The organism is Corynebacterium sp. HMSC071B10, from assembly GCF_001814825.1.
Classification (GTDB): Bacteria; Actinomycetota; Actinomycetes; order Mycobacteriales; family Mycobacteriaceae; genus Corynebacterium.
This window is the reverse complement of sequence record NZ_KV818004.1, coordinates 55,018-102,427: the sequence shown is the minus strand read 5'-3', so window position 1 is coordinate 102,427 and position 47,410 is coordinate 55,018. Positions and strand designations below refer to the sequence as shown.

The 47,410-nt window shown below is 64.5% G+C and carries 46 protein-coding genes, 1 tRNA gene and 3 pseudogenes (1 of these 50 cut by a window edge); 21 read left to right on the top strand and 29 right to left on the bottom strand.

Features of this window, described 5'->3' with window-relative positions; genetic code table 11:
- Positions 1 to 198: 198 nt before the first annotated feature.
- A pseudogene (locus HMPREF2990_RS12415) lies at positions 199 to 387 on the bottom strand (IS256 family transposase); the annotation flags it as partial.
- A 123-nt stretch (positions 388 to 510) separates the two neighbouring features.
- Entirely contained in the window at positions 511 to 822 is a 312-nt protein-coding gene (locus HMPREF2990_RS05260) for a transposase family protein (RefSeq protein ID WP_007000757.1), read from the bottom strand.
- A 232-nt stretch (positions 823 to 1,054) separates the two neighbouring features.
- On the opposite strand from HMPREF2990_RS05260, the gene HMPREF2990_RS05255 reads away from it, so the two are divergent.
- The gene (locus HMPREF2990_RS05255; protein ID WP_038592207.1) at positions 1,055 to 1,453 is read left to right on the top strand and encodes an SHOCT domain-containing protein; all 399 of its coding nucleotides are present in this window, start codon (positions 1,055 to 1,057) and stop codon (positions 1,451 to 1,453) included.
- 382 nt (positions 1,454 to 1,835) lie between these two features.
- On the opposite strand, the gene HMPREF2990_RS05250 is transcribed toward HMPREF2990_RS05255, so the two are convergent.
- Genes HMPREF2990_RS05250 through putP form a run of 3 tightly spaced genes read right to left on the bottom strand, consistent with a single transcriptional unit; the run spans position 1,836 to position 4,572 of the window.
- Positions 1,836 to 2,318, bottom strand: a complete 483-nt coding sequence (locus HMPREF2990_RS05250) for a DUF2269 domain-containing protein (RefSeq protein WP_070763012.1) — start codon at positions 2,316 to 2,318, stop codon at positions 1,836 to 1,838.
- Positions 2,319 to 2,358: 40 nt separating this feature from the next.
- Positions 2,359 to 2,973: an HNH endonuclease family protein gene (locus HMPREF2990_RS05245; protein WP_070763011.1), complete on the bottom strand. Its 615-nt coding sequence runs from the start codon at positions 2,971 to 2,973 to the stop codon at positions 2,359 to 2,361.
- Between the two features lie 36 nt (positions 2,974 to 3,009).
- Positions 3,010 to 4,572 (bottom strand): sodium/proline symporter PutP, encoded by a 1,563-nt coding sequence (gene putP / locus HMPREF2990_RS05240; RefSeq protein ID WP_070763010.1) that lies wholly within the window; start codon positions 4,570 to 4,572, stop codon positions 3,010 to 3,012.
- A 125-nt stretch (positions 4,573 to 4,697) separates the two neighbouring features.
- Between putP and HMPREF2990_RS05235 the strand changes: the two genes are divergently transcribed.
- The 6 genes from HMPREF2990_RS05235 to HMPREF2990_RS05210 all read left to right on the top strand — a co-directional run bounded on the left by HMPREF2990_RS05235 (position 4,698) and on the right by HMPREF2990_RS05210 (position 13,366).
- Positions 4,698 to 7,787: a DEAD/DEAH box helicase gene (locus tag HMPREF2990_RS05235; RefSeq protein WP_070763009.1), complete on the top strand. Its 3,090-nt coding sequence runs from the start codon at positions 4,698 to 4,700 to the stop codon at positions 7,785 to 7,787.
- Entirely contained in the window at positions 7,787 to 8,602 is an 816-nt protein-coding gene (locus HMPREF2990_RS05230) for an SWIM zinc finger family protein (protein ID WP_070763008.1), read from the top strand. Before HMPREF2990_RS05235 ends, HMPREF2990_RS05230 begins: the two co-directional genes overlap by 1 nt.
- Positions 8,603 to 8,660: 58 nt before the next feature.
- Complete coding sequence (locus tag HMPREF2990_RS05225; protein WP_070763007.1) at positions 8,661 to 9,812, top strand: metallophosphoesterase family protein; 1,152 nt, start codon at positions 8,661 to 8,663, stop codon at positions 9,810 to 9,812.
- Positions 9,813 to 9,815: 3 nt separating this feature from the next.
- Complete coding sequence (locus HMPREF2990_RS05220) at positions 9,816 to 12,476, top strand: AAA family ATPase (RefSeq protein ID WP_070763006.1); 2,661 nt, start codon at positions 9,816 to 9,818, stop codon at positions 12,474 to 12,476.
- A gap of 59 nt (positions 12,477 to 12,535) precedes the next feature.
- Positions 12,536 to 13,036: a MarR family winged helix-turn-helix transcriptional regulator gene (locus HMPREF2990_RS05215; RefSeq protein ID WP_038589845.1), complete on the top strand. Its 501-nt coding sequence runs from the start codon at positions 12,536 to 12,538 to the stop codon at positions 13,034 to 13,036.
- A gap of 111 nt (positions 13,037 to 13,147) precedes the next feature.
- Positions 13,148 to 13,366, top strand: a complete 219-nt coding sequence (locus HMPREF2990_RS05210) for a PspC domain-containing protein (protein ID WP_038589848.1) — start codon at positions 13,148 to 13,150, stop codon at positions 13,364 to 13,366.
- Between the two features lie 54 nt (positions 13,367 to 13,420).
- On the opposite strand, the gene HMPREF2990_RS05205 is transcribed toward HMPREF2990_RS05210, so the two are convergent.
- Positions 13,421 to 13,921 carry a hypothetical protein gene (locus HMPREF2990_RS05205; RefSeq protein ID WP_141757805.1) on the bottom strand — a complete coding sequence of 167 codons (501 nt, stop codon included), beginning with the start codon at positions 13,919 to 13,921 and terminating at the stop codon, positions 13,421 to 13,423.
- Between the two features lie 205 nt (positions 13,922 to 14,126).
- Between HMPREF2990_RS05205 and HMPREF2990_RS05200 the strand changes: the two genes are divergently transcribed.
- Both HMPREF2990_RS05200 and HMPREF2990_RS05195 read left to right on the top strand, forming a co-directional pair.
- Positions 14,127 to 14,504 (top strand): hypothetical protein, encoded by a 378-nt coding sequence (locus HMPREF2990_RS05200; protein ID WP_038589851.1) that lies wholly within the window; start codon positions 14,127 to 14,129, stop codon positions 14,502 to 14,504.
- Between the two features lie 269 nt (positions 14,505 to 14,773).
- Positions 14,774 to 15,673 (top strand): hypothetical protein, encoded by a 900-nt coding sequence (locus tag HMPREF2990_RS05195; protein ID WP_141757804.1) that lies wholly within the window; start codon positions 14,774 to 14,776, stop codon positions 15,671 to 15,673.
- 218 nt (positions 15,674 to 15,891) lie between these two features.
- Here HMPREF2990_RS05195 and HMPREF2990_RS05190 read toward each other — a convergent pair whose 3' ends face one another.
- Positions 15,892 to 16,239 carry an ArsR/SmtB family transcription factor gene (locus HMPREF2990_RS05190; protein WP_070763005.1) on the bottom strand — a complete coding sequence of 116 codons (348 nt, stop codon included), beginning with the start codon at positions 16,237 to 16,239 and terminating at the stop codon, positions 15,892 to 15,894.
- A gap of 82 nt (positions 16,240 to 16,321) precedes the next feature.
- Here HMPREF2990_RS05190 and arsB point away from each other — a divergent pair, with 82 nt between their 5' ends.
- On the top strand, positions 16,322 to 17,401 hold the full coding sequence (gene arsB, locus HMPREF2990_RS05185) for an ACR3 family arsenite efflux transporter (RefSeq protein ID WP_038589861.1): 1,080 nt from the start codon (positions 16,322 to 16,324) through the stop codon (positions 17,399 to 17,401).
- A gap of 9 nt (positions 17,402 to 17,410) precedes the next feature.
- Positions 17,411 to 17,818, top strand: coding sequence for an arsenate-mycothiol transferase ArsC (locus HMPREF2990_RS05180; RefSeq protein WP_038589864.1), 408 nt, complete (start codon positions 17,411 to 17,413; stop codon positions 17,816 to 17,818).
- Between the two features lie 183 nt (positions 17,819 to 18,001).
- Here the strand turns inward: HMPREF2990_RS05180 and HMPREF2990_RS05175 are convergent, their stop codons facing one another.
- Positions 18,002 to 18,604: a TetR/AcrR family transcriptional regulator gene (locus tag HMPREF2990_RS05175; RefSeq protein ID WP_070763004.1), complete on the bottom strand. Its 603-nt coding sequence runs from the start codon at positions 18,602 to 18,604 to the stop codon at positions 18,002 to 18,004.
- An 89-nt stretch (positions 18,605 to 18,693) separates the two neighbouring features.
- Here HMPREF2990_RS05175 and HMPREF2990_RS05170 point away from each other — a divergent pair, with 89 nt between their 5' ends.
- Both HMPREF2990_RS05170 and HMPREF2990_RS05165 read left to right on the top strand, forming a co-directional pair.
- Positions 18,694 to 19,698 carry an ABC transporter permease gene (locus tag HMPREF2990_RS05170; protein WP_070763003.1) on the top strand — a complete coding sequence of 335 codons (1,005 nt, stop codon included), beginning with the start codon at positions 18,694 to 18,696 and terminating at the stop codon, positions 19,696 to 19,698.
- 68 nt (positions 19,699 to 19,766) lie between these two features.
- Positions 19,767 to 20,186, top strand: coding sequence for a VOC family protein (locus HMPREF2990_RS05165; RefSeq protein WP_038589870.1), 420 nt, complete (start codon positions 19,767 to 19,769; stop codon positions 20,184 to 20,186).
- A 31-nt stretch (positions 20,187 to 20,217) separates the two neighbouring features.
- Here the strand turns inward: HMPREF2990_RS05165 and HMPREF2990_RS05160 are convergent, their stop codons facing one another.
- Complete coding sequence (locus HMPREF2990_RS05160; RefSeq protein WP_083317018.1) at positions 20,218 to 20,703, bottom strand: ATP-binding cassette domain-containing protein; 486 nt, start codon at positions 20,701 to 20,703, stop codon at positions 20,218 to 20,220.
- Between the two features lie 38 nt (positions 20,704 to 20,741).
- On the opposite strand from HMPREF2990_RS05160, the gene HMPREF2990_RS05155 reads away from it, so the two are divergent.
- Positions 20,742 to 21,362: a TetR/AcrR family transcriptional regulator gene (locus HMPREF2990_RS05155; RefSeq protein WP_197697020.1), complete on the top strand. Its 621-nt coding sequence runs from the start codon at positions 20,742 to 20,744 to the stop codon at positions 21,360 to 21,362.
- Positions 21,363 to 21,564: 202 nt separating this feature from the next.
- Here HMPREF2990_RS05155 and HMPREF2990_RS05150 read toward each other — a convergent pair whose 3' ends face one another.
- Together HMPREF2990_RS05150 and HMPREF2990_RS05140 are read right to left on the bottom strand one after the other, a co-directional pair.
- Entirely contained in the window at positions 21,565 to 21,816 is a 252-nt protein-coding gene (locus HMPREF2990_RS05150) for a hypothetical protein (RefSeq protein ID WP_141757803.1), read from the bottom strand.
- Between the two features lie 559 nt (positions 21,817 to 22,375).
- Entirely contained in the window at positions 22,376 to 23,335 is a 960-nt protein-coding gene (locus tag HMPREF2990_RS05140) for an Abi family protein (RefSeq protein ID WP_038589888.1), read from the bottom strand.
- Between the two features lie 597 nt (positions 23,336 to 23,932).
- Between HMPREF2990_RS05140 and HMPREF2990_RS05135 the strand changes: the two are divergent.
- Positions 23,933 to 24,160, top strand: a pseudogene (locus tag HMPREF2990_RS05135) (IS481 family transposase); the annotation flags it as partial.
- 118 nt (positions 24,161 to 24,278) lie between these two features.
- Here the strand turns inward: HMPREF2990_RS05135 and HMPREF2990_RS05130 are convergent.
- The 5 genes from HMPREF2990_RS05130 to HMPREF2990_RS05110 all read right to left on the bottom strand — a co-directional run bounded on the left by HMPREF2990_RS05130 (position 24,279) and on the right by HMPREF2990_RS05110 (position 29,390).
- Positions 24,279 to 24,352, bottom strand: a tRNA-Arg gene (locus tag HMPREF2990_RS05130).
- Positions 24,353 to 24,646: 294 nt separating this feature from the next.
- Positions 24,647 to 25,300: a LutC/YkgG family protein gene (locus tag HMPREF2990_RS05125; RefSeq protein ID WP_038589893.1), complete on the bottom strand. Its 654-nt coding sequence runs from the start codon at positions 25,298 to 25,300 to the stop codon at positions 24,647 to 24,649.
- 3 nt (positions 25,301 to 25,303) lie between these two features.
- Positions 25,304 to 26,866, bottom strand: coding sequence for a LutB/LldF family L-lactate oxidation iron-sulfur protein (locus HMPREF2990_RS05120; protein ID WP_070763001.1), 1,563 nt, complete (start codon positions 26,864 to 26,866; stop codon positions 25,304 to 25,306).
- A complete protein-coding gene (locus HMPREF2990_RS05115; RefSeq protein ID WP_070763000.1) occupies positions 26,863 to 27,648 on the bottom strand; it encodes a (Fe-S)-binding protein in 786 nt (261 codons plus the stop codon). The genes HMPREF2990_RS05120 and HMPREF2990_RS05115 overlap by 4 nt, the downstream gene beginning before the upstream one ends.
- Before the next feature lie 62 nt (positions 27,649 to 27,710).
- A complete protein-coding gene (locus HMPREF2990_RS05110; RefSeq protein ID WP_070762999.1) occupies positions 27,711 to 29,390 on the bottom strand; it encodes an L-lactate permease in 1,680 nt (559 codons plus the stop codon).
- A 368-nt stretch (positions 29,391 to 29,758) separates the two neighbouring features.
- Between HMPREF2990_RS05110 and argS the strand changes: the two genes are divergently transcribed.
- The 4 genes from argS (at position 29,759) to thrB (ending at position 35,175) form a co-directional block, all read left to right on the top strand.
- Positions 29,759 to 31,420, top strand: a complete 1,662-nt coding sequence (gene argS, locus HMPREF2990_RS05105; protein ID WP_070762998.1) for an arginine--tRNA ligase — start codon at positions 29,759 to 29,761, stop codon at positions 31,418 to 31,420.
- Positions 31,421 to 31,450: 30 nt separating this feature from the next.
- The gene (gene lysA, locus HMPREF2990_RS05100) at positions 31,451 to 32,794 is read left to right on the top strand and encodes a diaminopimelate decarboxylase (RefSeq protein WP_070762997.1); all 1,344 of its coding nucleotides are present in this window, start codon (positions 31,451 to 31,453) and stop codon (positions 32,792 to 32,794) included.
- 83 nt (positions 32,795 to 32,877) lie between these two features.
- Entirely contained in the window at positions 32,878 to 34,230 is a 1,353-nt protein-coding gene (locus tag HMPREF2990_RS05095; RefSeq protein ID WP_070762996.1) for a homoserine dehydrogenase, read from the top strand.
- Positions 34,231 to 34,245: 15 nt separating this feature from the next.
- Positions 34,246 to 35,175: a homoserine kinase gene (thrB, locus tag HMPREF2990_RS05090; RefSeq protein WP_070762995.1), complete on the top strand. Its 930-nt coding sequence runs from the start codon at positions 34,246 to 34,248 to the stop codon at positions 35,173 to 35,175.
- A gap of 3 nt (positions 35,176 to 35,178) precedes the next feature.
- On the opposite strand, the gene HMPREF2990_RS05085 is transcribed toward thrB, so the two are convergent.
- The 4 genes from HMPREF2990_RS05085 to HMPREF2990_RS05070 are packed head-to-tail and all read right to left on the bottom strand — an operon-like array spanning position 35,179 to position 38,294.
- The gene (locus tag HMPREF2990_RS05085) at positions 35,179 to 36,189 is read right to left on the bottom strand and encodes a ThiF family adenylyltransferase (RefSeq protein ID WP_070762994.1); all 1,011 of its coding nucleotides are present in this window, start codon (positions 36,187 to 36,189) and stop codon (positions 35,179 to 35,181) included.
- Positions 36,182 to 36,652 carry a molybdenum cofactor biosynthesis protein MoaE gene (locus HMPREF2990_RS05080; protein WP_070762993.1) on the bottom strand — a complete coding sequence of 157 codons (471 nt, stop codon included), beginning with the start codon at positions 36,650 to 36,652 and terminating at the stop codon, positions 36,182 to 36,184. Before HMPREF2990_RS05080 ends, HMPREF2990_RS05085 begins: the two co-directional genes overlap by 8 nt.
- On the bottom strand, positions 36,642 to 37,112 hold the full coding sequence (locus tag HMPREF2990_RS05075) for a MogA/MoaB family molybdenum cofactor biosynthesis protein (protein ID WP_070762992.1): 471 nt from the start codon (positions 37,110 to 37,112) through the stop codon (positions 36,642 to 36,644). The genes HMPREF2990_RS05080 and HMPREF2990_RS05075 overlap by 11 nt, the downstream gene beginning before the upstream one ends.
- Positions 37,113 to 37,124: 12 nt before the next feature.
- Positions 37,125 to 38,294, bottom strand: coding sequence for a molybdopterin molybdotransferase MoeA (locus HMPREF2990_RS05070; protein ID WP_070762991.1), 1,170 nt, complete (start codon positions 38,292 to 38,294; stop codon positions 37,125 to 37,127).
- A 41-nt stretch (positions 38,295 to 38,335) separates the two neighbouring features.
- Here HMPREF2990_RS05070 and HMPREF2990_RS05065 point away from each other — a divergent pair, with 41 nt between their 5' ends.
- Positions 38,336 to 38,590 (top strand): MoaD/ThiS family protein, encoded by a 255-nt coding sequence (locus HMPREF2990_RS05065; protein WP_070762990.1) that lies wholly within the window; start codon positions 38,336 to 38,338, stop codon positions 38,588 to 38,590.
- Here the strand turns inward: HMPREF2990_RS05065 and HMPREF2990_RS05060 are convergent.
- The 4 genes and pseudogenes from HMPREF2990_RS05060 to HMPREF2990_RS05045 all read right to left on the bottom strand — a co-directional run.
- Entirely contained in the window at positions 38,587 to 40,497 is a 1,911-nt protein-coding gene (locus HMPREF2990_RS05060; RefSeq protein WP_070762989.1) for an ATP-binding cassette domain-containing protein, read from the bottom strand. The genes HMPREF2990_RS05065 and HMPREF2990_RS05060 overlap by 4 nt on opposite strands.
- Positions 40,494 to 41,270 (bottom strand): molybdate ABC transporter substrate-binding protein, encoded by a 777-nt coding sequence (gene modA, locus HMPREF2990_RS05055; RefSeq protein ID WP_371575263.1) that lies wholly within the window; start codon positions 41,268 to 41,270, stop codon positions 40,494 to 40,496. The genes HMPREF2990_RS05060 and modA overlap by 4 nt, the downstream gene beginning before the upstream one ends.
- 42 nt (positions 41,271 to 41,312) lie before the next feature.
- Positions 41,313 to 42,083 (bottom strand): respiratory nitrate reductase subunit gamma, encoded by a 771-nt coding sequence (gene narI / locus HMPREF2990_RS05050; protein ID WP_070762988.1) that lies wholly within the window; start codon positions 42,081 to 42,083, stop codon positions 41,313 to 41,315.
- A 12-nt stretch (positions 42,084 to 42,095) separates the two neighbouring features.
- Positions 42,096 to 42,464, bottom strand: a pseudogene (locus HMPREF2990_RS05045) (nitrate reductase molybdenum cofactor assembly chaperone); the annotation flags it as partial.
- Here HMPREF2990_RS05045 and HMPREF2990_RS12680 point away from each other — a divergent pair.
- Positions 42,387 to 42,725, top strand: coding sequence for a molybdopterin-binding domain-containing protein (locus tag HMPREF2990_RS12680; protein WP_070762986.1), 339 nt, complete (start codon positions 42,387 to 42,389; stop codon positions 42,723 to 42,725). The pseudogene HMPREF2990_RS05045 and the gene HMPREF2990_RS12680 overlap by 78 nt on opposite strands.
- Here HMPREF2990_RS12680 and HMPREF2990_RS05035 read toward each other — a convergent pair.
- The 5 genes in view from HMPREF2990_RS05035 to HMPREF2990_RS05015 are tightly spaced (at most 52 nt apart) and all read right to left on the bottom strand, a layout consistent with a single transcriptional unit that may run on beyond the window.
- Entirely contained in the window at positions 42,722 to 43,291 is a 570-nt protein-coding gene (locus tag HMPREF2990_RS05035; protein ID WP_246817449.1) for a molybdenum cofactor guanylyltransferase, read from the bottom strand. The two genes, HMPREF2990_RS12680 and HMPREF2990_RS05035, sit on opposite strands and share 4 nt — an antisense overlap.
- A gap of 5 nt (positions 43,292 to 43,296) precedes the next feature.
- On the bottom strand, positions 43,297 to 43,776 hold the full coding sequence (gene moaC, locus HMPREF2990_RS05030; protein ID WP_070762985.1) for a cyclic pyranopterin monophosphate synthase MoaC: 480 nt from the start codon (positions 43,774 to 43,776) through the stop codon (positions 43,297 to 43,299).
- Between the two features lie 10 nt (positions 43,777 to 43,786).
- Complete coding sequence (locus tag HMPREF2990_RS05025) at positions 43,787 to 45,019, bottom strand: molybdopterin molybdotransferase MoeA (RefSeq protein ID WP_070762984.1); 1,233 nt, start codon at positions 45,017 to 45,019, stop codon at positions 43,787 to 43,789.
- A 3-nt stretch (positions 45,020 to 45,022) separates the two neighbouring features.
- Positions 45,023 to 46,051: a GTP 3',8-cyclase MoaA gene (gene moaA / locus HMPREF2990_RS05020; RefSeq protein WP_070762983.1), complete on the bottom strand. Its 1,029-nt coding sequence runs from the start codon at positions 46,049 to 46,051 to the stop codon at positions 45,023 to 45,025.
- 52 nt (positions 46,052 to 46,103) lie between these two features.
- Positions 46,104 to 47,410, bottom strand: partial view of a long-chain fatty-acid--CoA ligase gene (locus tag HMPREF2990_RS05015; protein WP_070762982.1) — the 3' portion only. 472 nt of this gene lie beyond the right edge of the window; the window shows 1,307 of its 1,779 coding nt (coding positions 473–1,779); its start codon lies beyond the right edge, outside the window; it ends in the stop codon at positions 46,104 to 46,106.

Sequence of the window (47,410 nt, the reverse complement as noted above, 5' to 3'; positions counted from 1 at the left end):
GTCTAAATGGAGCTAGCTCCTTTTGGGAAGATCGATGACACGCGACCTGGGCTTTTACAACCGGCCCGAGTCCAAATGGAGCTAGCTCCATTTGGACCCGACCGCTCACCCCAAATCCGCAATATGGTCACAGGTGTGCAGGGTTAAGTAGCAAAATGTGTGTCCGGTCGGCGTGTCGTCGGTCGGACACTTTTTGTGCTATTTCATGGGGCCTTTTCTGATTCGTATCGAGTGGTTGTATTCGGTTGGGATAGCGTTGTCGTAGAAGGCTGGTCGTCCTGTTTCTTGGTCGGCTTTGTTGTGGTCTTCTTCGGCAAGATCGTTGACTTTGGCGAGTTGGTCTTGTCCGAAATTGCACTGCCTGGCGATCGTGAGTGGATCGTCAGGTCCGTCTAAGAGTCTCACGCGGGTGCAACGGTGAGGGGTGTAGAGAACGCACGGTGGGCGGTTGCGAATAAGTGACCACGCTGGCAGCCGAGAGGTACGAGCGATGAAAGATCAGCTCGAGCATTAGCGAACGTACTGACGTCGCTTTATTAGGTGTACTGACCGGGTACGTTGCGGGCACGCCGGTTCGGCGCACCGCCACAGCCGCTTGCGCCACACCAGCAGCACCGGCCGCCCCGCCGAGGGGATGTCACGCACCAGATGCTCACGCCGGCCGCGGGCCACCGCGACCACCCCGCACCGCGGGCACCCGGTCACCGACTCGGAGGTCTCCACCAACAGCTCCAGCTCACCGCCGTACTCACCGGCGGCAAGCACCACCAACCCCGAGATGCCGAGCATCGCAGCGGGCAGGACGGTAGCCTCAACACTCACCTGGGACTCCTCTCGATCCGTTGCTTGGTCGCTACGAATCGTGGAGTCCCAGGTCCGTCTTCACCAGCCCAACCCGGTCAGCGCGTCGCAACCCGGCTACCACGCTTGGTGAGGAAGATCTGCTAACGTGGTTCGGCGACGGCCCGGGCACGTCCTTGTTCCTAACCGTCGTGCGCTGGGGTCCGCGTGGACCGCTCGGCCAGCGTCCATCCAGTCAGGAGGCAGTCAGCAGATGTTCGACGACAACGGCTCATTCCTACTCGCCATGTTCGAGTTCTTCATCTTCTTCGCATGGTTCATGTCCCTGTGGTGGATCTTCGGAGATCTCTTCCGCAGCAAGGACCTCGGCGGCTTCGCGAAGGCGCTGTGGGTGGTGTTCATCGTCGCGCTGCCGTTCATCGGAATGCTCGCGTACCTGCTTGTTCGAGGTCGGGGGATGACCGACCGCGCGGCCGAGGCGCACCAGGAGCTCCAGCAGCGGCAGGAGGAGTACATCAAGTCCGTCGCCGGCGGCTCCGCCGGATCGAGCCCGACCGATGAGATCGCCTCGGCGAAGGCCCTTCTCGACTCGGGAGCGATTACCCAGCAGGAGTTCGACCAGATCAAGGCAAGGGCGCTCTCCTCGGTCTGACCCTGGTCCGCTCACTCGCCAGCCGCAGCGTCGCGGTCCGAGGGCGAAGAAGTACCGTTCTAATGACAACACCCCGCAGGGAAACCTGCGGGGTTATTTTTGGGTTAAGGGTCAAAAAGGGGTGTGCAGACCATCAGCAGGCGGCCAGTCAGCGAAGCACACATCGATGCGAGGGCGGTCTCCGTTCGGTTTTCGCTCAGCGAGATCTCGAATCTCGACAGGCAGCAGCCGCCCGCGGTGGTCAGGCCACACCACCTGCACCAAACCCGCAGGTGACAGCGTCAATAGTGATTTTTACTCCCAAAAAGTGAACTCGCGCAGCAGTTTATGCACTAAAAAGCCCCGCACCGGGTAGTGCGGGGCTGAAAGCGTAAGCGGCGCGTTAGGCCGGGGCCGGCAGGAACATCAGGATGAAGGTGAGCAGCCACAGCAGGTTGAAGATGCCAGCGCCTGCGGCGGCCTTCGCCTTGGCCTTTTCGAAGTTCGACGCGGCGTCGGATGCGTCGCCGTCGGCGGGGGAGAGTGCGCCGAGCGAGCCCATGATGGCGCGCTGCTGGGGGATGACCATGAAGAAGAGCAGGCCCCACGCGATCACAGACAGGATGATCGCGGTGTGGAGGAAGTAGTTGGTCTTGTATGCGCCCCAGTCGGTGGCCATGACCAGCCCGCCGAGCAGCGGGACCAGGACGGAGAGCATGCCGTAGGTATTCGTCACCTTGTGCAGCACGGAGGCGCGGCCGGTGGCCTCCTCGCTACCGGTGCGGGCCTCGACGGCATGCTTGGGGAACATGGAGGTGGACACGACGACGGGGCCGAGCAGGATGATCGCTGCGACCACGTGCAGAGCAGTGAAAAAGGTAACCATGCTGCACCACCTTACGGCAAGCGGGCAATATCGTCACAGTTCACATGGCGCGAGCGCCAAGAAGACCGGCAATGCCGCCGCAGGCCCGGCGCATCTCGCGTAGATCGGCGCGTGGAAGCGGAAGCTCGTAGGTGCGGGCGACATCGGCAAGCCGGTGCGCGTAGGCGCAGCGCTGCGCGCGTTTGGACGGCATCCATTCGCTGGGCAGCTGGTCGGATTTTTGCTGGTTGGCGGCGGCCGCGACGACGACGAGGTTGAGCGGGTCGTTGGCAAAAGCTTCGCGGCGAGACTGGTCCCACGCGTGGGCACCTAAGTCCCAGGCGGCGGAAAGGGGAAGGACGTGGTCTAACTCCACGTCAGAAGGGGTGATGGGCTCGCCGGTATAGGGCCCGGCAACGGGCGCGTCGCGCGGGGCGGGGCAGCTGCCCGGGGTTTCGGCAACAACATGGGAAGCGCCGAAGGTGGCGGTGAGGGCTGCTTGGCGGGTGGTGCAACCGTCGGCAAGCGGGGCCCAGCCGGTGCCGAAGGCATCGCGGCTGTAGCCGAGCACCGTGGCGCGCGGCGGGCCCGCGCTGACGCCGAAGTGGCTGCGTGGGGTGGGGAAGGGGACGATGAGAAGTGTGGCAACGCTTAAGAGAACAAGAAAAGTGCGCATGCATCGTTAGACGCATGCGCACGTGCCGCGGTTCCCTTAGTTTTTGCGCTCGATGGCTTCGAGCGACTCGTGGAAGTTCGCCTCGGGGTGGGCGAAGGCGTAGTTGGTGACGGCGACTGCGGTGTCGAACTCCTCGGCCACGCCCGGCTTGGGCTTGGTGGCCAGGGAGACGAGCACCATGGCGATGGTGGCGAAGAGGACGCCCGGGACGATCTCGTAGATCATGCCGGAGAGCGCGTCGACGGAGCCCCACACGAAGACGGTGACGGCACCGACGATCATGCCGGCGATCGCGCCCGGTGCGGTGAGCCTGCGCCAGTAGAGCGACGCGACGATCACGGGGCCGAAGGCGGCACCGAAGCCGGCCCAAGCGAAGCCGACCAGCCCCAGGATGGTGTCCGAGGGGTTAAACGCCATGAGCATGGCGATCAACGCGATGACCACGACCATGGTGCGGGAGGCGACCAGCAGGGTGGTCTGGCTGGCTTCCTTGCGGAAGATGCGGAAGAGGTCTTCCACCAGCGCGGACGAGGTGACCAGCAGCTGCGAGGACATGGTGGACATAATTGCGGCGAGCACGGCGGTGAGCACCAGGCCGGCGATGAGCGGGTGGAACAGGATGCGCGCCAGGTCCAGGAAGATGGTTTCGAAGCCTTCCTGGTCGGTCACGGAGTGGGTGGTCTGGGAGAAGAACAGGGTACCGACCAAGGCGGTGAAGATCGCGCCGAGGAAGCAGAAGCTGACCCAGATGATGCCGGAGCGGCGCGCGGCGGTGGCCTCAGAGGGCGAGCGCAGCGCCATGAAGCGGGTGACAATGTGGGGCTGGCCGAAGTAGCCCAGGCCCCAGGCGATGTTGCCGATGATGGTGGCGGCAGACACACCGGCGACCATGTTGAAGAAGTTGGGGTTGCCCTCCGGCCACGGGCCGTAGGAGTGGTCGGTGGCATAGGAGAAGAGCTCGCCCGGGTTGTCCACGGCGATCAGCGCCATGATCGGGACGGTGATCAGGGCGAGGAACATCAGCACGCCCTGCACCACATCCGTGTAAGAGACGGCCAGGAAGCCGCCGATGAAGGTGTAGAGCACCGTAATAGAGCCGACGATCAGCATGCCGACGAGGTACTCGCCGCCGAAGGTGGACTCGTAGTAGCGGCCGCCGGAGACCATGCCTGAGGAGACGTAGAACGTGAAGAAGAAGATGATGATCAGCGAGGCGACGACGCGCAGCACGCGCGAGGAGTCGCGGGTCCGGTTCTCAAAGAAGCTAGGCAGCGTGATCGAGTCGTTGGAGACTTCGGTGTAGGCGCGCAGGCGCGGGGCGACCCACTTCCAGTTGCACCAGGAACCGATGAGCAGGCCGATGGCGATCCACAGCTCGCTCATGCCGGACACGAACAGCGCGCCGGGCAGGCCCATGAGCAGCCAGCCGGACATGTCGGAGGCGCCGGCGGAGAGTCCGGCGACGAAGGGGTGGAGGCCGCGGTCGCCGAGCACGTAGTCATCGTACTTCTGCGTCTGGAGCCAGGAGTAGAATCCGATTGCGACCATGACGCCGAAGTAGAGCACGATGGCGACGACAAGCCAGAAGCTGTCAGACATCTGCATCTCCTTGGGGTAATAGTGTGAATTGCATTACAGGAACCGTAGTGTAACAGGGCTACCGGATACATGTGGGCGGGATCCAATCGGATGCGAAGAAATTTCGAGGTGGTATAAGGGTGGGTATGCCTCAATACCTGCTCCACGGACTTTGGTTGCCGGAGTCCGGGCTCAACATCTGGGTTGAGCAGGTCTCCGGTCACAGGGTGCTCACCTTCGCGGATGTGCCTGATGGCACCTTTCCGCGGCTGGTCACGGAGCTTTTGGCGGGCAATCACTTCCGCGGCCGCGCACCGATCACGCTGCAAACCCCGAAGGGCAAGCAGGTCACGCTGCGCGCGCCAACGGCCACGTTCTCGCCGACGCGCACCGTCGCGGCCTTAGAAAAGCTTTCGCTTCTCGACGATGACCAGCGCGCCACCCTCGCACCCGATCTCAAGTGGCTCATCCACGCATATCAAGGGCTGGAGCAGTTCGTGCGCGCCGGGCGCGTGACCATTCACGTGCCGAAGCGGGATGCGCACTTCTACGCGCAGTTCAAGCTGGGCACCGGTGTGAAAGAGCGCGGGTGGCTGGCGCAGATGGTGGCTGCGGCGCCGGGGGTGATTGTGCTCAATGACCCGAATATCAGCGAGGATCTGGCGCAGACGCTTACCCACTGGATCGCCACCGAGCGGCTGCACGCGATGGGGGTCCCGGCGCGGGTGCGACCGTACCCGTGGCACGACTTTGTGGCCTCGCTGGTCTTCGGCACGCCGCTGCGCCGGGGTGGCGCGTCGTTGGTGTCCAAGATCAACGACTGGAGCGGCTCGATTACCGCGGCGAACCTGCAGCTGGTGTTCTTGGTCGAGGCACCTGACGACGAGCCAGATGATGCGGAGTCTGCCGAGTCCGCCGAATCCACCGGCGAGCTCACCTGGCCGGTGCGGGTGCAGGTGCGCGCGGGCACTGACGCGCCGCGGCCGGTGCGCCAGTCGGATTACGACGCGCAGACCGCGCAGACCTTGCGTGATACGTTGCAGCGCGCGATCGATGTCAGCGAGCTGGTGGATTACCGCCGCCACGGGGGTTTTCGCGACCTGCGCAGCGGCGATTGGGATTGCTACCTGTCGACTGAGGAGATCGTGCGCTTTGTGGAAACCGAAGCGTCGAAACTGCAGCAGGCCGGGTTTACCGTCATGCTGCCGAAGGCGTGGTCGCGCGCGGTGACCTCGGCGAAGCTGAAGGTGAGCAAGCCGGAGAACCCTTATGATTCCTCCACGGTGACCCGCATCGGCTTTGATCAGCTGGTGGAGTACGACTGGCGGATCTCGGTGGGGGATACCGAGCTGACCGAGGCGGAGATGAAGGAGCTGATCAACTCCAAGACCGGCCTGATCAAACTGCGCGGGGAGTGGGTGCTGGCCAACGGGAAGGACCTGTCGCGCACCCGCCAGTACATGAAGAAGCTGCAGCGCAGCGCGCTCGAGGAGGCCAAGGCTGCCGTCGAGCGGGCGGAAAATCTTGCCGAGCTCGCAGAGGCCGCGGGCTCCGACGATGCGGAAGCGCTGCGCGCGGCCGCAACGCAGGCCCAGCAGCGCTACGAGGAGCTGCTCAAAGACGAGGGTGAGGGTGTGGTCTCTGCGGCGGAGCTGCGCCAGCTCGCGCTTGAGTCGCTGACGGAAGAGCCGATCGAATTTACCGGCTCGACCTGGTTTACTTCGCTTCTCGGCGGGCAGGACCGCCCGGCCCCGGAGCGGGTGGAAATCCCGGACACGGTGCACGCGCACTTGCGCGAGTACCAGCGTCGCGGTGTGGATTGGCTCGACTTCATGTCGAGAAACAATCTTGGGGCCGTGCTTGCCGACGACATGGGGCTGGGCAAAACCCTCCAGCTGCTGGCCCTGCTCGCCGTCGAGCACGAGGCGGACCGTGTCCAGGGACCGACGCTGGTGGTCGCGCCGACCTCGGTGGTGGGCAACTGGGCGCGCGAGGCCGCCCGCTTCGTGCCCGATTTGGACGTGGTGGTCCACCACGGCAGCGGGCGCGCAAAGGGGATGGAGCTGGTGGAAAAGCTCTCGGGAGCGGACCTGGTGATTACTTCCTACGGCGTGGTGGGCCGCGATGCGCGCGAGCTTGCCTTGGTGGAGTGGGACCATGTGGTCTGTGATGAGGCGCAGGCGATTAAGAATTCGGGGACGCAGGCGTCGAAAAGCGTGCGGGCAATACCCGCAAGACACCGCATTGCGCTGACCGGCACCCCGATTGAAAATAAGCTGGCTGAGCTGCGCAGCCTGCTTGATTGGGTGAACCCGGGGATGCTGGGCTCGCAGGCGTTTTTCCGCAATCATTTCGCCAAGGCGATTGAGTCGCAGCGCGACGAGGAGCTGGCGGCGGAGATGGGGCAGCGGCTGCAGCGGCTGACCGCGCCGTTTATTCTGCGGCGGGTGAAGACGGATGCCGCGATCATTGATGACCTGCCGGAAAAGCGCGAGCACGTCATCGCCGTCGACATGACCGACGAGCAGGCAGCGCTGTATACCGCGCTGGTGGGCAGCACGAAGCAGGAGCTCGAGCGGCGCGAGGGGATGGCGCGGCGCGGGCTCGTCCTGGCCACGATCACGCGCATTAAGCAGGTGTGCAACCACCCCGCGCACTTTCTTGGCGACGGCTCGCCGGTCACCGTCAAGGGCAAGCAGCGCTCCGGCAAGGTAGCCAAGCTCATGGAACTGCTTTTTCAGGCCGTGGAGCAAGGCGAGCGGGTCCTGATCTTTACCCAGTACAAGGCCTTTGGTGACCTTTTGCAGCCCTACCTTTCCGAGCAGCTCGGCGAGGAGATTCCGTTTCTGCACGGCGGGGTGGGCAAGTCGGCGCGCGACGCGATGGTGGAACGTTTCCAGCGCGACGACGGGCCGCGCGCGATGCTTTTGAGCTTAAAGGCGGGCGGTACCGGGCTGAACCTCACGGCGGCGTCGGTGGTGGTGCACATGGACCGCTGGTGGAACCCGGCGGTGGAAAACCAGGCCACCGACCGCGCCTTTCGCATCGGGCAGCGCAAGGACGTGACCGTGTACAAGATGATTACCAAGGGCACGATGGAAGAGTCCATCCAGGACATTCTCGACGGCAAGATGCAGCTGGCCGGCACCGTCGTCGGCGAAGGCGAGGGTTGGATTACTGAGCTGGACACCGAGGATCTGTCGCGCCTGATCAGCTACCGAGGGAGGCAAGAGTAATGACAAAAAAGAAGCGCCCCCAAGAGGGCAATGTCATCTACGCCAACTTTGGGCAGCGCAAGCGCGTGTCCTCAGCGGCCGAGACCGGCGAGCGGGTGATGTCCGCGCGTGCGATGAACCAGCCCGCGATGCGGATGATCAACGCGGCGGTGCGGCAGACCGACCTCGGGCGTGCGACCCGCGGACGAGAGTACGCTGCCGGTGGACACGTGCATGACCTGCACTTTGACCGGGCACGGATTACGGCCTCGGTCGTGGGCAGCCAGAACTACCCGTTTGAGGTGTCGATCCTGCTGCCTTTCCGCTCCGCTGCTGAGGTCCGCGAGGCACTCGGGCGCCTCGCGCGCGAGGCCGGGGCGGTCGACCGTGCGCTCAAGGGCGATATCAACGACGAGGTGCTCGACGTGCTGCTCTTTGCGCAGCCGGAGGAGGTCTATTCTTCCTGCACCTGCCCGGACAGCGCGCTGGTGTGCAAGCACGTCGTTGCGGTGGCGGATCAGGCAGCGAAGAAGCTGGACGACACGCCCTCACTGGTCTTTAGCCTCCGGGACGTGACCGTCGCCGGCTTAGAGCAGGTCGTGCGCGAGGAAGCCGCCTCGATTGCGCACGAGAGCACGGTCCCAGGCTCCGAGTTCTTCTGGTCCGGGCGTAAGCTGCCCGATCTGCCGAACCCGAAGATCGCGCCGATGATTGAGGACTCTGACATGGACCTACTACAGGCCGCGATGCAGTCCATCTCTTTTACCAACATTGACCAAATGCGCGCGGTGGCCGACATTGAGGAGCTCTACGAGGACCTCACCCGCGAGGATTAGCACATAAGTTTGACAAATGGCGGGCGTGTGTCCGGCGTCCCTGGTAGATGTAAAGGACATGACAAAAACAACATTTATCCATAGCTCCGATCTGCAGATCGGGATGACGCGAAAGTTCTTAAGCCCGGAGGCGCAGTCGCGTTTCGACGAGGCGCGCGAGCGCTCTATCGACGCGCTCAGCACGCTCGCAGTCGAGCGGGGTGCCGCCTTTATCGTCATCGCCGGCGATGTGTTTGAGCACAACGCCCTAGAGAAGCGCACGCTCGGCCGCGCGCTCGAGGCACTGCGCCGCCTGCCTGTGCCCGTCTACTTACTCCCGGGCAACCACGACCCGTTGGTAGCCGATTCGGTCTTTCGCCACACCGAGGACATCCCCAATGTCACAGTGCTTGCCGACGAGGCGCCGGTCGAGGTCACCGCAGGAGTAGAGGTCGTCGGCGCGCCGCTTTTGACCAAGCACCCCTCCGAGGATCTCTGCGCGCGCGTGGTGCGCGGTCTTGAGCCCACCGACGACGTGCGCATTCTGGTCGGCCACGGCCAGGTTCAGGGCTTTGGCAAGGAAGACACTGAAGCGCTGATCCAGCTGGACGTCTTAGAAGACGCGTTGGACCGTGGGGTGGTCGACTATGTTGCGCTGGGGGATTCGCACTCGACCGCGTCTCTGGGTGCGAGCGGGAAGGTCTGGTTCTCTGGGGCGCCGGAGACCACCGATTATGCAGAACACACCGGCCCTGAGATCGGCGGCGAGGCCGACTCCGGCAACGCGCTGGTCGTGGAGATAGACAAACAGGACGGGCGCGCACAGGTGCAGGTGGATAAGGTCCGCACCGGCACCTGGACCTTTGATGCGCTGTTTTGGGAGGTCGCCGACGCAGACGACGTCGACGTCGTGATTGCCCAGCTGCGGGAGTACCCGGACAAGGACCGCACCGTGATTAAGTACACGCTCACCGGCACGCTCGGGTTAGAAGCTACCCGCACCTTGGAGCGGGAACTGGGCGAACTCGAGCCTGTCTTCGCAGCGCTGTACCCGCGCGAGCGGCTCATGGATCTTCACCTCGAACCCAGCCAGGACGAGCTGGACAACCTCCCGCTGACCGGTTTTGCCAACCAGGCCATGCACGAACTCATCGGCCAGGCCACCGCGGGTGATGCCACCGCCCGTGACGCGGTCAACCTTTTGTTCCGACTCTCCCAGGAGGCGAACTAGCCCATGCGTATCCACTCCCTGACCATCACGAACTTCCGCGCCATCGAGCACCTTGAGCTTAAAGAGCTGCCCGAGACCGGCGTGATCATCGTCCACGGCCCCAACGAGGCAGGCAAGTCCACCATCCTGGAAGGCATCGACCTGGTGCTCAACGAGCGCCACTCCGCCAAGGGCAAAAAGATTGCCAAGTACGCCCCGGCGAATAAGGACGTCGGCCCCGAGGTCGAACTCACCGCGACCGTGGGCGAGGTGGAATTCACCGTGCGCAAGCGCTGGCTGAAATCCGCGCAGGCGGAACTGACCGTGCGTGCGCCGCGCCGGGAGAATTTCACTGGCCGCAACGCCGACGACGAGCTCGCCCGCATCCTGGATGAGCACCTTGACCGCACGCTGATGGAGACGCTGTTCCTGCGCCAGGGCGAGCTCGACCCCGCAGTACAAGCAGCCGGCGTGCCCACGATCGCCACCGCGCTCGACGCAGGCGAGGGCGACGGCGATTCCGGGGTGGAGGACACCCAACTCATGCAGGACGTCGACGCGGAATACACCAAGTATTGGACCAACGCCGCGAACCCGAAGCCGAAGGCGGGCTTTAAAAAACTCACGACCGATGTGGAGCAGGCCCGCGAGGAATATGAGGCACGTGTAGCCGAGGTTGAGAGCCTGAGCCGCTACGTCGACGAAGTCGCCCGCCGCGAGGAAGAGATCGCCCAGGTCGACGCCGAACTGCCCGGAGCAGAGGAGGCGTTGGCAAAGCGCGTGCAGGAGGCCAAGGCGGCAGAAGAACTGGCGGAAAAGCTCGGGCAGGCGAACGCGAAGCGCGAGCAAGCCGCGCACGAGCGCAAACGCGCGACCCAGGATTTGGAAGCACGCACCGCGTTGGCCGAGCGCGTCGCGGTACTGCGCAAGGAGGAAGCAGACCTACGCACATCGCTGGAGCCCGCGCGTGAAGCCGCGGAAGACGAGGAGACGCAGGTCACGCAGCTGCGGGAGGGGCTCACCAAGGCAAAAGAAGCCGTGGCTGCGGCCCGCGCTGAAGTGAAAAAGGCCGAGCAGCGCCGCGATTTCGCGCGCGCCACGCAGCGGCATGCGACGGTGGAGGCGCACCTGAAGCGCGTCAAGGAGGCTGAGAAGGCCTACCGCGAAGCGCTCGATGCCACACCTGCAAAAGAGATCACGGACGCCGACGTGCGCGCGGCTGAGACCGCAGAAAACGAGGTCGCGCTGCAGCGCAAGTTACGCGACGCGGCCTCGTCCAAGGTGGAGCTTAGCGGTAAGGACGGCACGGTCACCGTCGACGGCGAGACGGTAGAAGTCCAAGCCACGGAGTCGGCGGAAATCAACGTCTTCGACGGCACCCGCATCGACATCGAAGGCTTTCAGCTGACCTACCGCGCCGCCCAAGGTGCCCAGGACCCGCGCGAGGCGGTCCGCGAGGCGGAAGCGGCGCTCGCCGAGCTGCTCGAGGCCGCCGGCTGCGAGAGCGTCGAAGAGCTGCGTGACCTGCGCGATGCGCACAAGGCGCAGGCCGCCGAAGTAGAGGCCGCGCGCCGCCGACGCGAGGACGTACTCGCCGGTGCCGACCGCGAGGAGCTCGCTTCGGAGCACGAGCGCCTGGCCGCGAGCATTGCAGAGCTCGCCGAGGCGCTGGGCGTGGATGACAAGGCTGAGAGCATCGACGAGGCGGACGCCGAAAACGCGGTCAGGGACGCCCACACCGCACTCGGCGCGGCCGAGCGCGAGGCGGAGCAGGCGGAGGCGGCTCTGAAACCTTACGCAGAGCTCAAAGCAGCAAAGGCACTCGCGGTGCTGGAGGCGCGGGTGGAGGCCAAGGCCACCGAGGCAGCAGGCGCGGACAAGGAGTTCGCCGCTGCGGAAGACGCGCAGCCGCGCGAGGCGCTCGAGGCCGCGCACAAGGAGGCGGAAGCCGCGCTTGAAACAGCGACGCAGGAGGCGGACACGCTCGCCGCCGCTGCTGACGAGGCCGACGTGGAGCTTGCCCACACATTGCTCGAGGCAGAGCAGGCGCGCGTGGCGAACATGCAGCAACGCAAGAACGAGGCGACCATCCGCATTACCGAGCTGCGTGGCCGCATCGAGCAAGCCACCGGTGCCGCCGAGCAGGCCGACAAGGCCGAGGCACGCCTGGAAAAGGCGGAGACCGAGCTTGACAAGGCCACCCGCCGCGCCGAGGCGATCAAGCTGCTGCGCACCACGCTCTATGCCTGCCGCGAGGAAGCGCGAGCGAAGTACACCGCGCCCTTCAACGCGGCCATCCGCAAGCGCGCCCGCGTGATCTACGGCAAGGACGTCGATTTCAACTTCGGCGAAGGGCTGCAGATTACGGATCGCTCGCTTGGCGACGTCACCGTGCCCCTCCAGTCCCTCTCCGGCGGCGCGAAAGAACAGCTCGCCCTACTCACACGCTTCGCCATCGCGGACCTAGTCACCGAAACCGGCGAGACCGCCCCGGTGCCCGTGGTGGTGGACGACGCGCTCGGAGCCACCGATCCAGAGCGACTTGCGCTGATGAATACGCTGTTTACCCAGGCGGGCAAGAACGCGCAGGTGCTCGTGCTGACGTGCTTCCCGCAGCGCTTCGACCGCGTCGCCGCGGCAAAGACGGTGCATATTGATGAGCTGAAGCATGCAGACGAGCAGTGAGAGGTTTTACCTAAGGCATTCATTTCAGGCACCGTGACACATCCACTAAGGTAAGTCGCATGACACTTGATCCTCGCTGGCTCAACGATGATGAGCAGGAACTCTGGCGGCTCATGCTCGCGGCGTCGAGAAAGATCTCGCGTGTAATCGACGACACGCTGCAGGCGGAATCTGACCTGTCTTCCTCGGAGTTCTCGGTGCTGGTGAGCCTGTCCGAGGCCGAGAATCACTCGCTGCGCCTGCGTGACCTCTGCGCGGTCTTGGACTGGGACCGCTCGCGGACTTCCCACCAGGTCACCCGGATGGAAAAGCGCGGGCTGGTGACCAAGGCGAAGAGCCCCGGGGATGCCCGCGGCGTGCTCGTGTGCCTGACCGACGAGGGGATGCGCAGGCTCGAGGCTGCGGCCCCGGAGCACGTAGAAAGCGTGCGTCGGCTTGTCTTCGATCACATGGACCCGGAGACCGCTGCGCCACTGCGCGCGTTTTTCACGAGCGTCTTGGGCGTGACCAATGTGCCGGGGCACGCGGATTACCGCGGCGCGCAGCCAATGAGCCCTTAGGGGTAAAAATCAGGGTAGATGTCCGGGCAAACCCCGTTGTCGCCGCTGGCGTTTTTCCGTTTAATGGGAACCGTACACAACAGCGGCACACAAAGAAGGGGAGTAACCGAGATGACCTACCAGAACTACAACCCGAACAACGCTCCGAAGCGCCTGACCCGCTCCACGACCGACAAGGTGATCGGCGGCGTCTGCGGCGGATTCGCCCAGTACTTCAACATCGACCCGGTGATCGTGCGTGTGATCGCAGTTTTCCTGCTCCTGTTTGGCATTTTCCCGATGTTCCTGGCCTACCTCGCGGCCTGGGCCATCATGCCGGCGGAGTTCTAGCGGGCACTACACAGACAGGGCCAGCCACGTGGATGTGGCTGGCCCTTTTGACGTTTATTGCGGGGGTTGGGGCTGGTACTCGACGATGTTGAGACGAGAGGTCCAGCCGCCGTAGTCGGTGACAGGACCAACGGAGACGTGGACTGAGTTGTCGTCGTATACGCCACAGCCCAGGTAGCGTTGATCGCTTCCGATCGCACAGGAAATCTCGTAAGTCTCCTTGGTGATGGGGCTGGCGACAGTGAGCTCAGCGCCGTAGGCACCATTTCTGTCTGGGCTGAGCTGCCTCCATCGGTACTCGGCGTTTATACCCGCCTCGTACATCGCGCCGGCAAACTCACATGAGGTTGCGTCCGCGGCGCTTAGCGTCATCCCGTCTGCCGTTGTGCCGCAGTCCCCGCCGATCTGGCCCGGGTTGATGGTGTAACCAGCATTTGGGGCAGGGGAGGCAGGTGCTTCTTCCTGTGTTTCCTCCTGCGGCTCCGTCTGCTGCTCGGACGGCGCCGGCTGGTCCGTGGCATCTGGTGAATTGGACTGGACCGTCGTTTGCGTCACCGTGATGGTTGCGGGTTGTTCTTGGGATTCTGTATCACCGCTGCATCCGCTCAAGATAAGGCAGGGGATTGCAACAAGCGAGAGGGCCGGGAGGATTCGCATAGTCTGAGCGTAGCGTACCTGCGAGCCGGTAGTTGTATGTGTTGGGCGTGTATACACTTGGCCCGTAGCGTACTGCTTAGTCTGCTAAGAGAAGGAGACCACATTGGCCAACGAAGAAGCAGAGCGCACGAACCGTAATACGCGCGGGGAGCTCGACATCGTAAAGCTCTCCTGGAATCACGATGAGGTGCGCCAGGGCGGATACGACGCTGATGCGCTGCAAGCAGCAATCGAGCAGCAGCTCAAGGATCACGACTGGACGCAGCTGCCTGCAGAAGTCAGCGTGAGCGATAACCCAGACCAGACGTGGACGATCTTCCTTCCCGCTTCTATGAGCCTTGCCACCTGGGTGGCGGATGCGAACCAGGCGAGGTGGGTCGAGTTCCTCATCTACATGGCGGAAACCTACCTGGATGGGGGCGAGGAGCACTACCGCTTCGACCTCACGTGGCTGATCGAAGCGGCGCTCCACGGCGCCTAAACCGCGGCAGATCCTAAAGATCGGCAATGTTAGCAAGACAACTCAGGAGCGCCCTCGGGGCAGGTATCCTGGCGGCATGTGCGTTTGGGGCTGCTTCGTGCACGGACGAGAGCGCTGCGCCCACGCCTGATTCCGCTTCGTGGCAGTGGGCTGGGATCGCTCGTGCTGTCTCCGCCGCTCCCTCCGCAGACAACCACAACTATGTGTTCGTAGCGAGCGCGGATGAGGCAGGATCCCTCGCGGAGCTTGCACCGGTGTACAACCCATCGATGCAAAGACTCGGCGAAGACTTTGTGGCTCCGGATAGGGACCAGCTGGTTGTTTTTGATTCGCAGTTCAAGAAACTCCACGTGAGGCCGATTGCGAATCTGGGACTGCCGACTCAGTCAACGTCAGCTGGATCGGCAAACGCCGAAACAGCAGTTTTCGTTTTCAACGAAAGCGGGAACTCGAGCGCGTACGCGAGCCGTATCGTCCTTGCCACCAAAGACGCGACAAGCGTGGTCACGCGTGATCTGCGGCCAGTTGCGCTGAGGGCGTGCGATGACAAGACCGCAGTCTGGATAGAACGCGATGAAGATGACGGCAGTGGACTCACACTTGTGCGGATGGGCGAAAGTGGGCTGCTGTCCGAAGCACTTATCGACGGCGACCCGTCCGGCGTCGTCGCATCGGAATTCTTCTCCGCCCTCGGATGCGGAGAAGAGCCCTCCTACATTGCGTTCCCCGATGGCTCCGGCGGCGCAGATGTATTTTCTGTCGATGGCGCTAGCACGGAGCCAGCTTTGCAGCACGAGGGGAAGCTGAAAACACTGCCCGCACCGGGACTCAACAGCTCTTCTCGCTACAGGCAAGGCAACGTGTCGTTTGTTTCTCACCGCGGCACCGTGACGGAAGTAGACCTGGTGAGCCAGGTTGCCAGGGAATCTGAGCCGCTCATTGGCGCGGATCGACGGGCCGTGTCTGTCACCATCGACGGTGAGCAAGCACATGTGGTCACTCAGCCGAGGGACGGTGCGGAAAGCCTACGCGTGCATTCCTTTTCGTTTGCAGATCCCCGCGTTGATGCGGAAGGGAAACGTCTTGCAAAGCTCAGCGAACTTGCGCACCGTGGGGCTTCGAGAGGGGCGTATGTGATCCCGATGTCGGTGTTTCCGTTTGATGGGTAGAGGCAACGTCCTCCTGCGAGGCTCCGGTTTGGGTCTTGCATGCATCGGGACCGAGGTGGAGGGTTTGGGCACGGCGACGTGCTCTTGGCCTGGGCGTGGTCATTCGGTGCTGCAACGCACGCATCCATAGCGACGTCTCTCCCGGTAAACCAACATGACCGAAGTCACGACATAGTTGATACTGCGTGCCGGGGAGAAGGGCCCTGATGGTAGACACCTCAGCCGATTTGCAGCACAGCGCGAAGTTCCTCGAACAGCTCCGGGCGCAGCCGGTGTATGACTGTCCTGCCCTGGCGGCTCTTTTCTAGGAGGCCGGCCTCGGTAAGCATTTTGAGGTGGTGGGAAACTGTCGGTTGGCTTAGCCCGGAGCGTTGCGTGAGTTCGCCCACGCTCATCGGCTCGCAGCCCTCTTCGGCGATTCTGGAGAGAAGTTGTAGTCGGCCGGGGTCCGCTAAAACTTTGAACAGGTCCGCGTAACGCGTCGCGTCGTCTTCGGAGAGCAAGCCGGAGCCCAGCGAGCAGCAGTCGAGGCCGGTGTTTTCTGTGGTGGCGACGTAATCGTTCATTCTTCCTACCTCGTCATATTGACAGTGATAAATATGCTGTTTAGTGTTCGTTTTGAATGCTGTCAATAGATAAGGATTCCAGATGGAAGACACAACCTCTCAGCCGGTAGAGCGTATGTCGTTTCTTGACCGCTTCCTGCCGGTGTGGATCATGCTCGCCATGGCGGCGGGCCTCGCCCTCGGCCGAGCGGTGCCGGGGCTTTCGGGCGCACTTGAGAGTCTCGAAGTCGGAAGCATCTCGCTTCCGATCGCGCTCGGCCTCCTGGTCATGATGTACCCGCCTTTGGCCAAGGTGCGCTACGACAAGACCCGCGAGATTGCCACCGACAAACGTCTCATGACCGTGTCCATCATCTTGAACTGGATTGTCGGCCCCGCGTTCATGTTCGCGCTCGCCTGGATCTTCCTGCCAGATGCCCCGGAGCTGCGCACCGGTTTGATCATCGTCGGTCTCGCCCGCTGCATCGCCATGGTGTTGGTGTGGTCCGACCTCGCCTGCGCTGACCGGGAAGCCACCGCAGTGCTGGTAGCTATCAACTCGGTGTTCCAGGTGGTCATGTTCGGCGTACTCGGCTGGTTCTACCTGCAAATCCTGCCTGCCTGGCTGGGGCTGGAAACCACCTCGGTGAAGTTCTCGTTCTGGGCGATCGTGTCCTCCGTGCTGGTCTTTTTGGGTATCCCGCTGTTGGCCGGGCTGCTGTCTCGCATTATCGGCGAGCGCACCAAGGGCCGCGACTGGTACGAAAACACCTTCCTGCCCCGGATCTCCCCACTCGCGCTGATCGGCCTGCTGTACACAATCGTCCTGCTTTTCTCGTTGCAAGGCGACCAGATCCTCTCCCAGCCGTGGACGGTGGCACGGGTGGCGATCCCGCTGCTGTGCTACTTCGTCGGCATGTTCGCTATTGCACTCTTGGTAGCCAAACTGTCCGGCATGGACTACGCCCAGTCGGCCTCGGTGGCGTTCACGGCTGCCGGCAACAACTTCGAGTTGGCCATCGCAGTGGCGATCGGCACGTTCGGCGCCACCTCCGCCCAGGCGCTGGCGGGCACCATCGGGCCGCTTATCGAGATCCCTATCCTCGTCGGCCTCGTCTACCTCATGCGTGGGATCGGCCCGAAACTGTTCCCGGGTGACCCAACCCTGCCCAAATTGTCCTAAGGAGACGTTATGAAGCCCTCAGTCTTGTTTGTGTGCGTCGGCAACGGCGGAAAGTCCCAGATGGCGGCGGCGCTCGCCGAGAAGCACGCGGGTAGCCAGCTCGGCATCCACTCCGCGGGCACCAAACCTGGCACGTCGCTGAACCAGGAATCGGTCGAGGCGATCGCAGAGGCCGGCGCCGACATGTCGCGCGGCACGCCCAAACCCATCGATCCGGAACTGCTGCGCAGCGTTGATCGCGTTGTGGTGCTCGGCGAAGACGCGCAGGTGGACATGCCCGACGACGCACGCGGCACGCTGGAGCGCTGGCGTACCGACGAACCCTCGCTCCGCGGCATCGAAGGCATGCAGCGCATGCGCCTCGTACGCGACGACATTGACGCCCGTGTGCGCTCGCTTATCGACGAACTCCTGTAACGGCCTTTAATACGCCGGAGTCATCGGGATGCGCTGCTTATTGCGGAACCGTGACGCCTGCATGCGTGCCGGCGACGTGCCGCGGTAGTGGGTGGTGGAGGGGGAGGTTGCGTACTTCGGATTGCTGGACGGTTTTCGGGAGCGTTGCTTCTCGATCCTCACACCGCCGCATTGTGGCACGAATTACACGATTGTGCTTTGTGAGTGGTTGCTTTGTGACCCTTCGGCCTGCGCCCGCAGCCCGTCGATAAACACGTCTACGAGCCACCCCCTGCTACGGGCGAACACCTCTTCTGCGATGGTTGGCAGCGGCCGCGACAGTGTGATGATGCCGAAATGGAAGTCTAGGACGTCGAGGTCGCCGGGGCACAGCCCGTACTTTTTCGCCTCCGTGAGGAGGGGACGGTAGAGGGCTTTTACCTTTTCTATCAGTATGTTTCGTTCCTCTTGGCCCATGTGGGGTGCGAACACGGGCAGGAATTCTTGGACGACGGCAGGGAAGCCGTTGTCCACCATCTCAGTGATGGCGCAGCGCCACGTCGCCTCGGGGGCGCCGGGGAGGCGGGGAACGTGCTTGTCTACGATCGCGCGCATCTTGTCGATGATGTTTTCCAGCACCGCGCGGTAGAGGTCATCCTTGGTAGGGAAGTGGCGGCTCGCGGTGGCAACACCCACCTCTGCTTCCTTCGCAATGGTGCGCAGCGAGACCTTCGGCCCCATCTGGGCAATGAGCGTCGTGGCCGCCTCTACAAGCGCTTTGTGGTTTTCAGCAGCATCTTTTCGCATATCCGGCACTTTACCCTTGACAACCGAAAAATGAAACAATATGATCCACTTCGTAAAAGCGAAACAGTCTGTTCCACTTGGAGGAAACGATGAGCACAACCGTGGTGCAACAGGAAACCGCCACCACCGATGGCAGCCGCATCAACAACACCAACAGCACCGTGAAAAAGACCATCGCCCTGATTTTGGGCCTGCCGATAATCCTCGGCCTCATGCTGTGGGCGTTTCTTGCGCCCACCTTCGCCTCCGGCCCGGACGGGGTGCCGGTGGCAGTGGCGGGGCCGGAGCCGGTCGTTGAGAAGCTGCGTGCTCAGGCGGAGCAGCAGGAGGAGCACCCGGACTTCGTCGTGGTGAGCTCACAGGACGAGGCTGAAGATATGGTGCGAAACCGCGACGCGGTCGGCGCGATCGCAATCGGGCAGGGCAGCGCCACGGTCTACACCGCTTCCGGTAACGGTGCACCGTACGTGCAGATGCTCAATGGCCTTGCCCAGAACATGCAGTCCTCCGGCATGCCGGTGGAGACCGAGGATCTCGCCCCCACGACCGAGGATGACCCGCAGGCCCAGGGCCTCGCGTTGCTCGGCCTGCCGCTCGCGTTCGGTGGCGTGATCTCCGGAATGCTTGCAACCGTGCTGCTTCGTGGCCGCAAGTGGTCGAAGGTCGCAGTCATCACGGGTGTGTCCATCCTCGGCGCGGGTGTTGCGGTTTGGATGCTGCACGGCATCTACGGCTCGCTCAGCGGCAGCGTGGGCATGGAGTGGCTGGCTATCGCTGCCGGCATCGCCGCAACCTCGTCGGTCACCGCCGGTCTTGGCGCACTTCTTGGCGTGCCGGGTGCTGGCCTCGGCGTGGTGCTGACCATCTTTGTGGCTAACCCGCTGGCCGGCCTGGCCACAGGCCCATGGCTGCTGCCGGCCGGCTGGTCCGCACTGGGCCAGCTCATGCCGATTGGTGCGACCGGCTACCTCGTGCGCTCGCTGAGCTTCTTCGACGGCGCGGACGCGCAGGGTTCCTGGATCGTCCTGTGCAGCTGGATCGTCGTTGGCCTGATTCTGCTGGCCTTCGACCGTTCGAAGGAGAAGACCGCGTAGGTTGTCTCCACCCAAACACCCGTCGAGCGTCGGCGGGTGTTTCTCATGTCCTGTTAGATTCGGCGCACATGGCAACGACGACACAGCTCTATGTTTCTTTCCCCGGCAACGCACGCGAGGTGCTGGAGTTCTACCAATCCGTCTTCGGCGGCGATCTTGAGCTGCTCACCTACGGCGAACAGCTGGATCAAGGGGTGAAGTTCCCCTTCGACCCGCCGTGCGAGGCTATCGCCCACGCCACGCTTACCGGTCCGTTTTCCATTTCGGGCGGAGACGACCTCGAGCGCAATGAAACCAGCCTCAACCGGGGCGACTTCGGCTTCACCGCGTACGTGGAGACGCCGGAGGAAGGTGAGGCGCTCTACGCAACGCTTGCCGACGACGGCGGCAACACCGTCATGCCCTTCGCCCTCGCGTCGTGGGGCGACCACTTCGGCGTGGTGGAGGACAAGTTCGGCGTGCGCTGGAACGTGACCAAGCAGGGGTAGGGCTGCTGACCACGTTCGAGGACACAAAGGACTAGTCGATAAGGGTGTTAGAGGGCATTTCCCCGTATCGCGCCGGTTGGGTGATTCCTTTCGCGAGCAACGGGTGGTTGTCCAATAGCGGCTCGATTGTGTCTTCTAGCCAGTTGGTCGAAATGCCTGAACGGGTAGCGACGTCGTCAAGAGCAACCCGCTTCCTTGGGAGCCGGTAGATGCTGCGGACGTAGTCGAGGTTCTCTTGGACAGTGAGGTCCTCGAACACGCTGGCAGCCTGGGTCGCGTATGTGACCCGGGTTCGCAGGCTGGGGTCGCCGGCGGGTTGGCCGAGCACGCGAACCTCTCCGCTCACGTTGGCTTGTGTCCCGACAATCATCCGCATGAGTGTCGTCTTACCTGACCCTGACGGCCCGACAAGGGCCGTCATTGACCCCTGGGGCAAAGTAAAGCTGGCGTTGTCGATGATCCGGGCCGAAGCCCGGTCCATCATCACCGCAGCGTTGTGAATGTCTGTATCTTGCATGCTTCGATCATCGGTCTGTTGGTGTTAGGCTGTCGAGTGTGGTGAATAAACGACAAGGGCGACCGCGCGGCGGATCGGATGCCCGTGAACGCATTGTTAGTGCAGCGCAGAAGAATTTTATCCTGTCTGGATATACAGGCGCGACGCTCCGCACCATCGCGCAAGAAGCTGGCGTTGATCATGCGCTGGTGAATTATTACTTCGGCACGAAGGAGAATCTGTTTAGCGAGGCGATGCTTGGAGGGTTCAGTCCTTCCGCGGTCTTCAAAACGGTGCGGTCCGCCGAAGGGGTGTCACTTGCGACGCTGCCGGCGATGCTTGCGCGCGCGTTTGTCGCGTTCTGCGAGACACCCCAGATCCAGCACACTGTGCTCCCTACCCTCCGTCTCGCGTTCGAAGACGAGGACACCCGAGCACTTGTCACCGGTTACATCGAGAGGGAAATCTTCGCAGAGGCGGAACAGCTCCTGCTTGACCTCAAGGAGCGGCAGAATCGACCCACAAAGGCGAGTGCCCACGAAGCCGTCATTGGCATTTCAACCGTGTTGCTTGGTGCACTCGTGTCGCGCTACCTCCTCCGGGCTGGGCCGCACGCAGCGATGTCGGTACGAGAATTCGGAGTGCTGTTGGAGCGGTTGCTCAGAGGCGCGCTGGGGTAGGAGAGGTGGGCCCTAAACGGAGCTAGCTCCATTTGGGGTAGGACGGCTTAGAAAAGCCCAGGTGGCGGTGATCCGCGTGACCTAAATGGAGCTAGCTCCAACTGGCTATCGCACCAACCCAACCAGCTGCGATGCTGAGGGAGTCATACGGGAAAAGAAGTCGGGTGCCTCGGATTTCCGAGGCACCGGTGTGGCAGCCGCGTTACTCGATTTTGTCGTCTTCTTTTTCGCGGACAGTTCTGACGAATTTACCCAGAAACTGAAAGACAGCGGGGGCGAGAAACAACCCGGCGAACAGTTCGGATACACCGCCCAGATAGACACCGATCGCGGCTCCAACCGAAGTGATAAACATGCCGAAACTCAAATATTGGCCGCGCTTTAAAGCGTCGACGTCACCTTTCGCGAGCCACTCCTTCTCGTGGTTCGACGCAGCAATACTCTGCTCAGCCATCTGCATGGCGCGGTCAGCAAAGGACGGGTTAAGCCTCTAAAGTCTCCGGTGAAGGAGCTGGAGCACTCCATAAATACGAGTCAACCCTTCGAGTGAGCTCTTCGACAATTTCAGCGGTGACTACTTCGTCTTCTGTACTAGCTGAATACTGCGATCCAGGGCGTTGAACGTTGCTTTCCATCCGTTGTAAATGGTCGCCCGAGGGTCGTTCTTCGCCATGCGTGCCTTCGTCCGCAGGGGGCGGGGGTTGGTTTCCATCATGTCCACTCCCCGGCGACGGGCTCGGGCTGTGGCGTTCCTCGTTTTGAGAGTCATTGCCCATGCACCTTCTTCCTTTCGGTAGTGAGACTGAGTGGTTTATGTCTCTCTGCCATTCAACCACATACCGCGCGTGCCTATTGCTTTACTGGGGTTCGGACGGGGGGTCGCGCTCGACGCTGCCGGTAATGCTTGCGCGGGCCTACCGGAATCAATCTCTAACTGCCCTATCCTGGCGACACGGACCCGTTGGGTTGCGTCGCGCCTCCGAACAGTGCGAACCAGTGCTAGGGGCGGGTATCTAATCCGGTGAAATCTGCTGAATACCGTGGGCGTAGGCAGGGTTTTGGTCGATTAACTTCTCGAACCCGCTTGCGTAATTCCGAGCCACCGAAGCACCGTGCATACTTGCTAGGTTGTAAAAGGCCACCACCATCGAGCGTGGGTCTACATCTTTCATTTTCTTACGAAATAGTCCGGCTCTCGTCGGTGTGTTCGATGTGGGGCGCATCCACAGCCGGTTATGGTGGGCAGTGAGGTTTCGGAGGAAAAGAATCGACGAGCACCCAACCGCGAAGCGGTCCGCCTTGAAGTTCAAGGCACCAGACACCTCTTTCCAGAGTGGGCCTTGGGTACCAGGTGGGTTGAACGACAAAATGGCGCGGTTCAGGTGACCGAGAGTCAGACTGTCCACGACTGACCAGATCGGTAGGCCCTGGACCAACTGCAACACCTGCTCACGGTTGTCCCTCGTAACCCATCGTGGGGGCTGTGGTAGTCCGATAATTCTGCATTGTCTTTCTATGTGATTGACAACATACGCCTCCCTGTAGTTGAGAATGTCGCGCAACATTCCCTCAATCAGGTCCTCCGGCGTGTAATTGCTATCAAGAAGGAGATAGTTGGACGGTTCCAGATAATCGTCGTAGGGACAGGAACTTTTGCACAGCGCATTTACAAAATGGTGACGCAGTTGGAACTCAACAGTGCGGATGCCTGAGAATATGTACGAAGACATTTGTGAGTCGGCGTCCATGATTCTGAATACTTCGCTGGGGGATTTCTGCACGGTAATTGCGCCGTTGTCGTGCAGGTAGCGGAAGTTCCTGGCGTACCCGATAAAGAAGTGAAAATTGACCGTGGCAAGGCGAGCCACGTCGTCTTCTGTGATTGACGACCTAGGGAAATAGTGTCGCTCTTCTAGGTACTCGATTTTCCCATCTGTGGTGAGGAAAGGTGGTCTATTATCTCCGCTCTTCATTAGACAGTAACTTTACCAATGGAGTGCAGCGTTACCTTTTAGGGAAAGAACAACACCCCACTCGCGTGGGGTGTTGAACAGGGCCGAACAGCGGGGCGCTTCCGGGAGAGGCGGCTGAACGGGGCTGATGACTTCACTATAGACGGACAGGGGGGTTGTGCGTGACTCGGCGTGAGAATGAGTCGCGTTGTCCACCGCCCGAATTGCGTTACCGCTGTTCATCGCCGGTTGGTTTGCCCTATTTCAGGGGTATTCGATCTGGAAGGAGGGACGCGACCACCTGTGTCTCAACGTGCCGTGTATGGAACACGAGGGAGATGTCAGAGCCTTTCGAGACGGTCGGGAGACCCCCTCCGACCCCTCCGGGTAGGTGCGTGTCACCGGGGTAAGTCACCCTCCTCGAAGATACGGTTAAATCACGTCCCCACGCTGCCGGTAATGCCGATACAGTGGGAAAAATGATATTGGAGGTTCCCGTGGCGAGAAGCCAGAAACTAGAACTGACCTGGTTCAACAAAGACAAGGCGCTTATTCCGACGCAGAGTGGGAAGTATGGCTACACCTGAGTTGCCCCGTCCGACCCGCGCTACTGTGAGAGACGAATGGAGCACCCGCAACGACATCGTCGGAACCAACGGCAAAGTCACCATCCGCTACGCCGGAAGGCTCTACCACCTAGGCATCGGACGCGCCTACGGCGGGAAACACATCCTGATGGTCATCACCGACAACCACGTCACCACATCGTTAAAAGAGACCGGCGAAATCATCACCGAGCACTACATCGACACCTCCCGCAATTACCAAAAACCATACTGGCAATAAGGCCAACGTCCACTGACCTAAAAACAAAACCGGCACCTCGGAAAAACAAAAACCGAGGCACCGGTTTGTCCACCATCTCGCGACTGAGTTGTCAACTATGTCGCGACTGAGGACAGCGTGTCCCCGACAGGACTCGAACCTGCGACCTTCGGTACCGGAAACCGATGCTCTAATCCACTGAGCTACGGAGACATCGTTGTGCTTTTTACGCGGAAGCTTCCGCGTGTGAAGACAACAGGATAGAGCGTAGCACCCGACGGTGGTGGGGAGTTAATTGGTGTGTGGGTGGCGTCGAGAAGCGAGCGGGGCGTGGGGGAGTCCGGGATTTCCTAGGCACATCCATGGAACGCGCCAGGGAGTTTTCACTGATTTGCAGGGGTGGTGTCGCATGATGATTGTGCGCCTTTGAGGAGGCGTGACACGGGAAACAATGACAGCAAAGTGGCCGGTACCGAGTGCGGTACCGGCCACTTTGTGTGTGCCGAATTAGTGGACGACCATCACGATCAGGTCGCGCGGGCCGTGCACGCCCTCGACGCGGACCAGCTCGATGTCGGAGGTCGCGGAGCCACCGGAAATCATGGTGGCCGGCTTCTCCGGATCGATGCGGCTGATCATCTCAGGCACGCCGTAGACCAGGGAATCGGGGCGCACGATCACCACGTGGCGGTCGGGCACGAGTGACAGCGCGCGGCGGCCGCACACATCGCCAGACTCGAGCACGATGGAGCCGGTCTGGGCGGAGGTCACCTTGGAGTCGGTGACGACGGCGCCGACGTCGCCAAGCTCTCGCGGGTCCGAGGCCGGGTCATCGGCGCGGGAGGAACCGTCGAACTCGGTGAAGAGGGACTCGTCCAAGCCGGGGGCGTAGACGATGTCCTTGGCACCGCGCTCGGCGAGGATCTTGGCGATGTTGCTTGCCAGATCCGCCTCGGAGGTCTCCACCACGGTGGCCTTGTAGTCCAGCAGGCGGTCGACGAGGATCTCGCGCAGCTGCTCCGGGGTGTGATCCGAGGAGGTGTTGTACTCGCGGACCGGCTCGACGTACGCGGGTGCGTTGGAGAGCTTCTGCGCGTTGCGAATGCGGTTCAGGATTTCCTTCTTCGCGTCCGCGTTACGGGAGGAAACATTGGCTGCCATGATCTACTTATCCTCTCCGGTGTTTGGGTCGACAAAGTCGGTGTTTTCGGAATCGCGGCCGGGCACGCCACGCTTGCGTTCCGCGGCGAGCAGGTCGCGCGCCTCGTCCGTCTCCCACCACTGGCGGAAGGACTTCTTCGGCGGCACTGCCACGTCGCGGTAGTCGGTCCAGCCATTGATCGGGGCAGGCATAGAGGTGATCTCGCCCTTGAAACCGCCGAGGACGCGGCCGAGTGCGACCATGCGCACTGCCTTGTCCCACAGCTTCGGCTTGCCCCACATGGTGCCGATCAGGCCGAAGGCGGCCTTCTCCAGGCGCGGATTGTGCTGCTCCACCTTCTGGTGGCGCATCTCCAGCAGAATGTCGGTGATCGGGATCTTCACCGGGCAGACCTCGTTGCAGCGCCCGCACAGGGAGGAGGCGTACGGCAGCGAGGAGTTCGGGTCGTTGAGATCCTCCATACCCGTCAGCTGCGGGGTGAGGATCGCACCGATCGGGCCAGGGTAGGTCGAACCGTAGGAGTGGCCGCCGGCGCGCTCGTAAACCGGGCACACGTTCAGGCAGGCCGAGCAACGGATGCACTTGAGTGCCTCGCGGCCGATCTCGTTGGACAGGGCAGCGGTGCGGCCGTTGTCCAGCAGGACGATGTGGAAGTTCTGCGGGCCGTCGCCCTCGGTCACGCCGGACCACAGGGAGGTGTACGGGTTCATGCGCTCGCCGGTAGAGGAGCGCGGGAGCAGCTGCAGGAAGACCTCCAGGTCCTGGAAGGTGGGCAGCAGCTTCTCAATGCCCATCACGGAGATCAGGGTCTCGGGCATGGTCAGGCACATACGGCCGTTGCCCTCGGACTCCACGATGGAGACCGTGCCGGTCTCGGCGATACCGAAGTTCACGCCGGAAATGGCGACCTTGGCCTTCATGAACTGCTCGCGCAGGTACTGGCGGGCGGCCTCGGCAAGCTCGGCCGGGTCGGAGGTCAAAGACTCGTCCGTGTTCGGCATCTTGTCCACGAAGATGTTGCGGATCTCGGAGCGGTTGCGGTGGATAGCGGGCACGAGAATGTGGGAGGGGAAGTCCTCGCCCAGCTGCACGATCAGCTCGGCCAGGTCGGTCTCCTGCGCGGTAATACCGCGCTTTTCCAGCTCCTCGTTCAGCGCGATTTCCTGGGTGGCCATCGACTTGATTTTGACCACGTCGGTCTCGCCGGTTTCCTCGATGAGACCTGCGATGATCTCGTTGGCCTCTTCCGCGTCGCGCGCCCAGTGGACGTGGCCGCCGCGGGCGGTGACGTTGCGCTCGAACTCTTCGAGCAGCTCGGGCATGCGCGCGCCTACGTCCTGCTTAATCGACGAGCCGGCGTTGCGCAGCTGCTGCCAGTCATCCAGCTCATCAACCACGTTCTGACGCTTCACACGAATGGTGGTGGTGGCGTAGTTCAGATTGCGGCGCTTGGTGACGTTGTCCAGCTCGTGATGTGCGGCCTTCTGGAACTTCTCGCTGCCACGCAGGTGGTTCGGGCCCTTTGCGTGGGGCGGCATTTGGGGTTTACCGAGTGCGACTTTCACAGCATGCTCTCCTTCGAGTACGCGGCTGATTCAGGGGTCCACGGGTTCGCCTTGGTGGAGGCGAGGATTTCAGCCATGTGCAGGGCGCGCACACCCGTGTGCTGGCGGCTCATCGCGCCAGCGATGTTCATCAGACAGGAGGAGTCACCGGCGGTGACGTACTCCGCCTTCGTGTCCTTGATGTGGCGGGCCTTGTCGGAGACCATCGCCGCAGAGACCTCGGACATCTTCAGTGCGAAGGTGCCGCCGAAGCCGCAGCATTCCTCACGGTTCGGCAGCTCCACCAGCTCCAGGCCCTCGACTGCGCGCAGCAGCTTGTAGGGGCGCTCGCCGACCTCCAGGAAGCGGCGGGAGTGGCAGGACTCGTGGTAGGTGACGCGGTGGGGGAAGAAGGCCCCGACATCCTCGGTGCCGGCGACATCGATGATGAACTCGGAGAGTTCGTAGGTTTTCTTGGCGGCCTTCTTCGCCCCGTCGACAAGCGCGGGGCTGCCGTAGCGGTCCGCGAGGGCAACGTGCTGCTCACGCACGGCGCCCGCGCAGGAGCCGGACGGCGCCACGACGTAGTCGATGGACGGGTCGGCGAACGCGTCGACGTAGGACTCGATAATCGGCACGGCCTGCTTCTGGTAGCCAGTGTTGACGTGCATCTGGCCGCAGCACGTCTGGCCTTCTGGGAAGACGACCTCGTAGCCTAGGCGGGACAGCACAAGTGCGGAAGCCTTGTGCGCGTCAGGGAAAAGAGCGTCGCCGATACAAGTAGAAAACAGTGCTACTCGCAATGTGGACTCCTTATGGTGAATTTCTAGTGAAGGATTGCTCCGGCAGCCGGGCACCTAAGTCTCTAGTTTACGACCGGCGCCAGGAAACTGAGAACGTTGGTCTGCAGGAAGACCATGAGGCAGACTGCGAGCAGGAAGGCGAAGGAATAGCCAACGACTCGCTTGAAGATCTCGGATTCCTTACCCTCCATGTCTACCGCCGTTGCGGCAATCGCGAGCGACTGCGGCGAGATCATCTTGCCCACGACACCACCGGTGGTGTTGGCCGCAAGCATGAGATCCGGGTTGAGGTCCAGCTGCTCAGCGGCGGTGACCTGCAGCTTCGCAAACAGGGCGTTGGCGGAAGTGTCCGAGCCGGTGACGGCGACACCGATCCAGCCCAGAATGGGGGCGGTGAAGGCGAAGAAGCCGCCGAGGTTGGCAAAGAACTCACCAATGGTGACGGTCTGGCCGGAGTAGTTCATCACGTACGCAAGCGCGAGCACGAGCACGATCGTGGCGGCAGACCAACGCATGCGGTACATCGTGTCGGTCAGCTCCTTGCCCACCTGGCCCCAGGTCAGCGAGTAGCGGCCGTTCTCGTTGAAGAAGATGTAAACCAGGGCGACGATCAGGCCAGAGATGACCAGGAGCGTGCCAGGGTTGTTGATGTACTTAAAGCTGTAGTCGGCGACAACTTCGGCCCCGTTGGCGTCGAGAAGCGAGCCCTCCGGCAGACCCGGCCACGGGAACTTGATCTGGAAGGAGTTGAGCCAGCCCGGGATTGCGGTGCCCAGGTTGGCCAGGCCGAAGATGACCACGACGATGGCGTAGGGCATCAGTGCCATCCACACGCGGTTGCCAGGCAGCTCGGTCTCTTCGAGATTTTCCGTGCTGGGCAGTTCCAGGCGCTCGCGCAGTGCTTCGACGCCCTTCGGCGTCCAGAAGCGCAGCAGCGCGAAGGCGGCACCGAGTGCGACGATGCAGGCAATGACGTCGGTGAGCTGGTAGGCGAAGAAGTTCGAGGTCCACCACTGCGCAATACCGAAGGACAGGCCGATGGTAACGGCGGCCGGTGCGGTCTCGCGGACGCCACGCCAGCCGTCGATAATGCCGGCGATGATGAAGGGGACGAAGAACGCCAGGAAGGGGGTCTGGTGGCCGACGATCGCGGCGATGTTCTCGGTCTGCTCAAGCGTGCGACCGCCGACCTCGCCGGCGGTGGTGATCGGGATGGCCACGGCGCCGAAGGCGACCGGCGCGGTGTTCGCAATCAGCACGATCGTGGCTGCGCGCAGCGGCTTAATGCCCAGCGCCAGAATCATCGTGGCGGTAATGGCCACCGGTGCGCCGAAGCCCGCAAGCGCCTCAAGCAGGCCACCGAAGCAGAACGCGATGAGCATGGCCTGGATGCGCACGTCGCCGTGCCCCATCTTGTCAAAGACCAAACGCAGATCCTCGAAGCGGCCGGAGGCGACGGTGATTTGGTAGAACCAGATCGCCGACATGATCACAAAGACGATGGGCAGTAGGCCGAACAATCCGCCGCGGAAGGCGGAAGAAATCGCCATGTCGGCAGGCATATTGAAGCCAAAGATGGCCACGAGGATGGCTGCGATCAGCGCAACCAGGCCAGAGAGGTGTGCGCTGGCTTTCACGCCCAGCAGCATGATGAAGAAGGTGAGCAGCGGAATGGCTGACACCAACGCAGAAAGGCCGAGGCTGCCTCCGACAGCATCGGTAAAGACCTGAAATTGGTCCATGGGTGCGCTCCTTGGTTGGAGGGAAAACGAACTACATGCCTCGCGTAAGGACCGCATCCCACCACCCGCCTCGCTTTATTGCGTCGGTGCATTGTGTAACGCTGGCCCCAAAGCTGTGCCTGCGGCGGCATATTTAGCAATTATGACACGGGATCACACTAGATGCAGCGAAAAGCCATAAGAAATGCATGGGTTTTTCAGCTGCGACTACCTGCGCTTTTGGTGTACGCGGGGGTAATGCAAAGCCCGCGGCGGGGGAGGGGATGGCACCTAGCGAACGGGGGATATGCGGGCTTGGGTTCAGCTGGTGCGGACGGTGCGCAAGGCCATGAAGAGATCGCGCGCGCGGTGAATTAGACTTGCACCCCATGACGCCAGCAGATCTTTCACAGCTCATTAGGCAAGCAGCCGTTTCCGTGCTCACCGCGCACGACCTCGACTCCTCCGTGGTCCCGGACACCGTGACCGTGGAGCGGCCGCGCAACCCGGAGCACGGGGACTACGCCACGAACGTCGCCTTGCAGGTGGCCAAGAAGGCGGGCACGAACCCGCGTGAGCTGGCGAGCTGGCTTGCCGACGCACTCGGCACCGACGCGGCGATCGAGACTGCCGAGGTCGCCGGCCCCGGCTTCCTCAACCTGCGCCTGGCCTCCGCGGCCCAGGGCCAGCTGGTGGGCGAGATCCTCGCCGCCGGTTCGTCTTTTGGTAACTCGCAGCGTTACGACGGGCAGAAGATCAACCTGGAGTTCGTCTCGGCCAACCCCACCGGCCCGATCCATCTGGGCGGCACCCGCTGGGCCGCCGTGGGCGACTCGCTGGGCCGCGTGCTGGAGGCCTCCGGCGCGGAGGTGACCCGCGAGTACTACTTCAACGACCACGGCGGGCAGATCGACCGCTTCGCCCGCTCCCTGGTGGCGGCAGCCAAGGGCGAGCCGACACCGGAGGACGGCTACGGCGGGGAGTACATCAAGGAGATTGCGGGCGCCGTCGTCGAGAAGCATGCGGATGCGCTTGCAGGCAGCGATGAAGAGGTCCAGGAGACCTTCCGTGCGGCCGGCGTGGAGATGATGTTCGCGCAGATTAAGCAGTCGCTGCACGAGTTCGGCGTGGATTTCGACGTGTTCTTCCACGAGAACTCCCTGTTTGAGTCCGGCGCGGTGGACAAGGCGATCCAGACGCTGAAAGACAACGGCAACCTGTATGAGTCCGAGGGTGCCTGGTGGCTGCGCTCGAGCGATTTTGGCGACGACAAGGACCGCGTGGTGCTGAAGTCGGACGGCAACGCAGCCTACATTGCTGGTGACATCGCGTATGTGGCCGACAAATTCGACCGCAGCCACAACCTGGCTATCTACATGCTGGGTGCAGACCACCACGGCTACATCGCGCGTCTGCGCGCTGCCGCCCAGGCGCTGGGCTATGACCCGGAAGCGGTCGAGGTGCTCATCGGTCAGATGGTCAACCTGGTGCGCGACGGCAAGCCGGTGAAGATGTCCAAGCGCGCCGGCACGATCATCACCCTGGACGACCTGGTTGACGCGATCGGCGTGGACGGCGCGCGCTACTCGCTCGTGCGCTCCTCGGTGGACTCCAGCCTGGATATTGACCTGGACTTGTGGACCAAGCAGTCGAGCGACAACCCGGTCTACTACGTGCAGTACGGGCACGCGCGCCTGTGCTCGCTGGCGCGCAACGCCGAGGCCGCGGGCCTGGACAGCACCGAGCTTGCGGACGTGGACTACGGCCTGCTCACCCACGAGAAGGAGGGGGATTTGATCCGCACGCTTGGCGAGTTCCCGGCCGTGGTCAAGGCTGCCGCCGAGCTGCGCGAGCCGCACCGCGTCGCCCGCTACGCCGAGGAGCTGGCCAGCGCCTTCCACAAGTTCTACGACTCCTGCCAGGTGCTGCCGAAGGCCGACGAAGAGGTCGCGCCGATCCACCGTGCGCGCTTTGCGCTCGCGATGGCGACCCGCCAGGTGCTCGCCAACGCGCTTGCCATGGTCGGTGTCTCCGCGCCGGAGCGGATGTAGTTTCTCGTACAGGAGGGTTTTCTTTCACTTATGCACACTCCAGAAACACAGCCGTTTAACCAGCTGCCCGCCCACGTGTGGCCGCGCAACGCCGCGCGCACTGACGACGGCGTGATCACCATTGCCGGCGTCGCGCTGCCCGAGATCGCCGCGCAGTACGACACCCCGGTCATGGTGGTGGACGAGGACGACTTCCGCTCCCGCTGCCGCGACATGGCCGAGGCCTTCGGCTCGCCGCGTAACGTCCACTACGCCTCGAAGGCGTTTTTGACCCGCCACATCGCCCGCTGGGTGGATGAGGAGGGCCTCGCCTTGGACGTTGCCAGCGAAAACGAGCTGCGCATCGCGCTTGCAGCGGACTTCCCGCCGGAGCGCATCACCGTCCACGGCAACAACAAGTCCGAGAGCTTCCTGCGTCTGTGCCTCGAGTCCAAGGTGGGCCACGTGGTCATCGACTCGCGCCAGGAACTCACCGAGCTCGAGGCTCTGGCCAAGGAGCTAGGCCAGGTGCAGGACGTGTTCGTACGCGCGAAGCCGGGCGTGGATGCGCACACCCACGAGTTCATCGCTACCAGCCACGAGGACCAGAAGTTCGGCCTCTCCCTGGCTTCCGGCACCGCCTACGAAGCGGCCGTCGCCGCGATCAACTCGCCCCACCTCGAGCTGACCGGCCTGCACTGCCACGTCGGCTCCCAGGTTTTTGACGCCGAAGGCTTCAAGCTGGCCGCCGAGCGCGTGCTGGGCCTCTACGCCCAGATCTGGAAAGAACAGAACGTCGCGCTGAAGTACCTGGACTTGGGCGGCGGTTACGGCATCGCGTACACGGACGACGAGGCACCGCTGGACGTCGCGGCAGTCGCCCGCGACCTGTTGCGCGAGGTGCAGGATGTCGCCGACGACCTGGGCATCGAGGCGCCGACCGTCGTGGTCGAGCCGGGTCGCGCGATCGCCGGCCCGTCGACGGTGACGCTCTACCGCGTCGGCGTGGTCAAGGACGTGCACACCTCGTACACCGCCACGCGCCGCTACATCGCGGTCGACGGCGGCATGAGCGATAACATCCGCCCTGCGCTCTACGCCTCGCTTTACGACGCCCGCGTGGCCAACCGCCTCACCCACGGCACCCCGGTGCAGACGCGCCTGGTGGGCTCGCACTGCGAGTCCGGCGACATTCTCGTCGAGGACGGTACCTGGCCCGACGACATTGCCGCCGACGACCTCATCGCGCTGGCAGCGACCGGGGCGTACTGCTACTCCATGAGCTCGAATTACAACTCTTTCGGCCGACCCGCGGTCGTCGCCGTGCGCGATGGGGAGATTTTCCCCATGATTCGCCGCGAGACGGTCGAGGATATTTTGGCCCGAGAATATTAAAGTGGTCGCGCACCGCGAGAAAATAGACTAAGCGGTACACTGTGCCGGGTACACACACGCATCAGATAGGAAAAGGAACACGCATGACTGTCGCAAGTGCCGAAGGCCGTAACGGGAACTACCCGGGCAAGGGAATTGGGCAAGCCGTGGGCGTTGCCATTCTGGGCAAGGGCACCGTGGGCACTGAGGTGCTGCGCCTGATCCAGGAGTTTTCCGAAAATCTTGAGCACCGCATCGGCGGCCCGCTCGCCGTTCGCGGCGTGGCTGTGTCCAACGTGGACAAGCACAAGGACGCGCCCGAGGTGCAGGGCATTTACCTCACCGATGACGCCACCGAGCTGATCAACCGTGACGACGTCGACGTGGTCGTCGAGGTCATCGGCGGCATCGACTACCCGCGCAAGCTGGTGCTTGCCGCGCTGCAGGCGGGCAAGTCCGTGGTCACCGCGAACAAGGCGCTGGTGGCAGCGCACGGCTCCGAGCTGGCCGACGCGGCCAACGAGGCCGGGGTCGACCTCTACTACGAGGCCGCCGTCGCCGCAGCCATCCCAGTCGTGGGCATGCTGCGCCGCTCCCTGGCGGGCGATCAGGTCCAGCGCATCTCTGGCATTGTCAATGGCACGACGAACTTCATCCTGGACGCGATGGCGTCGACAGGCGCGAGCTACGAGGACGCGCTCGCCGAGGCCACCCGCCTGGGCTACGCCGAGGCCGACCCGACCGCGGACGTGGAGGGCCACGACGCGGCGTCCAAGGCGGCAATTCTGGCATCCATGGGCTTCCACACCCGCGTGACCTTCGACGATGTGTACTGCGAGGGTATTACCAAGATCACCGCAGAAGACATCGCCGCGGCGAAGAAGTCCAACCAGACCATCAAGCTTTTGGCCATCTGCGAACGGCTTTACGACGAGGACGGCAACACCACCGCAGTCAACGCCCGCGTCCACCCGACCCTGGTGCCGAACGAGCACCCGCTGGCGAGTGTGGACCAGTCCTACAACGCCATCTTCGTCGAGGCGGAAGCCGCTGGCCGCCTGATGTTTTACGGCAACGGTGCCGGCGGTGCGCCGACCGCTTCCGCCGTGCTGGGCGACCTCGTTGGTGCCGCGCGCAACAAGGTCCACGGCGGCCGCGCCCCGGCGGAAAACCCGTATGCCGACTACAAGGTCGTGGGCTTCGACGAGGTGCCGACCCGTTACCACGTGAACATGACGGTGGACGACCGCGTCGGCGTGCTGGCTGACCTGGCCCGCAACTTCGCCGATGATGGAGTGTCGCTTTCGGCGGTGCGCCAGGAGGAGTCCGGTGACGAGGCCCACCTGATCGTGGTGACCCACAAGGCACTGGAGCGCGACCTGCGCGCGATCGTGCAGCGCCTGGAAGAACACGACGCGGTCAAGGCGATCAACTCCGTGATCCGCCTGGATGCTTAAAAAGAAGGGATCCACATGCCTACTGATTTGCAGGTCGGACTGAAAGCCACGGTGACCGTGCCCGGTTCCTCGGCGAACCTGGGCCCGGGTTTTGACACCCTCGGCATTGCCCTGAGCATCTACGACACCGTCGAGGTGGAGGTCATCGCCTCCGGGCTCGAGGTGCACATCTTTGGCGAGGGTGCAGAGGACTTGCCGCGCGACAACTCCCACCTGGTGGTCAAGGCCATCCGCTCGGGGCTGAAAGCCGCGGACGTGGAGGCACCGGGGCTGAAGGTGACGTGCACGAACAACATCCCGCAGTCGCGCGGCCTCGGCTCTTCCGCAGCCGCCGCCGTCGCCGGCGTGGTGGCCGCGAACACGCTCGCCGGAAGTCCCTTGAGCACCGAAGAGATCGTGCAGCTGTCCAGCGAGTTCGAGGGACATCCGGATAACGCGGGTGCCTCCGTGCTTGGTGATGCGGTGGCGTCCTGGACCGAGATCCCCGTCGACGGCCGCTCGCTGCCGGAGTACCGCGCCGTGGGCGTAAAGGTGGACCCGCGCATCCGCGCCTACGCGCTGGTGCCGGACTTCCACGCCTCGACCAACGCCGTGCGCAAGGTCCTGCCGAGCCACGTCACGCACACGGATGCGCGCTTCAACGTCTCGCGCACCGCGGTGATCACGGTGGCCATTCAGAGCCACCCGGAACTGCTGTGGGAGGGCACTCGCGACCGCCTGCACCAGCCGTACCGCTCCGACGTGCTGCCCGTGACCGCTGAGTGGGTCAACCGTCTGCGCAACCGCGGATACGCCGCTTACCTCTCCGGCGCGGGCCCGACCGCGCTCGTGCTGTGCACCGAGCCCGTCGACGACGAGATCCTGGACGAGGCCCGCGAATCCGGCCTGCGCGTCCTCGAGCTCGAGGTCGCAGGGCCGGTCAAGGCCGAGCTCACCGCAGACTAGGGCCTAGCGAGCAACCCGCTCCATCCCGCCGCGCAGGCTCGCCACGCCGCGGATGCCGCGTGCGTTGAGCGCGGCGACCGCCTGCGCCGAGCGCACACCAGAAGCACAGATCAGCACCCCGCCGTTTTCTAATTCCGGCGGGGTGTAGCCGTTGAGGATCTCGCCGAGCGGCACGTTGATGGCGTTCGGGAGGTGGATGGTGGCGAACTCGTGGGGCTCGCGGACGTCGATAAGCGTGGCTCCTTGGGTGAGCTCTTCCACCTCTGCGGGGCCCTGAGGCGGATCCTCGGCGAGTACGCGGGCGGTGACTGCCGGGTCGGGGGCAAGCGGGATGTATTCCCACGTGCCGGCGAGTGAGTCGTAGTAGCCGAGCTTGCCCACCAACGGGGTGCCCTGGCCGGTCAGATACTTCATCGCCTCCATGGCCATGGCGGAGCCGACGACGCCGACGAGCGGGCCGAGCACGCCCGCCTGCGAGCACGACGGCACCGAGCCCGGCGGCGGTGGGGCGGGGAAGAGGTCCTCGTAGACGGGGCCGTGGCCCGCCCAGAAGACCGACATCTGCGCCTCGAAGCCCAGGATGGAGCCCCAGATGTGCGGGATGCCCAGGCGGGCAGCGGCATGGGAAGCGACGTGGCGGGTGGCGAAGTTGTCGCTGCCGTCGAGGATGACGTCCGTGGCCGCGAGCTGCTCGAGCGCGGTGTCCCAGGTCAAGCGCTGCTTTACCGGCGTGATCTGCGTATCTGGGTTGAGCGCGGCGAGCGCTTCGATTGCGGAATCCACCTTGGGCTCGCCCACACGATCGGTGGTGTGGATGACCTGGCGGTGGAGGTTGGAAAGGTCGACGCGGTCGTCGTCGAAAAGCGAAATGCGCCCGATGCCTGCGGCAGCGAGGTAGAGCAGCGCTGGCGAGCCGAGGCCGCCGGCGCCGATGACGGCGACGTGCGCCTCGCGGAGTTGCGCCTGCGCCGCATCCCCGATGAGCGTGGTTTGGCGCAGGTAGCGATCACTCATCAATGCCCACCCACTGCGTCTCGCCGCTGGTTAGGCCCTGCTTCTTCCAGATGGGCACCTCGGCCTTGACCCGGTTGGCCACCTCGGCGCAGGCGGTGAAGGCCTCGCCGCGGTGGGCGCTGGCCACGAGGACGAGGAAGGCGAGTTCGCCGATGGGCACGTCGCCTGTGCGGTGGGCGGCGAAGATGCGGACGGGGTGGGCGGCGGCGACCTCGGCGGCGACGCGTGCAAGCTCCGTTTCCGCGGTGGGGTGCGCCTCGTAGGCGAGGGTAGCCACGGACTGGCCGCCGTCGTGGTCGCGCACGATGCCCTCGAAGCGCACGAGCGCGCCCATCGCCTGGGTGAGCGTGTTGTCACTGGCCTGAGCTGCGAGTTCCTCGAGCGGGGCGTCGGTGATCACGGTGCCGGTGACCACGCCTGTCTGCTCTAAGACGTAGGCGGGGTCGTTGTGCTTAGTGGTCATGGTTGCCCTCCAACTGCTCGATGAGGTGGGGCAGCACCGGTTTCAGTACCGCGCAGCCGTCGCGCACCCCGCCGCGGGAGCCCGGCAGCGTCATGAGGAAGGTGCTGCCGCTGATTCCGGCGACCGCGCGCGAGAGGATCGCGGTGGGCACGTTTGCGCGGCCCTGCTCGTAGAAGGCGTGCACGATGCCGGGCAGCTCCCGCTCGAGGTGCGCGCTTACCACCTCGACGGTGCGGTCGTCGGCGGTAATACCGGTGCCGCCGGAGGTGAGGATGACGGAGGGCCCACGCAGCAGCGCGGCGCGCACGGCGGCATCGACGTCCGCGTCGGCAACGACAGTCGCGTCTGGAGTGTCGAGGCCCATCTCGCGCAAGAACGCGACGGCGATCGGCCCGGACTCGTCGGCGTAGACGCCCTGGGCCGCGCGCGTCGACGCCACAATTACTTCAGCTTTTCTCATAGATATTCCACCTTACAGCGGGTAGACGGAAACCAACTCGCCCGCGTCCAGTTGCGCGCCGGCGGGCACGCGGATCAGACACTGCGCCGCCGCACCCTGGGCTAACAAGTGGGAGCTGGCACCGCCGAGGGGGTGCACCGCGCCGGACTCTATGCGGCCGCGCAGGAACTGTTCGCGGCCCTCGATCCCGGTCACGGCGCAGGCGAGCGGGGCGCGCAGCATCTCGGGCGAGTGCCCGAGCAGGGGTGCGACGTAGAGCCGGAAGCTCACCAGCGTAGAGATCGGGTTGCCCGGCAGTCCGATCACGGGCACGCCATCACAGGCGCTTAGGCCCTGCGGGCCGCCCGGCTGCTGGCTGACGTGCCCGTACCAACCCTCCGGGAACGCGAGGCGCACGACCTCGAACTTGCCGTGGCTGATGCCGCCGGAGGTCACCACCGCGTCCGGGCGGTGCTCCGCAATGGCGGCGCGCACGTGCTCGCGCAGCACCTCCGGCTCGTCGCTGGTGCGCACGTGCTCGACCACCTCAATCCCGTGACGGGCGGCAAGCGCGCGCAGCATCGGCCCGTTGGCATCCGGGATTATGGCCGCGCCCGACTGCTGCGGGTTGTGGGCGACCTCCGCGCCGCCGGTGACAATGACAATGCGGCCTGCGCGCACCACGCTGACTTCCTCGATACCCTGGCTGGCTAGCGCCCCCACTAGCGCCGGGATCACGCGCTCACCAGCCCGAGCGAGCACGTCGCCCGCAGCGATATCGGACCCGGCGGGCCGGACAAACACGCCATCCTCGGTCCCGGGCAGCTGCACGGTCTCGCCCTCAGCGAGGAACTCCGCGGGCTCGCAGCGCTCCACGGGGATCACCGCGCGCGTACCGATCGGCACCTTCGCCCCGGTCATGATGGGTACCGCGAGCTCGCCCAGGCCCTCGGGGTAGGCGGTGGCGGGGTCGTCGCCCGCCGCAACCGTTGCGCCGACGCGCGCCGTCCGCGCCTGAGTCGAGCCCACCGCGTAGCCGTCCATCTGCGAATTATCAAAGGCGGGTTGCTCGCGTACCGCCTGTACATCGCGGGCAAGCACCGCCCCGCGCGCGGCGGCCTCGAGCGGGGAGAGGGTCTCGTGTCCGCGCTCACCGAGCGCGGCCGCGACTGCGTCGAAGTGGGCTTCTGGGGTTCTGCTCATGGGGCCATGGTACGGCGCGCGCCGGGCGGTATGGTGTGGGCATGCAGATCCACTACTTCGCCGCCGCACGCGCCGCCGCCGGCACCGCCGTCGAGCAGGTCGGGGAGTTCGCCACGCTTGAGCAGTTGCTTGCCGACGCCACGTCGCGCCACACCGGCACCACCGATGCCGGCCAAACGCTCGCCGACATCGTGCCGCGCTGCACCTTCCTTATCGACGGCAAACGCGCGGAGCCGGAAGCCCCACTCGTCGGCGCGCAGCGGGTCGACGTGCTTCCCCCGTTCGCGGGCGGCTAAACCGCAGTGACCCGCACCTGGTCTGCGTCGAGCGCGCAGGAGAGCTCCGCGCCTGGCGAGACGCTGGCCTGGATGGCCGTGGCCCGGTCGACGAGCAGGGACAGCGCGTACTCGTCACTGGTGTCGCCCTCCTGCACTGGGCGCAGTACCACGCTGGCCTCCCCGCTGGGCAGGACGCTGACGGTGTGCGCGCTCGCCCCGAACGCGCAGCCGTGCTTGGGCTCCTCGCCTGCGTTGAGCAGCGTGAGCGCGCTCGGGCGGAACGTCGCCCGGACACGCGTGCCTGTGGGGTGGTGTGAGAGGTCGAGGCCACCGATTGCACCGAAGGGAGACTCCAGGTTGCCGCCCTCGCCTACGGTGCCCGCCAGCAGGTTGGCGCCGACGAGGCGGGCGGCGAAGCGGGTGGCGGGGGCTTCCACCTCCGCGGAAGCGGGGCGGAAGGTGCGCACGCGCCCGCGGTCCATCACCGCGATGTGATCGGCGAGCGCGAGCATATCCAGGGCGTTGTGAGTAATCAGCACGGTGGTGCGGTCGTGGCGCGCCGCGTGGAGGACCTGGCGCCATTGGGCGGCGGCGTCGACGTCGATAGCCGCGAGCGGCTCGTCCAGGATGAGCACGGCAGGGCGGGTGGCCAGCGCGCGCACGAGCGAGACTTGGGCGGCCTGGCCGCCGGAGAGTGCGTGGACGGGGACGTCGAGAAGCTCGGCAAGCCCGGCGGCGGTGAGCAACGAGGCGGTGCGTTGCGAGTCGCGCGTGACCATCGTGATGGCGGAAGCCACGGTCGCCGTCGGCGGCAGGCCCGGGTTCTGCGTCAGTAGTACGACTTCGCGCTGGTAGGCGGGGACCGGGCGGGTGTCGGTGGAGTCGACGAGCCGCTCGCCGATGCGCACCTGGGTGCCGCGTAGCCTGCCGGCGATGCGGCCGACCAGCGTCGTTTTGCCGGCACCGTTTGGCCCGACCAGCGCGGTGAGCGTATTGGCGGGGAAGTGCACGTCGTCGACCTCGACATCACTGCCGCCACTGGCAGGGCGGGTCAGCTCGCGCAGGCGCGCGACGTCGATCGTGCCGGTGGCGCGGGCCTGCTGCGCCGGGATGCGCCGCTTCAGCAACGCGGGCAGGGCGGTGGCGGCGAGTGTGAGCACCGCCAAACCGATGAGGATGGCGGAGAGCCCGTAGGCTACCTCGGCGTCGACCTCGCGGGCGAGGTAGATGCCCAGCGGCATGGTGCGGGTGGTGCCGGGCATGGAACCGGCGAAGGTGAGCGTGGTGCCAAATTCCCCGAGCGAGCGGGCAAAGGCGAGCCCGGCAGCCGAGACCAGTGAGGGCGCGATAGCGGGAAGGATGATCTGCCGCACCGTCCGCGCGGGAGAGATACCCACCGCGGCCGCGGAGTAGGTGATTTCGGGGTCGAGTTGGCGCAGTGCCGCATCCAAGGTGATCACCACGAAGGGCAGCGCGATAAAGACGTGCGCGGCCACTACACCGGGGAAGGCGAAGGCGAACTGCCAGCCCAAAAAGTCCAGCAGTGGGGCGGCGAGGCCGCGGCGGCCGAGGAATGCGGACAGGGCCAGGCCCGCTACGACCGGCGGTAGCGCGAGCGGCAACAGCACGAGGAGGCGGGCGACTCTCCCGCCGCGCTTGAGGTGCTGTAGCCATAGCGCGAGCGGGACGCCGAGCACCATGGCGATGACGCTCGCGCACACCGCAGAGCTAAGCGTCACGCGCAGCAGGTCGCGGGTGTCTGTGCTGGTGAGGATCTCGCCGAGTCGGTCGAAGGGGACCCGGACGCCGAGTGCGAACACCGGCAGGATGATCAGCGCCAGCGCGAAAAGCGCGAGCGTCCCCACCGCTTTGGTGCTGGGCTGTGGAAGCGGCGTGATCGGCGAGGCAGTGCGCGTGCCCGTCATGCCGCGGGGGTAAATCCGTGCTTCTCCCAGAGGGATGCAGCCTTATCGCTGCCCAGCAGCTCGACCAGCGCAGCAGCATCGTCCGGGTGCTCGGTGGTAATTACTACTCCGGCGACGAGCGAGTTCGGGAATTCTTCCGCGTGCGGGATGTCAATGACCTCGACCTCATCTCCCGCGGCCGCGGCGTCGGTGCGGTAGACAAAGGCGGCGTCCGCCTCGCCGGTCACGACCTTGCCCAGCGTGTCGGCCACGTTGTGCTCAAGCGAGACCGGGGTAAGGTCCAGCGAGTTCGCCTGGCTGAGCTGCTTGGACACCGCGCCGCACGGGACCTGCGAGTCGCACAGCACCAGCTTCACGTCCTCGTTCTCCAGGTCGTGGATGCTTTCGATGCCCGCCGGGTTGCCCTTAGGCACGACCAACACCATCGAGTTGGTGGCCACGACCTGCGGGTCGCGCACGAGGCCCGCCTCGACGGCGTCGTCCATGTGCTTCTGGTCGGCGGAGATGAATACGTCGCCCGGGGCACCGTCGGCAAGCTGCTGCACGAGCGCCGAGGAGCCGGCGTTGACGAAAGTCAGCGATTCCTCGGTCAAGCCATCGAGGTCCTCGTTGAGCACACGCGTCGACGCGGCACCCAGCACCGTGAGCTCGGTGGCGGCATCCGGTGCCTCGCTAGAGGCCGAAGTGCCCGTGGTTTCGCCGCTTCCGCAGGCAGCGACGGAAAGCGCGAGCATGGCTGCCGCCGGAAGGGCAACGGCGCGAGAAAAACGCATGTCAACTCCAACTAGGACTGATAGGTAGTGGATGCCTACATGTTAGAGCATCTTTTCGCGCTTGAGCTGCGCCTCGTTCGAGCGGATCGGTCTCCACTGATCCTCGGTACGGCGGCTCTGCACCTCCGCCCCGCGGGAGCGGTAGACCACGTACGGGCGGGTGGAGTAGCCGACCGGCACGGAGAACGCGTGCACCAGGCGGGTAAACGGCCACACCGCGAGCAGCGTGAAGCCTGCCACAACGTGGAGCTTGAACTGCCACGGCACATCCGCCATGAGTTCCGGCTGCGCGTTGAAGATCAGCAGCTGGCGGATCCACGGCGAGATGGTCTCGCGGTAGTCATACCCGCCGGCCTGGCCGAAAACCTGCGTGGACACGGTGGCAATGAAGCCGGAGAACAGTGCCGCGACCAGCAGGACGTACATCACCTTGTCGGAGGTGGCGGTGGACAAAAACACCGAGCGATTCACCACGCGCCGGTACAGCAGGCCGAAGATACCGAGCACGACGGCGATGCCGGCGATGGTGCCCGGGATGGTGGCGATCAGGTGGTAGGCGTGGTCGCTAATACCGATTGCGCGGGTCCAGCTCTTCGGGGTCGCCAGGCCCATGAGGTGGCCGATGATCACGAAGAGCATGCCCCAGTGGAACAGCGGGGAGGAAAGGCGCAGCAGTTTCGACTCGTAGATTTGCGAGGAGTGCGTGGTCCAGCCCATCTGGTCGTAGCGCCAGCGCCAGATGATGCCGATGACAAAAGCGGCGATGGCCAGCCAGGGGAAGGCCACCCACAGGAATGCTTCAATGCCGGTCATGGTTTCTAAGTCCTAACTGTGTTGGGGGACTGCGGTGGGGAAGGGAAGGGGTTGGGTCTCAATACCGACGAGCTCGGCGGGAGGGCCTTGCCGGATCAGGTTGACGTAGCTTTGCACCGTCTCCGGAGCCATTTCGGGCAGCGCCATGCACAGCGCGGTAATCACGTGCGCGTACGGCGAGCCCAGGTCGCTCAGCGCGCGGCGGAGTACCTCGATGCCGTCGCGGTGGCTGGCCACCATGGCGACGGCGTTGTCGGTTACGGAGGCGTCGGCACGCGCGAGTGCTTCGAGCACGACACACAGGTGGTCGGGCAGCTCATCAGAGAGCTCCTCGACGCCGAGCGCGGCCAGCTGCTGGCGAAACGCCAGGATAGCGGCACCGGGCTCGGCCCCAGCAACCTCACCCCGGAGGTGAGCCTGGAGCGCATCTCAACGCGCCTGCACGGGGTGGAGACCAACATCCTGATCGAGGGCCTTGCGCACTCAGAGCGCGCCGGGCTATGCCGCGGGGTAGTGGGGCTGACCTCTCGGGAACCCGGCGGCAGCCTGATCGTCAACGCGCCCAGCTCGCGCGGCGGCATCCGCGACACGCTGACCGTCATCCTGCGGCTGTGGCCAAGCCTGACTGAGTGGGTGAGCTAGAGCTCGACCTCGCCGAGTGCGCGGAGTGCTTCGGGGGTGTCGTAGTCCTGCTCGTTGCCGTCGCCAGGCACCTGCACGATGCGCGTCGGCGGCTGCAAGAGGCGCTTGGCTGCGACGTCGCGCGTGCCGGTGCGCGCGAGCGCGTCGAGAAGCGCGGCGCGGCGCCAGATGGCGCACAAGGGTTGGAGGTAGCCGTCGGCGGCGCGGGTGACGGCGGCGTGTGCGCTCGCCTCGCGCAAAAGAGCCTCGCGCAGGGTGGGTAGAAGCGACCCGGAATCGGGTGCGTCGACGGCGAGGATACCGATCAGGTCGGTGTCGAGAACCTGGACTCCGGCGTGGATGCCGGCGACGGGGCCGCCATAGGGCGGGTCCTCGGTGACTTGGCTCAGGGGTAGGTCGAGTGGGAACGGCGAGACCACCACGGCCTGATCGTGTGCCGGGAGGGAGGCTAGGGTGCGGTCGATGAGGCGGCACCCGTCCACCTTGACCTGTGCCTTCTCCGCACCCATGCGGGTCGAGCGGCCCCCGGCCAGGATCACCACGCCGAGCGAGTGTTCGGGCTGCAAGGAAGTTAGGCCTCCGGCAGCTCGCGGGACCAGTCGCCGGAGCGGCCGCCGGACTTGGCGGTAATCCCGCAGCGGCGGATGTAGGCGGAGCGATCCACGCCCTTGACCATGTCCACCACCGACAGGGCGGCGACGTTCACCGCGGTCAGCGCTTCCATCTCCACGCCGGTGCGGTCGGCGGTGCGGACGGTGGCCTCGATGAACACGTGGTCCTGCTTGATCTCGAGGTCGACCTTGCAGCCGTGCACGCCGATCGTGTGCGCCAGCGGCAGCAGGTCAGGCACGCGTTTCGCAGCGGCAATACCGGCCACACGCGCCACGGCGAGCACGTCGCCCTTGGGCACGGTGCCGTTGGTGAGCGCCTTGAGCACCTCTGGCGAGCAGGCGACCTCGCACTGGGCCGTGGCGGTGCGCACCGTCGGCTGCTTTTCAGTCACGTCGACCATGTAGGCCGCGCCGGATGAATCCAGGTGGGTAAATTGCATTGTTGCTCCTTTAAACATAAACCTTGACCGGGCCTTCGGGCGCATCCACGAGGGCCAGCCCATCTATCCCCGACAACGATGCCACGAAACTCGACGCAGTCGCCGGGGCGAAGGACTCCGCCACCGTGCGCGCACCGTCCTGGCGAAGGCGCACCGGCACAGCGTGGGTGATCTCCGGCTTTGCCGTGCTGACAAAACCCGCGGCCCGGTCGGCGAGGATATGCGGGCGCTCTGCAAAACGCAGGCCGCGAGTCACGCCAGCCTGCGCGGCGATAAGCGGGGCACCGTAGAGCAGGAAAGAAACGTAGGCCGCGACCGGGTTGCCCGGCAGGCACACAAGCGGGGTACCGGCAAACATCCCCGCACCCTGCGGGGTGCCCGGGCGTTGCGCGACTTTGCCGAACCACATGCCGCCGTCGGCAGAGGTGACCTCGCGCACGATGTCGAAGGCACCGGCGCTGACCCCGCCCGAAGTAATCACCACGTCCGCCTCGGACGCGGCACGGCGCAGGGTGGCCTCGGCAGCGGCGTCGTCATCAACGTGGTAGCGCAGCACGCGGGCACGGTGCTCGCTTGCCGACGCCGCGAGCTCCCCAAGCATGGGCAAATTCGAATCCGGGATCTGCGCCCCTCGCACCTCGCCGGGCCAGGCCACCAGCTCGCTGCCGGTGGAGACGACGGCGACGGTGGGGTGCGCGTACACGTCCACGGTGCGGACGCCGGTGGACACGCACGCGGCCAGTGTGCCCGCGTCGACCCGGACCCCGGCCGGCGCGATCGTGTCCTCGGGCTTGGCGTTCTCCCCGGCGGCGCGGATATGGCTGCGGCCTGGTTCCGCATCCGTGATGGTGACCTGGCTGGGCAGTGGGTGCGGCCCGCGGGGAATGTCTGTCTGCTCGACGGGGATGACGACCACGTCGGAGCCAGCATCCGCCGGGGAAATGGGCGCGCCCGTCATCACACGAATCGCGTGTCCCGCCGGGCAGTCGATTGCGGGCGAGCCCGCCGGCACGTCGCCTGCGACCGGGAGCGTCCACGGTCCCTCACCGCGCAGGTGAGCTGCGTGGACGGCAAACCCGTCGACGGCGGAGTTCGCAAAAGGCGGCACCGCGAGCCGACCTTTTACTGGTGCCGCGAGCACGTGGCCTGCCGCTTGATCGAGCGGGACCTCGCGGGTGATCCGCGGTGCGGCGAGCGCGAGCACTCGCTCGAGGTGTGCAGCGATGCTGGGTCGGTCGCTCATGGTCTAGCCGCCGATTTCGCTCATGGTGCGCTCCGGCTGCAAAAAGCCGACGTCGTCGATGCCGTGGCCCGGCTTCTTCAGCCACATCGCCTGCGCCCAGGCGTCTGCGAGCTCTTCGTCGCTCGCCCCGGCGCGCATGAGGTCTCGCAGGGAGACCTCGTCGGCGGTCTTGGAGAAGAGGCAGGCGCGGATCGCGCCGTCGGTGGTCAGCCGTGTCCGGTCGCAGGCACCGCAGAATGGGTGGGTCACCGAGGCGATGACACCGAGCGTGCCCTCGCGGGTCTCGTCCGAGATATTCCACAGCGCTGCTGGCGCGGAGCCGCGGGGCTTTTCCGCAGGGGTGAGGGTGAAGCGTTCTTCCACGCGGGAAAGGATTTCGTGGGCGGTGACCATGTCGCTGCGCTTCCATTTTTCGCGCGGGCCGAGCGGCATCTGCTCGATAAAGCGCAGCTGCAGGCCCTTGTCCAGGGCGAAGTCGACGAGGTCGAGGATGCCGTCCTCGTTCACGCCCGGCATGACCACGGCGTTGACCTTGACTGGGGTCAGGCCTGCGGCAAGTGCGGCGTCGATACCCGCGAAGACGTCCTGGATGCGGTCCCTGCGGGTCAGACGGGCAAACAGCTCGGGGCCGGTCGTGTCCAGGGAGACGTTGATGCGGTCGAGGCCTGCCTCGGCGAGTGCGTCGGCGCGCTTAGCTAGCCCGAGCGCGTTCGTGGTCAGCGCGGTCGTCGGGGCGGTGCCGCTGCCGTCGATACGTAGCTTCTTTGTTGCCGCAATAATCTCTTCGAGCGATTTGCGCAGCAGCGGCTCGCCGCCGGTAAAGCGCACCTGGTGGATGCCCAGTGTTTCCACCGCGAGGCGGATCAGGCGGATGGTTTCTTCGTCGGTCAGCGCCTGCTCGGTGGGCATCCACTCGAGGCCGTCTGCGGGCATGCAATAGGTGCAGCGCAGGTTGCAGCGGTCGGTGAGGCTGACGCGCAGGTCGCGGGCGGTGCGGCCGTATTGATCATCCAGCGTGCGTGTAGTGGGCATAGTGTCCCCACTATAGCTTGCCGAATATCTACGAGAAGACGGGGTAAAAACCTTATTCCTTGGCGGGGTGCGCGGCCTCCACCTCGGCGGAGGACGGGTTGCCGTGCGAGCGGTTGCCCGGGCCGGGCAGCGCGATGATGTCGAATTCTTCGCGCGCCAGGTGCTTGCGCAGATCCTTCTTGTCAAACTTGCCCACCGAGGTCTTATCGATGGTGTCCACGAACGTCCAGTACTCGGGTGCCATCCACTTCGGCAGCACCGCGGACAGGCCTTCGCGCAGGCGCTCGGCGGTACGCGCCGTGCCCTCAATGCCCGGGATCAGCTTGGTCACCGCGAGCGGGCGCTCGCCCCACTTCTTATCTGGGATGCCGATGACGGCGCACTCGATGACCACCTCGGATTCCATGATGAGGTTTTCCACCTGTGCGGAATAGATCCACTCGCCGCCAGAGCGGATGACGTCGCGGGCGCGGTCGTAGAGCGTCATGAACCCGTCGTGGGTCACCGTGCCCACGTCGCCGGTGCGCAGCCAGCCGTCGGCGGTGAAGTGCTTGCGCGCATCCGTAATCGTCTCACCGCGGAACTCGGAGGCGATCTCGCCCGGCTCCTGTGTGGGCGAGTGGTAGTAGCCCTTGGCCACGATGTTGCCGCGCACCTGGATCTCACCCTGGGTGAGGTCGGTGGAGGCCATGACCTCCCCGTCGTTGACCACGCGGTACTCCAGCGAGGGGGCGAAGCGGCCCTGGGAAATCCGGTAGGCCCAGCGCGCCTCGCCGGACACACCCGAGGGCGGACGCGCGACCGTGCCAACCGTCGAGGTCTCCGTCATGCCCCAGACGTGCACTACGTCCACGCCGTAGCGCTCCTCCCACATCTTGATCAGCGCCGGTGGGGCAGGGGACCCACCCACGAAAAGCTCTTGCAGACTCATGCGCTCCGGCGGGTTGTGCAGGTAGTGCACCATGAGCTGGATCCACAGGGTAGGCACGCCGTGGGCCACGCGCGGGTGGGTAGAGGCGATAAGCCTGGCGAGGTTAGGCGCCGACATGTCCGAATCCGGCAGTACCAGCGGTGCGCCCGCGAGGAAGGCGGCAAAGGGCACGCCCCAGCTCAACACGTGGTAGATCGGAATGCAGCACAGGAAAGACTCGCCGTGGGTGACAGCAAGGGAATCCATCGCGCGCAGGCTCGTCGCCTCCAGCCACAGCGAGCGGTGCGAGTACGCGACTCCCTTCGGGGCACCCGTCGTCGCGGTGGAATACACCAGCGCGGCGGCCGTGTTCTCTGGCAGGGTGGGCCAGGGGAAGACGGTGCTGCGGCCGTCGAGAAGCATTTCATAGCTCTCGAGCTGCACCCACT

Bases quoted from the DNA above. Each gene is read 5' to 3' on its own strand.
- HMPREF2990_RS05210 (WP_038589848.1), top strand. From the start codon at position 13,148: ATGACCTACCAGAACTACAACCCGAACAACGCTCCGAAGCGCCTGACC.
- HMPREF2990_RS05255 (WP_038592207.1), top strand. From the start codon at position 1,055: ATGTTCGACGACAACGGCTCATTCCTACTCGCCATGTTCGAGTTCTTC.
- thrB (WP_070762995.1), top strand. From the start codon at position 34,246: ATGCCTACTGATTTGCAGGTCGGACTGAAAGCCACGGTGACCGTGCCC.
- HMPREF2990_RS05245 (WP_070763011.1), bottom strand. From the start codon at position 2,973: ATGCGCACTTTTCTTGTTCTCTTAAGCGTTGCCACACTTCTCATCGTC.
- HMPREF2990_RS05085 (WP_070762994.1), bottom strand. From the start codon at position 36,189: ATGAGTGATCGCTACCTGCGCCAAACCACGCTCATCGGGGATGCGGCG.
- HMPREF2990_RS05075 (WP_070762992.1), bottom strand. From the start codon at position 37,112: ATGAGAAAAGCTGAAGTAATTGTGGCGTCGACGCGCGCGGCCCAGGGC.
- HMPREF2990_RS05170 (WP_070763003.1), top strand. From the start codon at position 18,694: ATGAGCACAACCGTGGTGCAACAGGAAACCGCCACCACCGATGGCAGC.
- HMPREF2990_RS05235 (WP_070763009.1), top strand. From the start codon at position 4,698: ATGCCTCAATACCTGCTCCACGGACTTTGGTTGCCGGAGTCCGGGCTC.
- HMPREF2990_RS05160 (WP_083317018.1), bottom strand. From the start codon at position 20,703: ATGCAAGATACAGACATTCACAACGCTGCGGTGATGATGGACCGGGCT.
- moaA (WP_070762983.1), bottom strand. From the start codon at position 46,051: ATGCCCACTACACGCACGCTGGATGATCAATACGGCCGCACCGCCCGC.
- HMPREF2990_RS05140 (WP_038589888.1), bottom strand. From the start codon at position 23,335: ATGAAGAGCGGAGATAATAGACCACCTTTCCTCACCACAGATGGGAAA.
- moaC (WP_070762985.1), bottom strand. From the start codon at position 43,776: ATGCAATTTACCCACCTGGATTCATCCGGCGCGGCCTACATGGTCGAC.
- HMPREF2990_RS05070 (WP_070762991.1), bottom strand. From the start codon at position 38,294: ATGAGCAGAACCCCAGAAGCCCACTTCGACGCAGTCGCGGCCGCGCTC.
- HMPREF2990_RS05095 (WP_070762996.1), top strand. From the start codon at position 32,878: ATGACTGTCGCAAGTGCCGAAGGCCGTAACGGGAACTACCCGGGCAAG.
- HMPREF2990_RS05125 (WP_038589893.1), bottom strand. From the start codon at position 25,300: ATGGCAGCCAATGTTTCCTCCCGTAACGCGGACGCGAAGAAGGAAATC.
- HMPREF2990_RS05225 (WP_070763007.1), top strand. From the start codon at position 8,661: ATGACAAAAACAACATTTATCCATAGCTCCGATCTGCAGATCGGGATG.
- HMPREF2990_RS05180 (WP_038589864.1), top strand. From the start codon at position 17,411: ATGAAGCCCTCAGTCTTGTTTGTGTGCGTCGGCAACGGCGGAAAGTCC.
- argS (WP_070762998.1), top strand. From the start codon at position 29,759: ATGACGCCAGCAGATCTTTCACAGCTCATTAGGCAAGCAGCCGTTTCC.
- modA (WP_371575263.1), bottom strand. From the start codon at position 41,270: ATGCGTTTTTCTCGCGCCGTTGCCCTTCCGGCGGCAGCCATGCTCGCG.
- HMPREF2990_RS05065 (WP_070762990.1), top strand. From the start codon at position 38,336: ATGCAGATCCACTACTTCGCCGCCGCACGCGCCGCCGCCGGCACCGCC.
- HMPREF2990_RS05190 (WP_070763005.1), bottom strand. From the start codon at position 16,239: ATGAACGATTACGTCGCCACCACAGAAAACACCGGCCTCGACTGCTGC.
- HMPREF2990_RS05215 (WP_038589845.1), top strand. From the start codon at position 12,536: ATGACACTTGATCCTCGCTGGCTCAACGATGATGAGCAGGAACTCTGG.
- HMPREF2990_RS05060 (WP_070762989.1), bottom strand. From the start codon at position 40,497: ATGACGGGCACGCGCACTGCCTCGCCGATCACGCCGCTTCCACAGCCC.
- HMPREF2990_RS05220 (WP_070763006.1), top strand. From the start codon at position 9,816: ATGCGTATCCACTCCCTGACCATCACGAACTTCCGCGCCATCGAGCAC.
- HMPREF2990_RS05110 (WP_070762999.1), bottom strand. From the start codon at position 29,390: ATGGACCAATTTCAGGTCTTTACCGATGCTGTCGGAGGCAGCCTCGGC.
- arsB (WP_038589861.1), top strand. From the start codon at position 16,322: ATGGAAGACACAACCTCTCAGCCGGTAGAGCGTATGTCGTTTCTTGAC.
- lysA (WP_070762997.1), top strand. From the start codon at position 31,451: ATGCACACTCCAGAAACACAGCCGTTTAACCAGCTGCCCGCCCACGTG.
- HMPREF2990_RS05250 (WP_070763012.1), bottom strand. From the start codon at position 2,318: ATGGTTACCTTTTTCACTGCTCTGCACGTGGTCGCAGCGATCATCCTG.
- HMPREF2990_RS05080 (WP_070762993.1), bottom strand. From the start codon at position 36,652: ATGACCACTAAGCACAACGACCCCGCCTACGTCTTAGAGCAGACAGGC.
- narI (WP_070762988.1), bottom strand. From the start codon at position 42,083: ATGACCGGCATTGAAGCATTCCTGTGGGTGGCCTTCCCCTGGCTGGCC.
- putP (WP_070763010.1), bottom strand. From the start codon at position 4,572: ATGTCTGACAGCTTCTGGCTTGTCGTCGCCATCGTGCTCTACTTCGGC.
- HMPREF2990_RS05150 (WP_141757803.1), bottom strand. From the start codon at position 21,816: ATGGCTGAGCAGAGTATTGCTGCGTCGAACCACGAGAAGGAGTGGCTC.
- HMPREF2990_RS05025 (WP_070762984.1), bottom strand. From the start codon at position 45,019: ATGAGCGACCGACCCAGCATCGCTGCACACCTCGAGCGAGTGCTCGCG.
- HMPREF2990_RS05175 (WP_070763004.1), bottom strand. From the start codon at position 18,604: ATGCGAAAAGATGCTGCTGAAAACCACAAAGCGCTTGTAGAGGCGGCC.
- HMPREF2990_RS05230 (WP_070763008.1), top strand. From the start codon at position 7,787: ATGACAAAAAAGAAGCGCCCCCAAGAGGGCAATGTCATCTACGCCAAC.
- HMPREF2990_RS05165 (WP_038589870.1), top strand. From the start codon at position 19,767: ATGGCAACGACGACACAGCTCTATGTTTCTTTCCCCGGCAACGCACGC.
- HMPREF2990_RS05195 (WP_141757804.1), top strand. From the start codon at position 14,774: ATGCAAAGACTCGGCGAAGACTTTGTGGCTCCGGATAGGGACCAGCTG.